This is a genomic window from Pseudomonas sp. MF6767, assembly GCF_016405475.1.
GTDB lineage: Bacteria > Pseudomonadota > Gammaproteobacteria > Pseudomonadales > Pseudomonadaceae > Aquipseudomonas > Aquipseudomonas paracarnis.
Genome location: NZ_JAEKCY010000001.1, coordinates 57,211 through 114,198, shown reverse-complemented (window position 1 = coordinate 114,198; position 56,988 = coordinate 57,211). Strand labels below are relative to the sequence as shown.

At 60.8% G+C, this 56,988-nt stretch carries 52 protein-coding genes (1 of these 52 only partly in view); 25 read left to right on the top strand and 27 right to left on the bottom strand.

Features of this window, described 5'->3' with window-relative positions:
- From JFT58_RS00515 to fdhA, 6 genes are all read left to right on the top strand, one after another.
- Window positions 1-276, top strand: partial view of a sarcosine oxidase subunit beta gene (locus tag JFT58_RS00515; RefSeq protein WP_003176546.1) — the final stretch only. Its footprint begins 975 nt before the window's first position; only the last 276 of its 1,251 coding nucleotides appear in the window; its start codon lies beyond the left edge, outside the window; its stop codon occupies window positions 274-276.
- Window positions 277-291: 15 nt separating this feature from the next.
- Window positions 292-594 carry a sarcosine oxidase subunit delta gene (locus tag JFT58_RS00510; RefSeq protein ID WP_003194855.1) on the top strand — a complete coding sequence of 101 codons (303 nt, stop codon included), beginning with the start codon at window positions 292-294 and terminating at the stop codon, window positions 592-594.
- On the top strand, window positions 591-3,608 hold the full coding sequence (locus JFT58_RS00505) for a sarcosine oxidase subunit alpha (RefSeq protein WP_054896756.1): 3,018 nt from the start codon (window positions 591-593) through the stop codon (window positions 3,606-3,608). Before JFT58_RS00510 ends, JFT58_RS00505 begins: the two co-directional genes overlap by 4 nt.
- A gap of 136 nt (window positions 3,609-3,744) precedes the next feature.
- Entirely contained in the window at window positions 3,745-4,377 is a 633-nt protein-coding gene (locus JFT58_RS00500) for a sarcosine oxidase subunit gamma (RefSeq protein ID WP_014720232.1), read from the top strand.
- Between the two features lie 125 nt (window positions 4,378-4,502).
- On the top strand, window positions 4,503-5,360 hold the full coding sequence (gene purU, locus JFT58_RS00495) for a formyltetrahydrofolate deformylase (protein WP_005792124.1): 858 nt from the start codon (window positions 4,503-4,505) through the stop codon (window positions 5,358-5,360).
- A 193-nt stretch (window positions 5,361-5,553) separates the two neighbouring features.
- Window positions 5,554-6,753 (top strand): formaldehyde dehydrogenase, glutathione-independent, encoded by a 1,200-nt coding sequence (fdhA, locus tag JFT58_RS00490; protein WP_014720230.1) that lies wholly within the window; start codon window positions 5,554-5,556, stop codon window positions 6,751-6,753.
- 57 nt (window positions 6,754-6,810) lie between these two features.
- On the opposite strand, the gene JFT58_RS00485 is transcribed toward fdhA, so the two are convergent.
- The 7 genes from JFT58_RS00485 to JFT58_RS00455 all read right to left on the bottom strand — a co-directional run bounded on the left by JFT58_RS00485 (window position 6,811) and on the right by JFT58_RS00455 (window position 13,420).
- Window positions 6,811-8,085 (bottom strand): efflux RND transporter periplasmic adaptor subunit, encoded by a 1,275-nt coding sequence (locus JFT58_RS00485; protein WP_371264135.1) that lies wholly within the window; start codon window positions 8,083-8,085, stop codon window positions 6,811-6,813.
- A complete protein-coding gene (locus JFT58_RS00480) occupies window positions 8,069-9,487 on the bottom strand; it encodes a TolC family protein (RefSeq protein WP_233095377.1) in 1,419 nt (472 codons plus the stop codon). The genes JFT58_RS00485 and JFT58_RS00480 overlap by 17 nt, the downstream gene beginning before the upstream one ends.
- A gap of 4 nt (window positions 9,488-9,491) precedes the next feature.
- Entirely contained in the window at window positions 9,492-10,703 is a 1,212-nt protein-coding gene (locus JFT58_RS00475) for an ABC transporter permease (protein ID WP_371264136.1), read from the bottom strand.
- Window positions 10,691-11,401 carry an ABC transporter ATP-binding protein gene (locus tag JFT58_RS00470; protein WP_054896759.1) on the bottom strand — a complete coding sequence of 237 codons (711 nt, stop codon included), beginning with the start codon at window positions 11,399-11,401 and terminating at the stop codon, window positions 10,691-10,693. The genes JFT58_RS00475 and JFT58_RS00470 overlap by 13 nt, the downstream gene beginning before the upstream one ends.
- A gap of 163 nt (window positions 11,402-11,564) precedes the next feature.
- Window positions 11,565-12,044, bottom strand: coding sequence for a hypothetical protein (locus JFT58_RS00465; RefSeq protein WP_054896760.1), 480 nt, complete (start codon window positions 12,042-12,044; stop codon window positions 11,565-11,567).
- A 229-nt stretch (window positions 12,045-12,273) separates the two neighbouring features.
- The gene (locus JFT58_RS00460; protein ID WP_034128871.1) at window positions 12,274-12,636 is read right to left on the bottom strand and encodes a hypothetical protein; all 363 of its coding nucleotides are present in this window, start codon (window positions 12,634-12,636) and stop codon (window positions 12,274-12,276) included.
- 325 nt (window positions 12,637-12,961) lie between these two features.
- On the bottom strand, window positions 12,962-13,420 hold the full coding sequence (locus tag JFT58_RS00455) for an anti-sigma factor domain-containing protein (RefSeq protein ID WP_054896761.1): 459 nt from the start codon (window positions 13,418-13,420) through the stop codon (window positions 12,962-12,964).
- Window positions 13,421-13,556: 136 nt separating this feature from the next.
- On the opposite strand from JFT58_RS00455, the gene JFT58_RS00450 reads away from it, so the two are divergent.
- Window positions 13,557-14,129 (top strand): DUF2780 domain-containing protein, encoded by a 573-nt coding sequence (locus JFT58_RS00450; RefSeq protein WP_054896762.1) that lies wholly within the window; start codon window positions 13,557-13,559, stop codon window positions 14,127-14,129.
- Here the strand turns inward: JFT58_RS00450 and JFT58_RS00445 are convergent.
- Window positions 14,126-15,010: an acyltransferase gene (locus JFT58_RS00445; RefSeq protein WP_054896763.1), complete on the bottom strand. Its 885-nt coding sequence runs from the start codon at window positions 15,008-15,010 to the stop codon at window positions 14,126-14,128. The genes JFT58_RS00450 and JFT58_RS00445 overlap by 4 nt on opposite strands.
- 171 nt (window positions 15,011-15,181) lie before the next feature.
- Here JFT58_RS00445 and rloA2 point away from each other — a divergent pair, with 171 nt between their 5' ends.
- The 4 genes from rloA2 to creD are packed head-to-tail and all read left to right on the top strand — an operon-like array spanning window position 15,182 to window position 19,199.
- Entirely contained in the window at window positions 15,182-15,682 is a 501-nt protein-coding gene (gene rloA2 / locus JFT58_RS00440; RefSeq protein ID WP_054896764.1) for a retropepsin-like aspartic peptidase RloA2, read from the top strand.
- Window positions 15,683-15,690: 8 nt separating this feature from the next.
- A complete protein-coding gene (gene creB / locus JFT58_RS00435) occupies window positions 15,691-16,359 on the top strand; it encodes a two-component system response regulator CreB (RefSeq protein WP_054896765.1) in 669 nt (222 codons plus the stop codon).
- A complete protein-coding gene (gene creC, locus JFT58_RS00430) occupies window positions 16,359-17,798 on the top strand; it encodes a two-component system sensor histidine kinase CreC (protein WP_054896766.1) in 1,440 nt (479 codons plus the stop codon). The genes creB and creC overlap by 1 nt, the downstream gene beginning before the upstream one ends.
- 51 nt (window positions 17,799-17,849) lie before the next feature.
- Window positions 17,850-19,199, top strand: coding sequence for a cell envelope integrity protein CreD (creD, locus tag JFT58_RS00425; RefSeq protein WP_054896767.1), 1,350 nt, complete (start codon window positions 17,850-17,852; stop codon window positions 19,197-19,199).
- 207 nt (window positions 19,200-19,406) lie between these two features.
- On the opposite strand, the gene JFT58_RS00420 is transcribed toward creD, so the two are convergent.
- From JFT58_RS00420 to JFT58_RS00385, 8 genes are all read right to left on the bottom strand, one after another.
- Window positions 19,407-20,036 (bottom strand): glutathione S-transferase, encoded by a 630-nt coding sequence (locus JFT58_RS00420; protein WP_054896768.1) that lies wholly within the window; start codon window positions 20,034-20,036, stop codon window positions 19,407-19,409.
- Window positions 20,037-20,142: 106 nt separating this feature from the next.
- Window positions 20,143-20,313 carry a hypothetical protein gene (locus JFT58_RS00415; protein ID WP_087149549.1) on the bottom strand — a complete coding sequence of 57 codons (171 nt, stop codon included), beginning with the start codon at window positions 20,311-20,313 and terminating at the stop codon, window positions 20,143-20,145.
- A complete protein-coding gene (locus tag JFT58_RS00410; protein WP_054896769.1) occupies window positions 20,310-21,413 on the bottom strand; it encodes a PepSY-associated TM helix domain-containing protein in 1,104 nt (367 codons plus the stop codon). The genes JFT58_RS00415 and JFT58_RS00410 overlap by 4 nt, the downstream gene beginning before the upstream one ends.
- Window positions 21,414-21,475: 62 nt before the next feature.
- Entirely contained in the window at window positions 21,476-23,905 is a 2,430-nt protein-coding gene (locus JFT58_RS00405) for a TonB-dependent siderophore receptor (protein WP_054896770.1), read from the bottom strand.
- A 211-nt stretch (window positions 23,906-24,116) separates the two neighbouring features.
- Window positions 24,117-25,085: a FecR domain-containing protein gene (locus JFT58_RS00400; protein WP_054896771.1), complete on the bottom strand. Its 969-nt coding sequence runs from the start codon at window positions 25,083-25,085 to the stop codon at window positions 24,117-24,119.
- Complete coding sequence (locus JFT58_RS00395; RefSeq protein WP_034128860.1) at window positions 25,082-25,600, bottom strand: RNA polymerase sigma factor; 519 nt, start codon at window positions 25,598-25,600, stop codon at window positions 25,082-25,084. The genes JFT58_RS00400 and JFT58_RS00395 overlap by 4 nt, the downstream gene beginning before the upstream one ends.
- 148 nt (window positions 25,601-25,748) lie before the next feature.
- Complete coding sequence (locus JFT58_RS00390) at window positions 25,749-26,456, bottom strand: 3'-5' exonuclease (RefSeq protein WP_054896772.1); 708 nt, start codon at window positions 26,454-26,456, stop codon at window positions 25,749-25,751.
- Complete coding sequence (locus tag JFT58_RS00385) at window positions 26,453-28,375, bottom strand: putative nucleotidyltransferase substrate binding domain-containing protein (protein ID WP_054896814.1); 1,923 nt, start codon at window positions 28,373-28,375, stop codon at window positions 26,453-26,455. The genes JFT58_RS00390 and JFT58_RS00385 overlap by 4 nt, the downstream gene beginning before the upstream one ends.
- Window positions 28,376-28,621: 246 nt before the next feature.
- On the opposite strand from JFT58_RS00385, the gene JFT58_RS00380 reads away from it, so the two are divergent.
- Window positions 28,622-29,068 carry a response regulator gene (locus tag JFT58_RS00380; protein WP_019817416.1) on the top strand — a complete coding sequence of 149 codons (447 nt, stop codon included), beginning with the start codon at window positions 28,622-28,624 and terminating at the stop codon, window positions 29,066-29,068.
- Between the two features lie 154 nt (window positions 29,069-29,222).
- On the opposite strand, the gene JFT58_RS00375 is transcribed toward JFT58_RS00380, so the two are convergent.
- Window positions 29,223-31,400: a malate synthase G gene (locus tag JFT58_RS00375; RefSeq protein WP_054896773.1), complete on the bottom strand. Its 2,178-nt coding sequence runs from the start codon at window positions 31,398-31,400 to the stop codon at window positions 29,223-29,225.
- A gap of 320 nt (window positions 31,401-31,720) precedes the next feature.
- Between JFT58_RS00375 and JFT58_RS00370 the strand changes: the two genes are divergently transcribed.
- The gene (locus JFT58_RS00370; protein WP_003194815.1) at window positions 31,721-32,233 is read left to right on the top strand and encodes a glycine cleavage system protein R; all 513 of its coding nucleotides are present in this window, start codon (window positions 31,721-31,723) and stop codon (window positions 32,231-32,233) included.
- Window positions 32,234-32,455: 222 nt separating this feature from the next.
- On the opposite strand, the gene rarD is transcribed toward JFT58_RS00370, so the two are convergent.
- The 5 genes from rarD to JFT58_RS00345 form a co-directional block, all read right to left on the bottom strand.
- Window positions 32,456-33,340 (bottom strand): EamA family transporter RarD, encoded by an 885-nt coding sequence (gene rarD / locus JFT58_RS00365; protein WP_198834273.1) that lies wholly within the window; start codon window positions 33,338-33,340, stop codon window positions 32,456-32,458.
- Between the two features lie 183 nt (window positions 33,341-33,523).
- Entirely contained in the window at window positions 33,524-34,498 is a 975-nt protein-coding gene (locus JFT58_RS00360) for a serine/threonine protein kinase (RefSeq protein WP_034128855.1), read from the bottom strand.
- Between the two features lie 161 nt (window positions 34,499-34,659).
- Window positions 34,660-36,558 (bottom strand): PhoX family protein, encoded by a 1,899-nt coding sequence (locus JFT58_RS00355; protein ID WP_054896774.1) that lies wholly within the window; start codon window positions 36,556-36,558, stop codon window positions 34,660-34,662.
- Between the two features lie 79 nt (window positions 36,559-36,637).
- Window positions 36,638-37,402 carry a TOBE domain-containing protein gene (locus JFT58_RS00350; protein ID WP_054896775.1) on the bottom strand — a complete coding sequence of 255 codons (765 nt, stop codon included), beginning with the start codon at window positions 37,400-37,402 and terminating at the stop codon, window positions 36,638-36,640.
- 58 nt (window positions 37,403-37,460) lie between these two features.
- Complete coding sequence (locus tag JFT58_RS00345) at window positions 37,461-38,198, bottom strand: ComF family protein (RefSeq protein WP_054896776.1); 738 nt, start codon at window positions 38,196-38,198, stop codon at window positions 37,461-37,463.
- Window positions 38,199-38,290: 92 nt separating this feature from the next.
- Here JFT58_RS00345 and bioB point away from each other — a divergent pair, with 92 nt between their 5' ends.
- The 10 genes from bioB (at window position 38,291) to JFT58_RS00295 (ending at window position 50,890) form a co-directional block, all read left to right on the top strand.
- Window positions 38,291-39,346, top strand: coding sequence for a biotin synthase BioB (gene bioB / locus JFT58_RS00340; protein ID WP_014720209.1), 1,056 nt, complete (start codon window positions 38,291-38,293; stop codon window positions 39,344-39,346).
- Between the two features lie 146 nt (window positions 39,347-39,492).
- Window positions 39,493-40,674: an 8-amino-7-oxononanoate synthase gene (bioF, locus tag JFT58_RS00335; protein WP_054896777.1), complete on the top strand. Its 1,182-nt coding sequence runs from the start codon at window positions 39,493-39,495 to the stop codon at window positions 40,672-40,674.
- Window positions 40,667-41,398 carry an alpha/beta fold hydrolase gene (locus JFT58_RS00330; RefSeq protein WP_054896778.1) on the top strand — a complete coding sequence of 244 codons (732 nt, stop codon included), beginning with the start codon at window positions 40,667-40,669 and terminating at the stop codon, window positions 41,396-41,398. Before bioF ends, JFT58_RS00330 begins: the two co-directional genes overlap by 8 nt.
- Window positions 41,391-42,203: a malonyl-ACP O-methyltransferase BioC gene (gene bioC / locus JFT58_RS00325; protein ID WP_054896779.1), complete on the top strand. Its 813-nt coding sequence runs from the start codon at window positions 41,391-41,393 to the stop codon at window positions 42,201-42,203. The genes JFT58_RS00330 and bioC overlap by 8 nt, the downstream gene beginning before the upstream one ends.
- Window positions 42,200-42,880 carry a dethiobiotin synthase gene (gene bioD, locus JFT58_RS00320; RefSeq protein ID WP_034128848.1) on the top strand — a complete coding sequence of 227 codons (681 nt, stop codon included), beginning with the start codon at window positions 42,200-42,202 and terminating at the stop codon, window positions 42,878-42,880. The genes bioC and bioD overlap by 4 nt, the downstream gene beginning before the upstream one ends.
- A 106-nt stretch (window positions 42,881-42,986) precedes the next feature.
- The gene (locus JFT58_RS00315) at window positions 42,987-43,268 is read left to right on the top strand and encodes a hypothetical protein (RefSeq protein ID WP_054896780.1); all 282 of its coding nucleotides are present in this window, start codon (window positions 42,987-42,989) and stop codon (window positions 43,266-43,268) included.
- 337 nt (window positions 43,269-43,605) lie between these two features.
- Window positions 43,606-45,411, top strand: coding sequence for a phenylacyl-CoA dehydrogenase (locus tag JFT58_RS00310; RefSeq protein ID WP_014720204.1), 1,806 nt, complete (start codon window positions 43,606-43,608; stop codon window positions 45,409-45,411).
- 317 nt (window positions 45,412-45,728) lie between these two features.
- The gene (locus JFT58_RS00305) at window positions 45,729-47,018 is read left to right on the top strand and encodes a GGDEF domain-containing protein (protein ID WP_054896781.1); all 1,290 of its coding nucleotides are present in this window, start codon (window positions 45,729-45,731) and stop codon (window positions 47,016-47,018) included.
- A 90-nt stretch (window positions 47,019-47,108) separates the two neighbouring features.
- A complete protein-coding gene (locus JFT58_RS00300; protein WP_054896782.1) occupies window positions 47,109-48,878 on the top strand; it encodes an acyl-CoA dehydrogenase C-terminal domain-containing protein in 1,770 nt (589 codons plus the stop codon).
- A gap of 233 nt (window positions 48,879-49,111) precedes the next feature.
- Window positions 49,112-50,890: an acyl-CoA dehydrogenase C-terminal domain-containing protein gene (locus JFT58_RS00295; protein WP_054896783.1), complete on the top strand. Its 1,779-nt coding sequence runs from the start codon at window positions 49,112-49,114 to the stop codon at window positions 50,888-50,890.
- 226 nt (window positions 50,891-51,116) lie between these two features.
- On the opposite strand, the gene JFT58_RS00290 is transcribed toward JFT58_RS00295, so the two are convergent.
- The gene (locus tag JFT58_RS00290) at window positions 51,117-52,016 is read right to left on the bottom strand and encodes a LysR family transcriptional regulator (RefSeq protein ID WP_034128841.1); all 900 of its coding nucleotides are present in this window, start codon (window positions 52,014-52,016) and stop codon (window positions 51,117-51,119) included.
- Window positions 52,017-52,225: 209 nt separating this feature from the next.
- On the opposite strand from JFT58_RS00290, the gene JFT58_RS00285 reads away from it, so the two are divergent.
- Window positions 52,226-53,488 carry an aspartate aminotransferase family protein gene (locus JFT58_RS00285; protein ID WP_054896784.1) on the top strand — a complete coding sequence of 421 codons (1,263 nt, stop codon included), beginning with the start codon at window positions 52,226-52,228 and terminating at the stop codon, window positions 53,486-53,488.
- 215 nt (window positions 53,489-53,703) lie between these two features.
- Window positions 53,704-53,862, top strand: a complete 159-nt coding sequence (locus JFT58_RS00280) for a YqaE/Pmp3 family membrane protein (protein WP_003194776.1) — start codon at window positions 53,704-53,706, stop codon at window positions 53,860-53,862.
- A 5-nt stretch (window positions 53,863-53,867) separates the two neighbouring features.
- Here JFT58_RS00280 and pqqE read toward each other — a convergent pair whose 3' ends face one another.
- Genes pqqE through pqqB form a run of 4 tightly spaced genes read right to left on the bottom strand, consistent with a single transcriptional unit; the run spans window position 53,868 to window position 56,938 of the window.
- A complete protein-coding gene (pqqE, locus tag JFT58_RS00275; protein ID WP_054896785.1) occupies window positions 53,868-54,998 on the bottom strand; it encodes a pyrroloquinoline quinone biosynthesis protein PqqE in 1,131 nt (376 codons plus the stop codon).
- On the bottom strand, window positions 54,991-55,266 hold the full coding sequence (pqqD, locus tag JFT58_RS00270; RefSeq protein WP_034128838.1) for a pyrroloquinoline quinone biosynthesis peptide chaperone PqqD: 276 nt from the start codon (window positions 55,264-55,266) through the stop codon (window positions 54,991-54,993). Before pqqD ends, pqqE begins: the two co-directional genes overlap by 8 nt.
- The gene (gene pqqC / locus JFT58_RS00265; protein ID WP_003194770.1) at window positions 55,263-56,015 is read right to left on the bottom strand and encodes a pyrroloquinoline-quinone synthase PqqC; all 753 of its coding nucleotides are present in this window, start codon (window positions 56,013-56,015) and stop codon (window positions 55,263-55,265) included. Before pqqC ends, pqqD begins: the two co-directional genes overlap by 4 nt.
- An 11-nt stretch (window positions 56,016-56,026) precedes the next feature.
- Window positions 56,027-56,938 (bottom strand): pyrroloquinoline quinone biosynthesis protein PqqB, encoded by a 912-nt coding sequence (gene pqqB / locus JFT58_RS00260; RefSeq protein WP_034128837.1) that lies wholly within the window; start codon window positions 56,936-56,938, stop codon window positions 56,027-56,029.
- Window positions 56,939-56,988: the final 50 nt, after the last annotated feature.

The window sequence follows — 56,988 nt, the reverse complement described above, 5'->3', positions numbered from 1 at the left end:
GTGCTGTCACGGGTGCGCATGAACCGCCAGTGGGGCGGCATCGTCGACACCACGCCGGATGCCTGCCCGATCATCTCCAAAACCCCGGTACCGAACATGTTCTTCAACTGCGGTTGGGGTACGGGCGGCTTCAAGGCCACCCCAGGCTCAGGCAACGTGTTTGCCGCCAGCCTGGCCAAGGGTGAAATGCACCCACTGGCCGCACCTTTTTCCATCGACCGTTTCCACAACGGTGCGTTGATCGACGAACACGGCGCTGCGGCCGTCGCCCACTAACAGGAGAAATCCCCTATGTTGCATATCTTCTGTCCTCACTGTGGCGAACTGCGCTCCGAAGAGGAATTCCACGCGTCCGGCCAAGCGCACATCCCGCGCCCGCTGGACCCGAATGCCTGCACCGACGAGCAGTGGGGCGACTACATGTTCTTTCGCGATAACCCGCGCGGCCTGCACCACGAACTGTGGATCCATGCCGCCGGTTGCCGTCAGTATTTCAACGCCACCCGCGACACTGTGACCTACGAAATTCTTGAAACCTACAAGATCGGTGAGAAGCCTCAGTTCACCGCCAAGGCCTCTGGAGAGAAGGTATGAGCCAGATCAATCGCCTGTCCAACGGTGGCCGCATCGACCGTAATAAAGTCCTGACGTTTACGTTCAACGGTCAGAGCTACAAGGGTTTTGAAGGCGACACCCTGGCCGCAGCCCTGCTGGCCAACGGTGTCGACATCATTGGCCGCAGCTTCAAGTACTCGCGCCCAAGGGGCATCTTTGCCGCGGGCGCCGAAGAGCCGAACGCGGTGCTGCAGATCGGCGCCACCGAAGCCACGCAGATCCCCAACGTGCGCGCCACCCAACAGGCGCTGTACCAAGGCTTGGTTGCTACCAGCACCAACGGCTGGCCGAGCGTGAACAACGACATGATGGGGATTCTCGGCAAGGTCGGCGGCAAGCTGATGCCGCCGGGTTTCTACTACAAAACCTTCATGTACCCGCAATCGTTCTGGATGACCTACGAGAAGTACATCCGCAAGGCGGCAGGCCTTGGCCGGTCGCCCACCGAGAACGACCCGGACACCTATGACAACTTCAACCGTCATTGCGACGTGCTGGTCGTGGGCGCAGGCCCTGCGGGCCTCGCGGCTGCGCTGGCCGCTGCGCGCAGCGGTGCCCGTGTGATCATCGCCGACGAGCAGGAAGAGTTCGGTGGTTCGCTGCTCGATTCGCGCGAAAGCCTCGACGGCAAGCCGGCCACTGAATGGGTTGCCAGCGTCATTGCCGAATTGAAAGCCCTGCCGGACGTGGTGCTGCTGCCCCGCGCCACCGTCAACGGTTACCACGACCATAACTTCCTGACCATTCACGAGCGTCTCACCGACCATCTCGGTGATCGTGCGCCGATTGGCGTGGTGCGTCAGCGTATCCACCGTGTGCGTGCCAAGCGTGTGGTGCTGGCCACCGGTGCGTGCGAGCGTCCGCTGGTGTATGGCAACAACGATGTGCCGGGCAATATGCTCGCGGGTGCGGTGTCTACCTACGTGCGTCGCTACGGCGTGGCACCGGGTAAAAAGCTGCTGCTGTCGACCAACAACGATCATGCCTACCGCGTTGCGCTGGATTGGTTCGATGCGGGCCTCACCGTTGTTGCGGTGGCCGATGCGCGCCACAACCCACGCGGGGCTCTGGTTGAAGAAGCTCGCGCCAAAGGCATTCGCATCCTCACCGGCAGCGCCGTGATCGAGGCCCGTGGCAGTAAGCACGTGACCGGTGCCCGCGTGGCAGCCATCGACGTCAAGGCGCACAAAGTCACCAGCCCCGGCGAGTGGCTGGACTGCGACCTGGTCGCCAGCTCCGGCGGTTACAGCCCGGTGGTGCACCTGGCCTCGCACCTGGGCGGCAAGCCGACCTGGCGTGAAGATATTCTCGGGTTTGTACCCGGCGAAGCACCGCAAAAGCGCGTGTGCGTGGGTGGCATCAACGGTGTCTACGGCCTTGGCGACTCCCTCGCCGATGGCTTTGAAGGCGGCGTGCGTGCGGCCAGCGAAGCCGGTTTTGCCCCGGTTGAAGGCACGCTGCCAAAAGCCTTGAGTCGTCTTGAAGAACCCACCCTGGCGCTGTTCCAGGTACCCCACGAAAAAGCTACCGCACGGGCGCCAAAGCAATTTGTCGACCTGCAAAACGACGTGACCGCCGCCGCCATCGAACTGGCCACCCGCGAAGGTTTCGAGTCGGTGGAGCACGTCAAACGCTACACCGCGCTGGGCTTCGGCACCGACCAGGGCAAGCTGGGTAACGTCAACGGCCTGGCCATCGCCGCCCGTTCGCTGAACGTGACCATCCCGCAGATGGGCACCACCATGTTCCGTCCCAACTACACGCCGGTCACTTTCGGCGCCGTAGCGGGCCGTCACTGTGGGCACATTTTCGAACCGGTGCGCTACACCGCGCTGCAAGCCTGGCACGTGAAGAACGGCGCCGAGTTTGAAGACGTCGGCCAGTGGAAACGCCCGTGGTATTTCCCGCGTAACGGTGAAGACCTGCACGCGGCAGTGAAGCGCGAATGCCTGGCCGTGCGTGACAGCGTCGGCCTGCTGGATGCCTCCACCCTCGGCAAGATCGACATTCAAGGTCCGGATGCCCGTGAGTTCCTTAACCGCATCTACAGCAACGCCTGGACCAAGCTCGATGTGGGCAAGGCGCGCTACGGCCTGATGTGCAAGGAAGACGGCATGGTGTTCGATGACGGCGTCACTGCCTGTCTGGCCGATAACCACTTCCTGATGACCACCACCACCGGCGGCGCCGCCCGCGTGCTGCAGTGGCTGGAAATCTACCAGCAGACCGAATGGCCGGACCTCAAGGTGTACTTCACCTCGGTCACCGACCATTGGGCAACCATGACCCTGTCGGGCCCCAACAGCCGCAAGCTGCTCAGTGAAGTCACCGACATCGACCTGGACAAGGACGGTTTCCCGTTCATGACCTGGAAGGAAGGCCTGGTGGGCGGCGTGCCGGCGCGGGTGTTCCGTATCTCGTTTACCGGTGAGCTGTCGTACGAAGTCAACGTGCAGGCCGACTACGCCATGGGCGTGCTGGAAAAGATCGTCGAGGCCGGCAAAAAGTACAACCTGACCCCGTACGGCACCGAGACCATGCACGTACTGCGGGCCGAGAAGGGCTTCATCATCGTCGGGCAAGACACCGACGGCTCGATGACCCCGGACGACCTGAACATGGGCTGGTGCGTTGGCCGTACCAAGCCGTTCTCGTGGATCGGCTGGCGCGGGATGAACCGTGAAGACTGCGTGCGTGAAGAGCGCAAGCAGTTGGTGGGGCTCAAGCCGATCGACCCGAACGTGTGGCTGCCGGAAGGCGCGCAGTTGGTGTTCGATCCGAAGCAGACGATTCCGATGAAGATGGTGGGTCACGTTACCTCAAGTTATGCGCATAACTCCCTGGGCTATTCGTTTGCCATGGGTGTGGTGAAGGGCGGCTTGAAGCGCATCGGTGAGCGGGTGTTCTCGCCGCAAGCGGATGGCAGCGTGATCGAAGCCGAGATTGTGTCTTCGGTGTTCTTTGACCCCAAAGGTGATCGGCAGAACGTCTGACACCTGATCGTTCCCACGCTCTGCGTGGGAATGCATTCCGGGGCGCTCTGCGCCCCAAGGGCGGACGCAGAGCGTCCATGGCGGCATTCCCACGCGGAGCGTGGGAACGATCAACAGAATTCAGAACAGGTGCTTTATGACAGCAGCCAATGTTTACCAACAACGCCCCACCACCGGCGCCAAGGCCGAGTCGTCGCTGCACCATGCCGACCTTGCCAGCCTGGTCGGCAAGGGCCGCAAGAATGCCGGCGTGACCGTGCGTGAAAAGAAACTCCTCGGCCACCTGACTATCCGTGGCGATGGCCACGACGCCGCCTTCGCCGCCGGCGTACACAAGGCCGTCGGTATCGAACTGCCCGGCCCGCTGAGTGTGGTCTTCAAAGGTGAAACCAGCCTTCAGTGGCTCGGCCCGGATGAGTGGCTGTTGATCGTGCCGAGCGGTGAAGAGTTTGCCGCCGAGCAAAACCTGCGCGCCGCCCTGGGCGACCTGCATATCCAGATCGTCAACGTCAGCGGCGGCCAGCAGATTCTTGAACTGAGCGGCCCGAATGTGCGCGATGTGCTGATGAAGTCCACCAGCTACGACGTACACCCCAACAACTTTCCGGTCGGCAAAGCCGTGGGTACGGTGTTCGCCAAGTCGCAACTGGTGATCCGTCATACGGCTGAAGACACCTGGGAACTGCTGATCCGTCGCAGCTTCTCGGATTACTGGTGGTTGTGGTTGCAGGATGCCTCGGCTGAGTTCGGCCTGAGCGTTGTCGCATGATGATCATTCCCACGCTCCGCGTGGGAATGCATACCGGGACGCCCCGCGTCCCAAAAGCGGACGCAGAGCGTCCATGGCGGCATTCCCACGCAAAGCGTGGGAACGATCAGCCTGAGGAGTGACCCATGAGCCGCGCACCCGATACATGGATTTTGACCGCCGACTGCCCCAGCGTGCTCGGCACGGTGGACGCGGTCACCCGCTACCTGTTTGAGCAAGGCTGCTACGTCACCGAGCACCATTCGTTTGATGACCGCCTCTCGGGACGGTTTTTCATTCGTGTTGAGTTCCGTCAGCCTGACGGCTTTGACGAGCAGGCGTTCCGGGATGGCTTGGCCACCCGTGGTGAAGCCTTTGGCATGATCTTCGAACTGACGGCGCCGAACTACCGGCCCAAAGTGGTGATCATGGTCTCCAAGGCCGATCACTGCCTCAACGACCTGCTGTATCGCCAGCGCATCGGCCAGTTGTCGATGGATGTAGTCGCGGTGGTGTCCAACCATCCCGATCTGAAACCCTTGGCTGATTGGCACCAGATTCCCTACTACCATTTCCCCCTCGACCCCAACGACAAACCGTCCCAGGAGCGCCAGGTGTGGCAAGTGGTGGAAGACACCGGCGCCGAACTGGTGATCCTTGCGCGCTACATGCAAGTGCTGTCACCAGAGCTGTGTCGCAAGCTGGACGGCAAGGCCATCAACATTCACCACTCGTTGCTGCCGGGCTTCAAGGGCGCCAAGCCTTATCACCAGGCGTACAACAAGGGTGTGAAACTGGTGGGCGCCACGGCGCATTACATCAACAACGATCTGGATGAAGGGCCGATCATCGCCCAGGGCGTGGAAGTGGTGGATCACAGCCACTATCCCGAAGATTTGATTGCCAAGGGGCGGGATATCGAAGGGCTCACATTGGCGCGGGCGGTGGGGTATCACATCGAGCGGCGGGTGTTCTTGAACGCCAATCGCACGGTGGTGCTCTGACTGACGCCTTCGCGAGCAAGCCCGCTCCCACATTCGACAGCATTCCAAGGTTGGAACCCGATCCACTGTGGGAGCTGGCTTGCCTGCGATGAGGCCCTTACAAGCAACACAAGAAACAGCATCTGTACCCGAGCACTTAACGCGCTGCCCCAAGGGCAACGCAGTTCCATAAAAACAACAGCGAGGTGAAAGCATGTCTGGTAATCGTGGTGTCGTGTATCTCGGCAACGGTAAGGTCGAAGTACAGAAAATCGACTATCCCAAAATGCAGGACCCCCGTGGCAGGAAGATTGAGCACGGCGTCATCCTGCGCGTGGTCTCCACCAACATCTGCGGCTCCGACCAACACATGGTGCGTGGGCGCACCACGGCCCAGACCGGCCTGGTGCTCGGTCATGAAATCACCGGTGAAGTCATCGAGAAGGGCAGCGACGTCGAGAACCTGAAAATCGGCGACCTGGTGTCCGTGCCGTTCAACGTCGCGTGCGGCCGCTGCCGTTCGTGCAAGGAACAACACACCGGCGTCTGCCTGACCGTCAACCCGGCCCGTGCCGGTGGCGCCTACGGCTACGTGGACATGGGCGACTGGACCGGCGGCCAGGCCGAGTACGTGCTGGTGCCGTATGCCGACTTCAACCTGCTGAAACTGCCGGACCGTGACAAGGCCATGGAGAAAATCCGTGACCTGACCTGCCTCTCCGACATCCTGCCCACTGGCTACCACGGCGCTGTTACTGCCGGCGTCGGCCCAGGCAGCACTGTCTACATCGCGGGTGCCGGCCCGGTGGGTCTGGCGGCTGCCGCCTCCGCTCGCTTGCTGGGTGCAGCGGTGGTGATCATCGGCGACGTCAACTCGATCCGCCTGGCCCACGCCAAGGCTCAGGGTTTTGAAGTGGTCGACCTGTCCACCGACACCCCGCTGCACGAACAAATCGCCGCGCTATTGGGCGAGCCCGAAGTGGACTGTGCCGTTGACTGCGTGGGCTTCGAAGCACGCGGCCACGGCCACGACGGCGTCAAGGCCGAAGCCCCGGCCACCGTGCTCAACTCGCTGATGGGCGTGGTACGTGTGGCAGGCAAGATCGGTATCCCAGGCCTGTATGTGACCGAAGATCCAGGTGCTGTCGATGCCGCCGCAAAAATGGGCAGCCTGAGCATTCGCTTTGGTCTGGGCTGGGCCAAATCCCACAGCTTCCACACCGGGCAGACGCCAGTGATGAAGTACAACCGCCAACTGATGCAGGCGATCATGTGGGACCGTATCAACATCGCTGAGATCGTCGGCGTGCAGGTGATCAGCCTTGATGATGCGCCACGTGGCTATGGCGAGTTCGATGCGGGTGTACCGAAGAAGTTTGTGATTGATCCGCACAAGCTGTTCAGTGCGGCGTAAAGGCAAAGCAAACAAAGGGCGACCCGCGGGTCGCCCTTTGTTTAACAAAGACGCGCATCATTCTCGCGATGAGCTGCCAAGGCTCACCTGCCCGGGTGCAAGACCAAAAACTTCTACGCCCTCGGCGTTGGCATGGCCCACCTCTACGATCCGGCGTTCAATCGGCTGGCCCTCGCCTTTACGGTAAATCACGACCATTTCACTGCCTTCCTGGCTTATCGCTTCGGGCGCCACGATGATGGCCTGTTCATTGTGGTAGGCCGTGATGTTCAGGCGTGCGCTCATACCGGGACGGATACGCTTGGCCTGTCCTGGCGTCAATGCCGCCACGCTCAGTGTGACGGGAAACAGTGCACTGTCACCGGGGTCATCGCTGGGCAAGGCCAGGTTGCCGACCGCTTGCACATGGCCAAGCAGCGGCTCGCCGAGAAATCCATCACCCAGGATTTCAACGCGCTGTCCCGGTTGCAGCTGGTTGATATCCAGCTCGGATGCCGTAGTGACGATCTTCAGTGTTTCGGTATTGGCCAAACCCAGCAGAGCCTGATTCTGACTGACCCTTGAGCCGGTCTGTACGAGAGGCGTTACTTCGGCCCCTTGTGCGGCATTTACAGGAACAATAACGCCGGTGAACGGTGCTACCACGACTTGTTTGGCAATCAACCGTTGCAGCTGTTCGTACCTCACCGTGGCATTGGTCAGCTCCATTTCGGCAATCTGCCGAGCCTGCCCTTTCCCTTCGTCTAATAACGCGTTCAGCTCGTTTTGAGCGCTGCTGCGTTCAAGTCGTTGCAACTTCGTTTGCTGCTCCAGTTCGTCAAGTTCGTTGCGCGCAATAATGCCGCGTTCGAACAGATGGCGGTTTTCTCGTAGCCTGCCTTCCAGGTTGCTCAGTGAGATGTCGGCGGTGCGTAACGCACGACGCGCTCGTGTGACTTGAGTGCCATTTTCCCAATTGTTCAACTCGTGCACGGTTCGTTGGGCTTTGAGTTGCCCGGACAGGGCTTCGCGTAACTGCAGCTCGATCAGCGTAGGGTCCATGCTCAGAAGCGCTTGGCCTTTCTGTACCCACTGGCCCTGTTCGGCTTCGAGGGACTGGATAACGCCTTCGAATGGTGCATTGAGCACTATGGTTTGGATAGGCTCGAATTTTCCGACCAGGCCGATATGTAGTGTCATTGGCTTGGTTTGCACGCTCACCCATTGCGGTGCGGGGGGCGGCGCAATCGCAACTTTTTTCACGATCAATGCAGCGCCAATCAACGCTATCAGCATCATCGAACCTATGCGCCAATAGTGCGAGTGACAGGCCTTTTCAGTGTGGGCCTTCAAGTGCAATCTCCCATTTTTCCAAGGTCATGCCGAGGGTTTCGTCCAATTGCGTCTGGGCGTTCAGATAAGCGATGAGTGCGTTGATACGTGCATTTTCCGCATCGCGCAGATCGTTTTCGAAACTGATGATTTGAAAATTGCTGGAGCGCCCGACGCTGAGTTTTTCGCGCTCGATGTCCAGCTTGCGCGTGGACAGTTCGTTGGCACGCAGGGCGATTTCATATTGACGCCAGCGGGTGCCCAGTTCGCGCACTACGTTGCTGACGTTGCGTTCCAATTCTTGACGGGCGTCGGCGATTAGCAACTGCTGTTGTTCTACATTGATACGCGCACGTGTCTGCGCTTGGCGGGTGCTGATGTCGCCGATGGGGATTTCCAACTGAAGGCCGGTATAGCTTTCCCAGCGCCGAGCAGAGCCGGTGCCTGGGTGCTCACGCACCTGACTGGCACCCGCCACCAGAGAGAGGTCCCAGCGAGCGGCATCCTTGGCGAGGATCATGTCCAACGCGGCCTGCTGGCCATTGAGCAATGTGGAGAGGTACTGAGGTTGCTGAGCTTGCTGAGCTTGCGCCAGGTGTATGGCTTGTGGCAGATCGACCTCCAGTGGAGTTGCCTGTACGGCCTCGGTGGCCTGAATGTTCGTGGACAAATCCAGTGCCAGCAGGCGCAGCAGGGCGAGGCGTTGAATATCCAGCTGGTTTTGCGCTTCTTCGACACTCAGTTCCTGGACGGCGATGTCAGCTTCGGTCTGCACGATTTCAAATTGAGCCATGCGCCCGGCGTTGATCAGTGCTTTGTTCACCGTCAACAAGGCCTGCGCCCTTTGAAGCGACGCCTGGACGATGCCCAGTTGCTCCTGAGCCCTGATCAGCTCCCGATAGGTTGTGATGATGGTGGAGACCGTTTGAGAAATATTCGCCTTGAGGTTCAGGCGGTTGGCTTGCTCTGACAGTCTTGCGAGCCGCAGGGGGGCGGTGGTGACATCCGGGCCGGATCCGCGCAATAACGGTTGGATTATTTCCAGGTTTATCCCGTCGCTGCGCAGGTGGCCCACCTGCTCGGAATGGTTGAGCTGCTGGGTCCATCCCACGTTCAAGCGCGTGCCGTACTGTCCGAGCAACGTAGCCGTGGGGGTAAGTGCGAGTTGACGAGCTTGGTCTTCGCTGCTTCTGATGTTTGTGTATTCACTCTTGAGCAAGAGTTTTGGCTTGAACGCGTCTTCAGCCACGCGCAGGTCGAATTTTTGGCCCTCCCTTTGCAAGTAAGCGCTGCGTATTTCACGGTTGTTGCGCAGGCCAAGGTAAAGGGCATCCGCCAGACTCATGCCGATAGTCTGCTCGCTTAACAGCGAGGAGGCTTTGGTATTCTGGACACACAAGAAAAACGCTGCGGTCAGCACCAGGTATCTACTCGTCTTCACGCAGCGCTTCCACAGGTTGTAGCCGCGAGGCGGAAAGGGCGGGGTAAAGCCCAAAAAACATACCGACTACTATCGCGCTGCCAATGCCCAATGGCACCGACATTGGCGACAGCGCGAAGCTCCATCCCGATACACGGGCATAAATGAGGGCCAAGCCGACGCCCAGGATGGCTCCGGTAAGTGCTCCAAAGGTGGTCAAGGTCAGTGCTTCGATCATGAACAGGTTGCGGATATCGCGGGGACGAGCGCCCATGGCCATGCGCAAACCGATTTCTCGGCGCCGTTGCGCGATGCTCATCAGCATGACGTTCATCACCCCGACACCACTGGTGATAAGCGAAATGCCAGCGAGGGCGGCTAGCAGATAGGTGAAGGTTCGATTCTGTTGGGACAGGCCGTCGATGATCTGCTGGGGGACCAGAACGTCGATGTCCTGGCCGGGAAATAGCTGTCTTAATCCGTGTTTGAAGTCGGACGCCACGCTACCAATAGGACGCGCGCCCGGAGCACGTGCGAAAACGTGGGTGACTGGCGCCCAAGCTTGTAGTCGGCTGACACCTTGCAGTGGAATAAACATGGAGGTGTTGGGGTCGAACGGAGCAATCGCCGACGCAAACCGTGGATGCAGAACGCCTATGACTTGGAACAGTGCATGTTGCACTCGTAGTGTGTCGCCTATGCGCACCGGCGTGCCAGCGCTGGAGAGTTCATCGGCGAGCTGGCGGCCTATCACTGCATGAGTGGCTTGGTCATCGAATTCGCTCAGAAAACGCCCTTCATGCACTTCCAAGCCCAACGCCTGTTTCAGTGGGGGCGTTGAGCCGATCAGTTGGATAGAAATGTCGCGCCCCTTGAACGTCACTGAGTTGCCCATCAGGGCAACGGGTGCAATGTTCACTAAATCAGGGACTTTATTGCGCAGTTGAGTAATGCCTGCGGGCAGCGGCGAGGTTTGCCTCGTATCTGCGGCATTTGAAACCTGTGCAACTAGTGTATCGACACCCATTCCCTGGAAGATTGCAGCGGCTTCTTCGGCGGCGTTGTGACCGATATTGATGAGGGCGACCACCGAGCAGCTCCCCATGACGACGCCGAGAAGGGTGAGCACTGCGCGTTTGCCCAAGGTCCGCAGGTTGGTTCTGACGTCATGTATCAGGTCGCGAAAAGTTTGGCTCCCGCCGCTCATCAGTTCTGACACGGTTCGTGCTCACGCAGGGTTCGGTCCTGAACGAAGATTTGTCTGTCCAGGCGCGCGGCGATGTCTAAATCATGGGTGACGACAATCAGCGTGACGCGGTGCTCACGATTGATTGCCAGCAACAATTGCAGAATGTCGTTTGCCGTGCGGCTGTCCAGATTGCCAGTGGGCTCGTCCGCGAGAATCAGGGAAGGCTCCCCCACGAGAGCTCGCGCAATTGCGACTCGCTGTCGTTGGCCGCCAGACAGATCGGCGGGTAGGTGATGTGCCCGGTGGCTGAGGCCGACCTGGTCGAGTCTGTGCATGGCACGCTGCAGGGCTACTCGCCGGCCAAGGCCACGGTAGGAGAGAGGCAAGGCGACGTTGTCCAGTGCGCTGAGGCGTGGCATCAGGTTGAAGTTCTGGTAGATGAAGCCTAGGTGTCGGTTGCGTAACACGGCCAGTTGATCCGGTGTCGCCTTGGATGTGTCGTGTCCGTAAAACTCATACCGCCCTTCATCAGCCCGGTCCAAGAGGCCGAGTATGTTAAGTAATGTGCTCTTACCTGAGCCCGAAGTGCCAAGCACGGCACAGTGGTCACCTGCGTTTATCTGCAAGTTTATGTTCTCAAGAATTGAGATGGGCTGTTTGGCAAGTTGATAATACTTGCATACGCCCTGCAGCGAGAGGGCGAGCGGGGGGGCAGGGATCACGAGCATTTGAAGTTCAGGATGTTCGATAAAAGAGGCGGGATGGCGACAATGTATTTGACTGTTCGCATGCAAACAACAAACCGTGTGCGAGTTGTCTTTTCATTTGGCTAGGTGCCTGACGCCGGTGCTTTTGTAAATGCAAGAGCACCAGCGGCGAACAATCAGCGGCTTAGATCGAGATAAAGCATCTAGGGTCGGACCCGGACTTATCAAATATCATCTCAATTTCCGCACTTCGCAAACCGGGGTTATAGTTGGCCATTTTCAAATCATGCCATTGCCTGTCCTGCTTCATGGCATCTGCTGACTTTGTCACGCGGGTTCCATTTCGGCTGACGGTCTTGATATTGACATTGGCTTTGCTTCTGTCGGTGTGCCCGTCGGTTTTCACAATTCGGTACCTGTCTACGCGCACGTAATGTATGGTACTTCCGCTACCGGCAATAACGCCTTGAACGTAGCCGACAAACTTCCCAGTGCTGCATGAATGAGAAAATGCTGATTCAGTGACAGCTTGATTTGAGAAAGAGTTTCCAATCGGAACAGTGATGGTGCCGATAGCGCTCGCTAACCCGCTCGCACTTGCAACGGCCGGAAGGCCGAACAGCGCAATTGCAAGTAGTCCGGGTTTTAAGAAGGATTTAAACATGTCGTTCTCCGAAAAATTCATTGCTGTTTTCGGCACTTCGTGAGGGGCCTGGCCCGTGGCTTGGTTGTTGTTAGAACGGGTTGGCTGCAGTCTGATAGTTTTCTATTGTTAGTTAAGTAGGACTTGTCTGAGGTTTGCTATTTCCAGCAAACCCGCTTCTACAGGTTCTTTGGAAACTGCCAGTTGATGCGCAAGCAAACAAAGGGCGACCTGCGAGTCGCCCTTTGCATCACTTAAGCGCCGTCAACCGCAAATAGGGATCGGCCACCTCACCATTTTTTATCAAGCGTTTTCCACCGTAATCACAGTGCACCTTACCGTCGCGCACGTTGATGGCTTCTGCCTGCAATGCGTATTCCGGGTCCAGAAAATCATCGTTGGTCCCGGCGGTTTGCCCCGTCCATGTTTTGCCTTGGGTTTGGGCTGAATACTGATAGCCCTCGCCATAAGGTGGCGGCAGGTCGGGGTCTGTGTAGGGTTTTGAATGGATGTCGCTGACGGCAGGGCATTGGCCCGTGTCGACGGCCGCGTTGCGGGCTGGCAGGTTGTAGGCGGTGACTAGGGAAAAGAGATTAGGTACCCATCCGATCATCGTTATAACTCCTTGTCCACGAGGTAGTCCTCCCTGCTCTGCGCTGGGAGGCCGATCTGAGTGGGGCGTTACACGGGTTAGGTTCCTTGGAAGCTGCTACAGCAGGTTACGGGACATGCAACGGGTCGGCCGGTGAGTCTGCAAATGAGACCATCTCTGGGAGCAGGCTCACCCGCGAAGGCGATGTGTCAGTCACTGCATTATCGCTTTCGCAGGCAAGCCAGCTCCCACATTTGATCTTTGTTGCTTTGAACATTGCGTTCGCTTAACGGATCGGCATCAGGGCAAGCCCACTCCTACATTTAAACCGAGTGTCAGCCGGTGATTAGCGCGTGGCCAGGGCGCCTTGGTAGACGGTCGGCCCTGTCGGTTGCTTGCTCACCGAGCCACCCTTGGTTTCCGAACTCACCATCAGCTCCACCGGCTTGCTGATGCTTTCTTGCTGGCGCGGATTCAGGCCGATGATGCCTTTGCCATCCTCCGGCAGCAGGCCAAGGGATACCGGTGTGCCGTCTTTGGGAATCGCCCAGAGTTCAAGGCTTTGGTCCGGTGCTGGCGCCGTGGAGGCAATCGGCTGCACTTCCAGGTAATCCTTGTGGGCCATGATTTGTGCGGCTGGCTGCTGGGTCGTGGTCACCAATGTCGCCGCGGATTTGACGCTGTCCTGGGTGTAGAGCGCGCCGCCGATACCGGCAACCACTACCGCACAGGCGCCGATGAACAGGCGAGGGCGGCTCCAGAACGCAGGCTTGTGCTCAATCACTGGGGGTTGGATCGCAGTCATAAGTCTCTTCTCGACAAATTTTGTAGTCAGTTCATGGACCCGCTTATCCCCGATGGGTTCCTCAGGGGCTCCGGAACAACCGACGGGATACCCAGTCCAACGCCTGCGTTTACCCCTATACCCAGAGGTTGTTTCGATGAAGATTTCACGCGGTTTTGCCCTGTCCTGCCTGTTGACCGTGGCCGCCGGCCCGGTGTTCGCCGCAGGTTTCAGCCTTGGCGATGCAGCCAATGCCATTTCCGGCATGCAGGGTGGCAACAACAAGGCTGCCGCCGCCGCGCCCACCTCGGAGACGGCCGACCTGCTGACGGCCTTGACCTCGCAACTGAACATCACCCCCGAGCAAGCGGTGGGCGGCACGGGCGCCATGCTGGGCCTGGCCAAGAACAAACTGAGCGGCAATGACTTCTCGCAGCTGAGTAACAGTGTGCCGGGCCTCGACAAGCTGTCGGGTGATAACGCATTGGGCAGCCTCGGTGCCTTGAGCGGCATGCTCGGCCAATCCGGTGGCAGCAAGACCAGCGGCCTGGACGGCCTGTTGGGCAACGTGAAAAGCACCAATGACTTGAACACCGCCTTCAGCGCATTGGGCATGGACAGCGGCATGGTCGGCCAGTTTGCCCCGGTGATCCTGAAATACCTGGGCGGCGAGGGCGCCAGCAGTTCCGTACTGGGCAAATTGGCTCAGGCCTGGGGTACCGGCAGCTAAGGCTCTTGGCGCAGTTGTTCGATGCGCGCATCCTTTTCCATCCAGAGCTGGTTGACCCAGTTCTGGACGGTCTGGCGAAACGCCGGATCGTTCTCGTAATCCCCTTGCCACAACGCCGGGTCCAGCTCGCGGGTGCGGATATCCACGATCACCTTCGGCACTGCGCCGCTGATCAAGTCCCAGAACCCCGGAATCTTTTGCTGCGGATACACCACGGTCACGTCGAGGATCGCGTCCAGTTGTTCGCCCATCGCCGCCAGCACAAATGCCACGCCGCCCGCCTTGGGCTTGAGCAATCGGGTAAACGGTGACGCCTGCTGCTTGCGCTTGGCCTCGTTGAACCGCGTGCCCTCCAGGTAATTGACCACCGTGACCGGCTGGCGCTTGAACAGCTCGCAGGCCTCTTTGGTGATCTTCAAATCCTGCCCCGCCAGCTCCGGGTGCTTGGCCAGGAACGCCTTGGTGTAGCGTTTCATGAAGGGGTAATCCAGCGCCCACCAGGCCAGGCCGAGGAAGGGCACCCAGATCAGTTCTTTTTTCAGGAAGAACTTGAAGAACGGCGTGCGCCGGTTCAATGCCTGGATCAGCGCGGGAATATCGACCCAGGATTGGTGGTTGCTGATCACCAGGTAAGAGGTATCGCCGCGCAGGTCTTCGCCACCGCGAATATCCCATTGGGTGGGGATGCACGCGGCGAAGATCAGCTTGTCGATCTCGGCCCAGGTCTCGGCGATCCACATCACCGCCCAGGACGCATAGTCACGCGAGCGGCCCGGCGCCATCAGCTTGAGCAAGGCGAAGACCATCAAGGGGCCGATCAGGATCAGCGTGTTGACTAACAGCAGCAGTGTAACCAGACAGCCGGTGAGCAGGCGGCGCATAAGCAACTCTTGGAATTCTGTGGGCGGGCCATGATAAGCAAGGTGAGTCTAGAGGCCAAATCGCAAATTGCCCGACGAATGTTTCACACTGTGCGCGATATGCTCGGTCATCCAACTAAGTGCTGTGTTTGCGGTCTAGACTCCGCCCACTTCTTTCGAGGAAATCCTGCCGTGAAATTGCTCCTTGCCGCGTTCGCCCTGGTTGCTGTGCCTGTCATGGCCGCCGAACCGACCCTCTACGGTCGCTACGAATACATCCAGTTGCCGGAGATCGGCCAGACGTTCAAGGCCAAGATGGACACCGGCGCGCTGACCGCCTCGCTGTCGGCGCGCGACATCGAAACCTTTCAGCGCGACGGCGATGACTGGGTGCGCTTCCGCCTCGGCGGTGAAGACGCGGGTAACAAGGTCTATGAGCACAAGGTGTCGCGCATCAGCAAGATCAAGAGCCGCGCCGACGAAGATGATGACAAGGACGAAGCCAGTGTGGCCAAGCGCCCGGTGATCGATCTGGAGATGTGCCTGGGCGACGTCAAGCGCACCGTCGAGGTCAACCTCACCGACCGCAGCAGCTTCAACTACCCGCTGCTGATCGGCGCCAAGGCCTTGCGTGAATTTGGCGCTGCGGTAAACCCGGCACGTCGCTACACTGCCGACAAACCGAACTGCTGATTGAACCCATGCCGCACATCCTGATTGTCGAAGACGAAGCGGCAATAGCCGACACGCTGATCTTTGCCCTGCAAGGCGAGGGCTTCACCACCACCTGGCTGACGCTCGGCCAGGCGGCGCTGGAACATCAGCGCCTGACCCCGGCCGACCTGATCATTCTCGACATCGGCCTGCCGGACATCACCGGCTTTGAAACCTGCAAGCAATTGCGCCGCTTCAGTGAAGTGCCGGTGATGTTCCTCAGCGCACGGGATGCTGAGATCGACCGGGTGGTAGGGCTGGAGATCGGTGCCGACGATTATGTGGTCAAGCCTTTCAGCCCGCGGGAAGTGGCGGCGAGGGTCAGGGTGATTCTCAAGCGGGTCGGCCCGGGTGTGGCGCCAACCCTGTTCCAAGTGGATCTGGAACGCATGCAGATTCTCTATCGCGGCCAACCCTTGAGTCTCACGCGTCATGAGTTCCGCCTGCTGCAAAGTCTGCTGGACCAACCCGAGCGCGTGTTCAGCCGCGAGCAACTGCTGGACGCGGTGGGCGTACCCTTTGATGCCGGTTACGAGCGCAATATCGATAGCCATATCAAGAGTGTGCGCAGCAAACTCAGGAGCGTGGCGGCGGATGCCGAGCCGATCCAGACCCATCGTGGCCTTGGCTATAGCTACAGCCCGAGACACAGCTGATGCGTCTTGGGCTGCGGATTTTCCTGGTGTATGCGCTGTTTATCGGCCTGACCGGCTACTTCGTGCTCAACACCGTGATGAAGGAAATCCGCCCCGGCGTGCGCCAGTCCACCGAAGAAACATTGGTGGACACCGCCAACCTGCTGGCTGAAATCCTGCGTGCAGACGTTAAAAACGGCACCCTCGGCCAGAGCCATTGGCCAAAGCTGCTCAAGGCCTATGGCAACCGTCAGCCGGGTGCGGTGATCTGGGGGCTGCCGAAAAACCAGGTCAACCATCGCATCTACGTGACCGACGCCAAGGGCAGGGTATTGCTCGACTCCAGCGGTGAAGCGGTGGGCCAGGACTATTCGAAATGGAACGACGTGTACCTGACCCTGCGTGGCGAATACGGTGCGCGCTCCACCCGCAGCGATGCAGACGACCCCACCTCATCGGTGATGCACGTGGGGGCGCCGATTCGCGATAACGGCCAGATCATCGGCGTGGTCACGGTGGCCAAGCCCAACAGCTCGTTGCAACCCTACGTGGATCGCACCGAGCGGCGCCTGCTGTGGTACGGCGCCGGGCTGGTCACCCTGGGGCTGCTGCTGGGCGCGCTATTGTCATGGTGGCTGACGGCGGCCCTCAGGCGCCTTACCGCCTATGCCGAAGCCGTGAGCGAGGGCCGCCGCGCCGAGTTGCCGCATTATCGCGGCGGCGAGCTCAAGCAGTTATCCACCGCCGTGGAACACATGCGCACGCAGCTGGAAGGCAAGGCTTACGTAGAGCGCTACGTGCATACGCTGACCCATGAACTGAAGAGCCCGTTGGCGGCGATTCGCGGTGCAGCAGAGCTGTTGCAGGGTGACATGAGCCGCGAGCAGCAGCAGCGGTTTGTCGGCAATATCGACAGCGAAAGTGCGCGCCTGCAACAGTTGATCGAACGCCTGTTGAACCTGGCCCAGGTGGAGCAGCGCCAGGGTCTGGAAGAGCAGTCGAGCATTCCTTTGGCTGCCCTGGTTGAGGATGTGCTCAAGGCTCAATGTGCGCGGACCGAAGGCGCTGGCTTGCACGTCGAGCAGGTCATCGCCGCCGATGTGCGGGTGTTTGGCGAACCCTTCCTGCTACGCCAGGCCCTGGGTAACCTGCTCGACAATGCTCTGGATTTCACCCCTCCCGGCGGCACGCTGCGGTTCAGCGCGCAGGTGCGGCATAACGAGGTGCAGGTCAGCCTGTTCAACCAGGCGGAGGCGATTCCCGATTACGCCTTGCCGCGCCTGAGCGAGCGCTTCTACTCGCTGCCGCGCCCGGCCAGCGGGCGCAAAAGTACGGGCCTGGGGCTCAACTTTGTCGAGGAGGTGATGAAGCTGCACGGCGGCTCGTTGCAGATCGGCAACGTACCGGGCGGCGTGCAAGCGGTGCTGCATCTCCACACAGTCTCCACATTGCCCACATAAATCTCCCATACCCACTGGGCAGACTCTCCCCATCAAAACAGGGAGAGACCCATGAACCGCAACCTGCTTTTCAAATTGGGCGCGATTGCGCTGCTGATCCTGCTGTTGCTGATTCCATTGTTGATGATCAACGGCATCATCAGCGACCGTCAGCAACTGCGCGACGGCGTACTGATGGACATTGCCCGCAGCTCAAGCTTTGCCCAGCGCCTCACCGGGCCGGTGATGGTGGTGCCGTATCGCAAGACCGTGCGCGAGTGGAAGCTCAATGAAAAGCTCAACAAGCGCTACGAAGAAACCCGTGAAGAACGCGGCCGTCTGTATTTCCTGCCGGACCGTTTTGAGCTCGACGGCAAGGTGCAAACCGAACTGCGCTCACGGGGCATCTATCAGGCGCGGTTGTTCCACGCCGACAACCGTATCAGCGGGCGTTTCGACTTGCCTGCGCAGTTGGGGATCACCGAAGACTTCGCCGACTACCGCTTTGAACCAGCGTTTTTGGCGGTGGGCATCAGTGATATTCGGGGTATTGAAAACGCGCTGAAACTGGAGCTGGGTGACCAGCGGCTGGAGTTCTCGCCAGGCTCCCTAGTCGACTGGCTGGGTGAGGGCGTGCATGTGACGCTGCCGGCGCAGGACGGCAAGAAGCCCTCCGTGCTGGAGTTCGCCTTCGACCTGCGCCTGCAAGGCACCGAGCAACTGCAAGTAGTGCCGGTGGGCAAGACCAGCCAGGTAACACTGGCGTCCAACTGGCCGCACCCGAGCTTTGTCGGCAACTTCCTGCCGGCTCAACGTAAGGTGACCGACCAGGGCTTCAGCGCCAATTGGCAGACGACATTCTTCTCCACCAACCTCGAACAAGCCCTGCAGAACTGCCTGGACGGGCAAGGCTGTGAAGACTTCAGCAACCGCAGCTTTGGGGTGAACTTCATCGACCCGGTAGACCAGTACCTCAAGAGCGATCGGGCGATCAAATATGCGCTGTTGTTTATCGCCCTGACCTTTGCCGGCTTCTTTCTCTTCGAGGTGCTCAAGAGTCTGGCGGTGCACCCTATCCAGTACGCCCTGGTGGGCGTGGCGCTGGCGTTCTTCTACCTGCTGCTGTTGTCGTTGTCCGAGCATCTGGGCTTTGCCCTGGCCTACCTGATATCCGCCAGCGCCTGTGTGGTGTTGATCGGCTTCTACGTATGCCATGTGCTGCGTAGCGTCGCCCACGGCCTGGGGTTTTCGGCCGGGCTGGCGGCGTTGTATGGCTTGCTGTACGGCTTGCTCAGTGCCGAGGATTACGCGCTGTTGATGGGCTCGTTGTTGCTGTTTGGCCTGCTGGGCACGGTGATGGTGCTGACGCGCAAGCTGGATTGGTACGGGGTGGGTAAACGCAAGGTGGAGCAAGGGCAATGATCGGATTGCGCGAAGATCAGCAGATGAAAGCGAGGATGGTCGACTTCCTCACCAACGCCACCTTTCACTGTAGGAGCGAGCTTGTTGTGGCGAGCAAGCTTGCTTGCGCTGGGGTGCGAAGCGCCCCTGATAAAGCCGGCTCCAGCTGCGCTGTCGAGCGGGAGCAAGCTCCCTCGCCACAACAAGCTCGCTCCTACAGAGGGCTGGTCAGCCCGGCGGCTGTGTCTGGTGCATCGAAGACCGCTGGCTGACTTCGGCGTACCAGGCGGCGAGCTTGGGGTTATCTGTGCGCCATTGCAGATCCGGATGGCGAAAGTCGATATAGCCCAGGGCACAGGCCACGCTGATGGCGGCGATGTCGAAGTGGCTGGCCAGTTCGGCAATGGCGTCTCGCTCCAGTTCGGCGAGGGCGCGGCGGATCTTGTTGCGCTGTTCGTCCAACCATTGGTGCCAGTGTTTCTCCACCGGGCGCATGGCGGTCTCGTAACGTACCAGCACGGCGGCATCCATGATGCCGTCAGCCATCGAGGCCAGGGTCAGGCGCCGCCAGCGGGCCGAGCCGTCGCGGGGGATCAGCGGGTTGCCGACATGCTGGTGGTCGAGATAGTCGAGAATCACCCGGCTGTCGTGCAATACCGAACCGTCGGCCAGGCGCAGGGCCGGGATCTTGCCCACGGGGTTGCCTTGCAGCACTTCGGCATCCGGGTTGACCGGCGTGGGCAGGCACGCGTGCAGGGCCACACGATCCTGCTGGCCGGTCTCGATCAGCAGCACGCGCACTTTACGCACGAAGGGCGAAGCGGGGTTGTGGAACAAGGTCATGCTGGGGGCGGACATGGGCATTCCTCTGTAGGAGCGAGCTTGCTCGCGAATAACGCCAACGATAACGCAGCTCGCCTGGTTTAACGCGGTGCTCTCAGGTTTTTCGCGAGCAAGCTCGCTCCTACAGTAGTTTGTAGACGGCAATGGCCGCGGGTATGCCCAGCCCGATCCAACTCAACGAATCCCACCACCCATCGCCCAGCAACGCCGCAAACAACCCGGCGGCACTGAGCAGGCCAATCCCCAGCGGTATGGCAAAGACCTTCCAGAAATTCGACTGCCGTGGCTTCATACCTTGGCCGCCTTGCGCCGTACGATCCATAAGTAAATGCCGCTCACCAGCACGATGATGGTCAGCACATCCAGCACCGCCCACAAAATCTTCATCGGGATGCCGCCGTAATCACCGAAATGCAGGGGTTGGGACATGCCCATGGCATCCATGTACCACGGCCGTTCGGCGATGGCGGTGACGGCCAGGGTGCTGGCGTCGATCAGCACCGGTGTCAGCAAATGGGAGGTCAGGTGGGTGCTGCCCTTCATGAACACGGCGTAGTGATGTTCGCTGGAAAAACGCGTGCCGGGGAAGGCGATAAAGTCCGGCTCCATACCGGGCGCGGCCTTGGCGGCAATGCTCAACAGCTCCGTGGCGGGCGCGCGTTGGGTCAGTGGCGGGGCGTTCTTGTAGGGTTCGATCATGGCGCTGAGGCTGTCCTCGCGCCACGCCGCGATGATCAAGTCGGCGCAGGCGCTGATCACGCCGGTTACCCCCACTACCAGCGCCCAGGTCAAAGTGACCACGCCGATCAGGTTATGCAGGTCGAGCCAGCGCAGGCGAGTGGACTTGTCCTGGCGCACGGTGGCGAACTTCAAGCGACGCATGAAGGGCAGGTACAACACCGTGCCCGAGATAATCGCCAGCACAAACAGAAGGCCCATGAACGCCAGCAACAACTTGCCGGGCAGGCCGGCAAACATATCCACATGCAGGCGCAGCAGGAACAGAGTGAAGCCCCCATTGGCAGACGGCATTTCGACGGTTTCGCCAGTGCGTGCATCGAGCATGAAGGTGTGCGACGAGTTCGGCTCAGTACCGGCTGTGGCCGCCATGATCGCGATCACGCCGTTATTGTCGTCTTCGTCCCAGGCAAGGTACTGCATGGCCTCGCCGGGGCGATGGGCCTGGGCTTTGGCTACAAGCTGCTCAAGGTTGAGCCGGGGCGTATCGGCAGGCATCTGCGCCAGTTCGGGCTCATTGCCCAGCAGGTGGTCGATCTCGTGGTGAAACACCAACGGCAGGCCGGTGAGGGCGAGCAGCAGCAGGAATACGGTGCAGATCAGGCTGGTCCAGGTGTGGATGAAGGACCAGCGGCGGATGGTTTTGCTTTTCATTGTCTAGCCTTCAGATGCACCAAAGCCGCCTTGTTGGGCGGCCTGGTGGTTAGCTCAGCTGATTACCACTGGTAGGTGGCGCTGGCGACGACGCTGCGTTGGTCGCCGAAGTAGCAATAGGAGCCATCACAGGTGGAAATGTAGTCTTTGTTGAACAGGTTGGTCGCGTTCACTTTCACCGACGCGCCCTTGAGGCTGTTGTCCAGGCGACCGAGGTCGTAATGCACGGAGCCGTCGAACACGGTGTAGGCGTTGGCCTTGCCGGCCCAGGTATTGGCTTGGTCGCCATAGGTATTGCCGGTGTAGCGTGCGCCGAAGCCGATACCGAAACCGTCGAGGGCACCGGTGTGCCAGGTGTAGTCGGTCCACAAGGACGCTTGCTGGTTAGGCATCAGTTGCAGGCGGTTGCCTTTGTACTGACCTTTTTGCACCTCGGACTTGGCCAGGGTGTAGGCCGCGATGACCTTGAGGTTTTCGGTCACATCAGACACGGCTTCCAGCTCCAGTCCCTTGACCTTTACTTCTCCGGTCTGGTCGGTCACGGAGGCACCACCGGACTGGAAGCTGGTGACTTGCACGTTCTTCTGGGTCAGGTCGTAGACCGCCGCACTCAGCAGGGTGTTGGAGCCGGGTGGCTGGTATTTGATCCCCAACTCCCACTGCTTGCCTTCCGTCGGCTTGAACGACTGGAGGGGGTCGACGCTGGCGTTGCTCGCAGGCTGGAACGACTCGGCGTACGAGAGGTAGGGGACGAAGCCCGAGTCGAACACATAGCTCAGCGCCGCATTGCCACTGAAATTCTTGCTGCGGTCGGTATTGGTCGCGTCGTTCTTGTTGAAGTAGGTGGTGCCCTGGTGCACCCAGTCTTCACGACCACCAAGAGTCAGGCGCCAGTTGTCCAGGGCCATCTGGTCCTGCACGTAAAGGCCGGTCTGCACGGTTTTCTGGTTGTAATCGTAGAACGCGGTGGAGCGCGCCGGGCGCACGATCGGCTGGCCATAGACCGGGTTAAAGATGTTCGTGGTGCCACCGTCGCCGAAAATCGCCAGGTACGAGGTGTCGGTGCGTTGATGATCCAGGCCCAGCAGCACGGTGTGGGAGATGTCGCCAGTGGCGAAGTCAGCCTGGAAGTTGTTGTCCACCGCGAACTGGCTGATGTCCTCGTCCACATTGGTCGAAGAGCGGCTGATGTCGCCATTGGCATCGGCGGGGGAGAAGGCAAACGAGCCTACCGTCAGTTGCTGGAACGCCAATTCGGATTTGGTGTAGCGCAGGTTCTGCTTGAATTGCCAGGTATCGTTGAAGCGGTGCTCGAACGCGTAGCCCAATGCGTAGTAGGTGCGGTCGTAGAAGTCGTAGTCCGGGTCGCCGAGGTTCTTGTGGTGGGAAACCTCGCCTAGCGGTGATTTGATTTTGGTGCCCTGGATCGGCAGGAACTGGCTGGTGGTGCCGGTATCGTCACGGGTGAACTGTGACAGCAAGGTCAGCTTGGTATCGGTGTCGATATTCCAGGTCAAGCTCGGTGCGATGTTGTACCGCTTGTTGTCGATGTGATCGACCTGGGTACCGGCATCGCGTACCACGCCGCCAACGCTGTAGAGAAACTGGCCCTCATCATCGATCTTGCCAGTGCTTTCGAAATTGATCTGGCGGTAGTTGTCACTGCCGTATTGCATCTGGATGGCGTGGCTCGATTCAGCGCTGGGGCGGCGGCTGACCATATCCAGCAGGCCGCCCGGAGGGGTCTGGCCATAGACTGACGAGGCCGGACCGCGCAGCAGGGCGAGGCGGTCGAGGTTCCAGGTTTCGGCTTTCGGGTTGGCGTACACGCCACGGGGCAGTGGCAGGCCATCAAGGAATTGCGTCGGCTCGAAGCCGCGTACGCGCATCCAGTCGTAACGGGTGTCGCTGCCGTAGCTGGCAGACACGATACCGGGCATGTATTTGACCGCATCGTCGAGGTTCTGCACGTTACGGTCCTGCATTTGCTCGCGGGTGGCTACCGAGATCGAGCGTGGCGCCTCGACCAGCGCGGTATCGGTTTTGGTGCCGGCGGCGGTACGCTTTGCTACATATCCCTCCACCGGCCCCCAAGCGCTTTCATAGCTGCCTTGGCCGGTGATGTTGGTGGTCGGCAAGGCAACGACGCCTTCCGGGACCGGCATCAGGGTGTAAGTGCCCGCACTGCTCTGCTCCAATTGCAACCCCGTCCCCCGCAACGCTTCCCGCAACGCGCCCTGCGCATCGAACTGGCCTTGGACCGGCGCCGAGGTCTTGCCGGCGGCGAGTGCAGGGTTGAGGGTCAGCGCCAGGCCGGCCTGGCTGGCGATCTGGTTCAGGGTGGTGGCCAGGGGCGCAGCGGGCAGGTTATAGGCGCGCACGCTGGAGGCTTGTTCGGCGGCGATCAGCGGGGAGCTGGCGAGCGGGGCGCTGAGGGCGATCGCCATGGCTAACAGGCTGGGGCGCAACAAGGTGTCTAGCGTGCGGGACATAAGGGCGGCTCCTGAATGGAAATATTTCTCAATTGCCTAGGTGCCGAGCGAGAGTCGAAAAGTGATAGGGCCGGGTGAAAATATTTTTTGCGGTGTGCTGTGATCGTTCCCAAGCTCCGCGTGGGAACGCCTCGTGTGACGCTCTGCGTCACGGCCTTGGACGCAGAGCGTCCGGGCTGCATTACCACGCGGGGCGTGGGAACGATCAAGCCTAAGGCTTACCCTTGACGGTCACCCACCACGGCGTGTGCTGCTCGATCTGCACCGGCAAAGTCGGCAACAACGCGTTCAATGCCAACGTGGTGTCGCGCAGCGGGAAACTGCCGGTGATGCGCAGGTCGGCCACGTTCTTATCCACCCCCAGGTAGCCGGTGCGATAGCGCGCCAATTCCTCGATCACATCCCCCAGCCGAGCGTTGTCGACTACCAGCATGCCGCGCGTCCAGGCATCGGTAGCCGGCGTGACGGCCAACAGTGGCCCGAGCCCGTCGCTGCGCATCAGCACTTGCTGGCCCGCCTTGAACACTTGTTCCTGGTGCAGCGCCTCGGGCTGGGCGGCCACGGCAGACTGCAACACACTCAGGCGCGTAGCGTCGTCTTCGCGCTTGACGATAAACCGGGTACCCAGCGCCCGCAGGCTGCCGTCGCGGGTTTGCACGTAGAAAGGGCGCGAATCGTCGTGGCCGGTTTCGACGAGAATTTCGCCTGCCTGCAACACGATCAAGCGGCGTGTTTCGTCGAAGCGCACATCAATGGCGCTGTGGGTGTTGAGGTTTATTCGCGTGCCGTCCGCCAGCTTCAGCGTGCGCTGTTCACCGGTGGCGGTGCGCTGGTCGGCCAGCCAATAGTGAATAGGCACGTAACGCTCACCGGCAAACAGCGCCAGGCCGCACACCAGCACGATACTGGCCAGGCCCCGGCCCAGCTTGCGCACGCGCTGGCGAATGCCGTGGCGCGACTGCAGCAGCGCCGCCCGAGCCGGGCCCGAGGCCACGCTGAAACGCTGGTCGAGCATGCCCAACTGGCGCCAGGCGCGGGCGTGTTCCTCATCACTGGCCAGCCACTTGCTGAACTCTTCCTGTTCCACCGCACTGCCGTCGCCCGAGTCGAGGGACAGTTGCCAGGCAATCGCGGCATCCAGCACGCGCGACGACACCGGTTTGGAGCCGATCGCGGTCACGACGGCTCGCCATACAGTGCGATGTAGCACTGGCGAATGCCCTGGGCCAGGTATTGGCGCACGCGGGGCACCGACACGCCCAGGCGCTGGGCGATTTCGGCATGGCCCAGGCCGTCGAGGCGGTTATAGAGGAACGCGGCGCGGGCCTTGCTCGACAACTTGCCGAGCAAGCGGTCGATGGCCTTGAGGTCTTCGAGGATCAGTTGCTGGGCTTCCGGCGAAGGCTGTTCGTTTTCCGGGATCAGCATCAATTCGGTGAGGTAGGCCTGTTCCAGGGCCGCACGACGGAAATAGTCGAACAGCAAACCCTTGGCGATGGCCACCAGGAACGCCCGTGGTTCGCGGGGCTCGCGCAACTCATCACGGCCCAGCAGGCGCATGAAGGTGTCCTGGCTCAGGTCTTCGGCACGGCTTGGGCACGCCACATTACGTCGCAGCCACGCCAACAGCCAGCCACGGTGGTCGCGATACAACGCACCAACAAGCTCACTGCGTGGGGTATGGACCGACGACAAGGCATCACCGAATAAGGTTTAAACTAACGAGAATTATTCGCGATTGTGTCAGAGGCGTAGGGTGGGCGCAATTGGCGTCTGTCGGGTGATCGTTCCCGCGATATGCGTAGGAATGCATCCCGCGATGCTCCGCGTCGGGCGCGAAGCGTTAAAGGGAAGGGGACTGCTTGCGTCGTTTCCATTGGGCCAAACGCTTATACAGCGCCTGGGGCGTATCGATCTGTTGCTGCCGCGCCCGGCTGAACAGGATCAACATCAGCTCCGCCGTCGCCAGTGCATCGGCGCTGGCATGGTGGCGTTCGCCGGCCTGTAGCCTGAAGTGGTTGAGCCAGTCGTCCAGTCCGGCTTCGCGGATATGGGCCTCTGGGCATAACAGCGGGGCCAGGTCTGCTACATCCATGAACGGATGGGCCAGGCGATAACCCAGGCTGTCCTTGAGCGCCCGGCACAGCATGTGTTGATCAAACGGCGCATGGAAGGCCAGCAGCGGACTGTCGCCCACGAACGCCATGAAATCCAGCAACGCCTCGGTCGGGTCGCTGCCAGCGGCGATTGCACTGGGCCCCAGCCCGTGGATCAGCACACTGGGGCTGAGCTTGGTGTCGCTGCGCTGCAGGGTGCGTTCGAACAGTTGGGAGAAATCCACCGCACCGTCTTCGATGACCACGGCGCCGATGGACAGCACCTGGTCGCGGTGAAGGTTCAGGCCGCTGGTTTCCAGGTCCACCACTACCCAGCGCTGGCTGCGCAATGGGCCGTTGCCCACTTCGGCGGGCTTGGGTAACTGTTCCAGGCGCTGCTGTTGCGCAGCGTTGAGCCCAGGTTTTTTGGCACGCAGCCAGCCAAACAAACTCATAGCTGATACCGCAAGCTCAGGCTGCTTTGCAGGCGTTGGGCCTGGCGCAGGGACTCACGCAGGATGCGCCGGTCCAGGTGGTTGAGGCTGTCGGGGTCGACGCGGTTGGAATAGGGCAGGTTCTCGCGGGTCTGCAATTGGTGCTGCTGCATGCGGGTCTGCTGGATAAAGTGGTAGGCCTCTTCATAGGCGGCGCCATCCAGGGGTTCGATCACGGCCTTATCCACCAACTGGCGCAGGCGTTCCAGGGTGTTGTTGGCGTGGATGCCATTGGCCAGGGCCAACAGGCGCGCGCCATCTACAAAAGGCGTAAGGCCCTGCACCTTGAGGTCGAGGGTGGCCTTTTCGCCATTTTTGCGGGTCAGCACGAACTCGCGAAAACGCCCTACCGGCGGGCGTCGCAATAGTGCATTTTCGGCCAGCATCCGTTGGAACAAGCGGTTATCCGCCACCTGATCGAGAATGCCCTGGCGCAGTTGCTCGCAACCGCGCTCTTCGCCCCACACCACGCGCAAGTCAAAATAGATGCTTGAGCCCAGCAGGTTTTCCGGCGTCGCTTCACGAATGAACGCGCCGAAGCGCCGCGCCCACTCCACGCGGGACAAGCACAGCTCGGGGTTGCCGGCCATGATATTGCCCTTGCACAGGCTGAAGCCGCACAGCGCCAGGCTTTGGTTGATGTGCTGCGCCAGCGGTAGCAAGCGCTCACGCCTTTCGGCGGCTTCGACGGCGTCCTTGGCCTCGAACAGGATGCCGTTGTCCTGGTCGGTGTACAGCGTTTGTTCGCGGCGGCCTTCACTGCCAAAGCACAGCCAACTGAAGGGCACGCCGGGGTCGCCTTTTTCCGCGAGGGTCAGCTCGATCACCCGGCACACGGTGTGGTCGTTGAGCAGCGTAATGATGTGGGTGATCTGGGTGGATGAGGCGCCATGGGCGAGCATGCGCTCCACCAACTGGCCGATTTCACCGCGAATCGCCACCAGGTTTTCCACCCGGGGCGCGTTGCGGATGGTGCGGGCCAAGTGCACCAGGTCCACACGCTGCAAGGAAAACAAGTCACGCTCGGAGACCACGCCACACAGGCGCTGGTCTTGCACCAGGCACACATGGGCGATATGCCGCTCGGTCATGGCGATGGCTGCGTCGAAAGCGCTGTGCTCCGGGCTCAAGTAAAACGGCGCCTGGGTCATGTGCCCGGCAATGCTCTGGCCGAAGTCGCTGGCGCCATCGGCGACCACCTGACGCAGATCGCGCAGAGTGAAGATGCCCAGGGGCGCCTTGTGTTCGTTGACGATCACAATGCTGCCGACCTGTTGTTCGTGCATCAAGGTCACCGCTTCGCGCAACGGTGTGTGCGGGCTGCAGGTGACCGGGTGGCGCATGGCCAATTCACCCAGGCGGGTATTCAAGGAGTATTGGGTGCCGAGGGTTTCCACGGCTTTTTGCTGTACCTGCTGGTTGACCTGGTCGAGCAGGCTGCTGACCCCGCGCAAGGCGAAATCACGAAACGGGCTGGACAGCGCGAACAGCTTGATAAAGGCCGGTTTGTTCAATTGCAGGCAGAAGGTGTCTTCAGCGGCTTTGTGTTCTGTACGGGTCGCGCGCTCACCCAGCAAGGCGGCGAGGGGGAAGCATTCGCCGGTGGCGATTTCAAAGGTGGTGTCCGCCGAGTCTGGACGCTCACCCACGACCCGGCCCTGCTTGACGATATAAAAGTGCTCGACCGGGCCGCCCGACGGTTTGAGGATGCTGTCGCCGGGGCCGTAGAAACGCAGTTGGCACTGCTCCACCAGGAAAGCCAGGTGCGCCTGTTCCATCTGGTTGAACGGCGGGAAGCGTTGCAGGAATTGCAGGGTGCCGTGGATGTTCTGCAACACAGCGGTTTTACCCGCCTGTGCGAATGCATCAGCTTTACTCATAACAGTGACCGCAGTGTTTTTGTCGTTATCGTGCTGCATGGTCGACTCCTGCGCAGTGGGTGCCCATTGGACGTAAGTCTAGGTCGAGGAGTACCGCGCAAAACTAGGGAAAAACCTTACATGACAATCGTCCAAAACCCGTAGAAAGCCCACTAGGCAAACTTTCCGACGAAGTGCACATTGTTCGCCCTTCCGCAGATGTCTGACGAGTGTGCTGGGAGATTGATGAGAACTGCTGAGAAACGTATGTCCGACCACGATATTTTGAGTGATGCCGAGCGCGAGGCGCTGAGCGCCGTGATGCTGGAGCCCGATTTACCCCCCCAACGCGTTTTGATCGTGGACGACGACAAGGACGCGCGTGAATTGCTGGCGGAAATCCTTGGGCTCGATGGTATTCGCTGCATGACTGCCGAAAGTGGCGAGGCTGCGTGGGATTTGTTGAAGACGAGCAGTTCCATCGGTTTGCTGATCACCGACCTGCGTATGGCGCCCAGCAATGGCCTGGAATTGATCCGCCAGGTGCGTGAGTCCACCCGTGCGGCGTTGCCGATCATCATCATGTCTGGAGACGCGGAAGCGCCGGATGTGATTGATGCGATGCATTTGAGCGTGGTGGATTTCTTGCTCAAGCCGATTGATAGCGTGAAGTTGGCGAAGTTGGTGAAGCGGGAGTTGGGGATGGTGCCCTGAGTGTGGGGTGACTGGCCTGGCCTCTTCGCGGGCAAGCCCGGCTCCCACATTTGAAATGCACTCCCTGTGGGAGCTGGCTTGCCTGCGATTCAGGCAACGCGGTCTAACTGACACTGATAAAAAAGCCCCGATCTTTCGATCAGGGCTTTTTCCATTACAGGCCGTTCTTGGCCTTGAACTCCCGACGCCTGCGGTGCAACACCGGCTCGGTATAGCCATTAGGCTGCTTGGTCCCTTCAATCACCAACTCCACCGCTGCCTGGAATGCGATGTTGCTGTCGAAGTCCGGAGCCAGTGGGCGGTACAACGCATCCCCGGCATTCTGGCGGTCTACCACGGGCGCCATGCGCTTGAGGCTTTCCATCACCTGGTCTTCGTTGACAATGCCGTGGCGCAGCCAGTTGGCGATGTGCTGGCTGGAAATACGCAGGGTGGCGCGGTCTTCCATCAGGCCGACATCGTTGATGTCCGGCACCTTGGAGCAGCCCACACCCTGGTCGATCCAACGCACCACATAGCCGAGGATGCCCTGGGCGTTGTTGTCCAGCTCGTTGCGGATCTCTTCCTCGGACCAATCGGTGTTGCTGGCCAGAGGAATGGTGAGGATATCGTCCACCGAAGCGCGCTCGCGTTTGGCCAGCTCGGCCTGACGGGCGAACACATCAACCTTGTGGTAGTGCAACGCATGCAGGGCTGCGGCGGTCGGCGACGGTACCCAGGCGGTGTTGGCACCGGCCAACGGGTGGGCGATTTTCTGCTCGAGCATCGCCGCCATCAGGTCGGGCATGGCCCACATGCCTTTACCGATCTGTGCACGACCTTGCAGGCCGGTGCTCAGGCCGATATCGACGTTCCAGTTCTCATAGGCGCCGATCCACTTTTCTGCCTTCATGGCCGCCTTGCGCACCATCGCGCCGGCTTCCATGGAGGTGTGGATTTCATCGCCAGTGCGGTCGAGGAAACCGGTGTTGATAAACACCACGCGCTCACTGGCCGCCTTGATGCAGGCCTTGAGGTTGACCGTGGTGCGGCGCTCCTCGTCCATGATCCCGACCTTGAGGGTGTTGCGCGCCAGGTTCAGCACCTCTTCGATGCGACCGAACAGTTCGTTGGTGAACGCGGCTTCTTCCGGGCCGTGCATCTTCGGTTTCACGATGTATACGGAACCGGTGCGGCTGTTCTTGCGGGTGTTGTTGCCGTTGAGGCTGTGGATCGCCGCCAGGCTGGTGATCAGGCCGTCGAGGATGCCTTCGGGTACTTCGTTGCCGTCTTTATCGAGGATCGCGTCGATGGTCATCAAGTGGCCAACGTTGCGCACGAACAACAGCGAACGGCCGTGCAGGGTCACGTCGCTGCCATCCACGCCGGTGTAGACGCGGTCAGGGTTCATGGTGCGGGTGAAGGTCTGGCCGCCCTTGGCCACTTCTTCGGCCAGGTCGCCCTTCATCAGGCCGAGCCAGTTGCGGTAGATCACCACTTTGTCATCGGCGTCGACGGCGGCGACGGAGTCTTCGCAGTCCATGATGGTGGTCAGCGCGGCTTCCATCAGCACGTCTTTGACGCCGGCAGCGTCGGTTTGGCCGACTGGGGTGCTGGCGTCGATCTGGATTTCGAAGTGCAGGCCATTGTGCTTGAGCAGGATCGCAATCGGCTCGGCCGCAGGGCCCTGGAAACCGATCAACTGGGCATCGTCACGCAGGCCGCTGTTGCTGCCGCCTTTGAGGCTGACGATCAGCTTGCCATCGACGATTTTGTAGCCGGTGGAATCGACATGGCTGCCGGCGCTGAGCGGTGCGGCCTCGTCGAGGAAAGCGCGGGCGAAGGCAATGACCTTGTCGCCACGCACTTTGTTATAGCCCTTGCCCTTCTCGGCGCCGTTGGCTTCGCTGATGGCGTCGGTGCCATAGAGCGCGTCGTACAGCGAGCCCCAGCGCGCATTCGAGGCATTGAGGGCGAAGCGGGCGTTCATCACCGGCACGACCAGCTGTGGGCCGGCCATGCGTGCGATCTCATCATCGACGTTTTGGGTCGAGGCCTCAAAGTCTGCGGCTTCTGGCAACAGGTAGCCGATGTCTTGCAGGAAGGCTTTGTAGGCCACCGGGTCATGGGCCTGGCCGGCGTGGGTCTGGTGCCAGGTATCGATCCGCGCCTGGAAGTCGTCGCGTTTGGCGAGTAGGGCTTTGTTCTTCGGGGCCAGGTCATGGATGACCTTGTCGGCACCGGCCCAGAACTGGTCGGCAGTGATGCCGGTACCGGGAATGGCTTCGTTGTTCACGAAGTCGAACAGGACTTTGGCGACCTGCAGGCCACCGACTTGAACGTGTTCAGTCATTGCTTGCCTCACTCTGCGGAGCTTATGCGCTTTTTCAGATTTTCATTATGTAGTGCACGGTTGGGCATACTACATGATGACTTGCGGTTGTGAAAATTAGACTAAATACGTCGTTTAGCGACCCACTTTGGTCGTACGGTCACAGCGGAGAACAGGATGTTCTCAAAAAACTATTGGATTGTTCCAGATAAATATCAAAATGGTACACGATTTGTCTGTGAGAGCTGGCTTGCCTGGGATGGACGTTAACGATCACGCGTACCTTCTGGATATACGCGGCATGTCTATAATCGAGGATCAACCAACCGAGGGACTGCGCCATGGACCATCTTGTACTCACTATTATCGCCGCCGACAAACCCGGCCTGGTTGAACGCATCGCGCAGAACATTGCCAGTCATGGTGGTAACTGGCTGGAAAGCCGCATGGCGCACATGGCCGGGCAGTTTGCCGGGATCCTGCGGGTGAGCGTGCCGAGCGAGCAGCGACAGGCATTGGTGGGGGCATTGGAGGATTTATCCACCCATGGCATTCGCGTGTTGGTGGGTGAGGGCAGCAGCGGGCAGGCATCGGCGTCCAAGCCGATCCTGATGACCCTGGTGGGCAATGACCGCTCGGGCATCGTGCGTGAGATCACCGCGCTGCTGAGCCAGCAGGGCGTCAACCTGGAACGCCTGAGCACCGATGTGCGCCCGGCGCCCATGAGCGGTGATCCGCTGTTCAATGCCGAGGCGTTGTTGCAAGTGCCGGCCACGCTGTCGCTGGAAACCCTGCAAGAGGCTTTGGAAACCTTGGCCGATGACTTGATGGTGGAGTTGCGTCAGGAGGAATAACGATCCACAAAGTTATGCAGGGAAATCTTGCATGGGCCTGTGGATAACCTGTAGAGACCCGACGCCAGGCCACGCCCGCCGGCCTTCTGCGCAAGTTGAGCAAAAAACGAGCAGTTTCAAGGGCTTGTGCACAAATGGCGGGGATCAGGTTGTGGATAACCTTGGGGTGGAACGCTGCAAGCCACGAAAGCCGTGGCTTGCAGAGGTTTGTACGTTATTTGATCAGCGTTTGCGCACGGTCAGCCAGGCATCCAGGCTGTACACCACCAACCCGGCCCAGATGAAGGCGAAGGCGATCAGGGTGCTCGGCGCCAGGTGTTCACCGAACAACAGCACGGCTTCGAGCAACACTAGCGTCGGCGCCACATACTGCAAAAAGCCCAGGGCGGTGTAGGGCAAGTGCCGTGCAGCGGCGTTGAAGCACACCAGGGGAATCAGCGTCACCGGGCCTGCGGCCACCAGCCACCAGGCTTCGGAGGTGCTCCAGAACGCCAGTTGCGCGCTGTGGGCGGTCGGGTTGAACAGCAACCAGGCGACGGCAATGGGTACCAGCATCCAGGTTTCCACCACCAGGCCTGGCAGCGCCTTGACCGGCGCCTGCTTGCGGATCAAACCGTAGAAGCCGAACGTCAACGCCAGCGCCAGCGACACCCACGGCAGGCTACCGACTTGCCACACCTGCTGCGCCACACCTACCGCTGCCAACCCCACCGCCACCCATTGCAAACGGCGCAGTCGCTCGCCGAGGATCAGCATGCCCAGCAGCACATTCACCAGCGGATTGATGTAGTAACCCAGGCTCGCTTCGAGCATGCGCCCGGTGTTCACCGAACACACATAGGTCAGCCAGTTAGCGGCGATCAACGAACCGCTGAGGGCCAGGATCGCCAGGCGCTTGGGGTTGTCGCGCAGTTCGCGAAACCAGCCGGGGTGTTTCCACACCATCAGCAACAGCCCACCGAACAGTGCCGACCACAATACGCGGTGCACAATGATCTCGGCGGCGGGCACGCTGGCGATGGCTTTGAAGTAGAGCGGGAACAGACCCCAGATGACATAGGCGCTCAGGCCCAGGATGTACCCCTTGCGGGGGTTGGCGGCTTGCATTGCAGAATCCTTGCTCAGGCAGCTAACAAAGCGCAATTGTAAGGATATTTGTCAAACAACGCTCGTTCCCACGCTCTGCGTGGTAACGCCGCCTTGGACGCTCTGCGTTTGTTCTTAAATCGTGACGCGGAGCGTCACAGGATGCGCGCCCACGCAGGGCGTGGGCGCGATGATGGAACGCGTTCAGAAGAGTTTTAGCGGTTCTTCATTGAGCGCCGACAGTTGCTCACGCAACGCCAGCACCTGGTCGCCCCAATACCGCTCGCTGCCAAACCACGGAAAACTATGGGGAAACGCCGGGTCGTCCCAGCGTCGTGCGAGCCAGGCACTGTAGTGCATCAGGCGCAGGGCGCGCAGCGGCTCGATCAGCGCCAGTTCGCGCGGGTCGAAGTCGTGGAATTCCTGATAGCCGTCCATCAGTTCCGAGAGCTGGCCGAGGCATTCCTGGCGGTCGCCCGCCAGCATCATCCACAGGTCTTGCACCGCCGGGCCCATGCGGCAGTCATCCAGGTCGACGATATGGAACATCTCGTCGCGGCACATCATGTTGCCGGGGTGGCAGTCACCGTGCATGCGGATGTTCTTGTGCGGCGTGGCCTTGTAAACCTCTTCCACACGCTTGAGCAGGTCGCGGGCCACGGACTCGTAGGCCGGCAACAGGCTTTTGGGAATGAAGTTGCCTTCAAGCAAGGTGGTGAGGGAGTCGTGACCGAAATTCTTCACCCCCAGGGCTTCGCGGTGTTCGAACGGGCGGGTGGAGCCCACCGCGTGCAAACGCCCCAGCAGTTGCCCGAGCCGGTAAAGCTGATCGAGGTTGCCCGGCTCCGGCGCGCGGCCGCCACGGCGCGGAAACAGGGTGAAGCGGAAACCTGCGTGTTCGAACAGGCTCTCGCCGTTGTGGATCAACGGGGCGACCACCGGTACATCGCACTCGGCCAGTTCGAAGGTGAAGCGGTGTTCTTCCAGGATCGCCTCGTTGGTCCAGCGCTGGGGGCGATAGAACTTGGCGATCAGTGGTTCGGCGTCTTCGATGCCCACTTGGTACACGCGGTTTTCGTAGCTGTTGAGCGCCAGAACCCGCGCGTCGCTGAGGAAACCGATGCTTTCGACGGCGTCGAGCACCAGGTCTGGGGTGAGTGTTTCAAACGGGTGGGCCATGCGAACTCCTGCGCGCAGCAGGGCGCCGCGTCCGGCCGGGTATGGTAACAGCATAGATAGGCGGTGGCTGTGCGGACGCCTTCGCAGGCAAGCCAGCTCCCACACTGGCATGTATTTACACATCGAAATGTGGGTGCTGGCTTGCCTGCGATAGCGGTCTATCAGGCGCCTACGATCCCGCCATCATCCCGCCGAATCGCCATCACCGACGACCGCGGTTTGCCATTGGGCAGGTGTTCCGGCCAGGTCGAGCCACCGGTTTCCCCTGGGTGCTGAATGCCCACGAACAAGGTTTTCTGGTCCGGCGAAAAGCTGATCCCCGTCACTTCACACGCCACCGGCCCCACCATGAAGCGACGGATTTCTCCAGTGCTCGGGTCGGCGCACAGCATCTGGTTATTGCCCATGCCCGCAAAGTCGCCGGCGTTGCTGTAGTCGCCATCGGTCAGGATCCACAGGCGCCCGGCTTTGTCGAAGCCCAGGCCGTCGGGGCTGTTGAACATGTTTTGCGGGTTGATGTTGGACGAGCCGCCCTTGGGGTTGCCGGCATGCACGCCGGGGTTGCCGGCCACCACGAACAGGTCCCAGGTGAAGTCCGTGGCACCGTGGTTATCGGCGTCGGCTTTCCAGCGCAGGATCTGGCCGTAGACGTTTTTCTCCCGTGGGTTGGGGCCGCCCACCGGCTGGCCCTCTTCGCCGCGCTTGGCGTTGTTGGTCAGGGTGCAATAGACCTGGCTGTCGGTGGGGCTGACCACGATCCATTCCGGGCGGTCCATGCGTGTGGCTTTCACCACGCTGGCGGCCAGGCGCGCATGAATCAGCACCTCGGCCTGGTTGGCGAAACCGCTGCTGGCGTCGATGCCGTTTTTGCCATGGGTGAGTTCAACCCACTGGCCTTTGCCCTTGGGGTGGTCGGCGTTGCCGTCGCCCGCGTCGAAGATCGCCACGTACAAGGTGCCGTGGTCGAGCAGATCTTTGTTGGCCTTCGGGTTGTTGTGGTTGATCTGATCGCGGCTGATGAACTTGTAGATGAATTCACCGCGTTCATCGTCGCCCATGTACACCACGGCGCGACCGTCACGGGTTTCGGCGAGGGCCGCGTTTTCGTGTTTGAAGCGCCCCAGGGCCGTGCGTTTGACTGGGGTGGATTGCGGATCGAACGGGTCGATTTCCACCACCCAACCATGGCGATTGAGTTCGTTGGGGTTCTTGGCCATGTCAAAGCGCGGGTCGTGCTGATGCCAGTTGATGTCTTTGCTGGCGGCCACCACGCCGTAGCGCTTCTGCCCTGCGTCGAAGGTTTGCTGCGGGTTGCTGCTGCCGAAGCAGTCGGTGAAGTTTTCTTCGCAGGTCAGGTAGGTGCCCCACGGCGTCTTGCCGTTGGCGCAGTTCTGGAACGTGCCGAGGACTTTTTTGCCGGTCTTGTCGGCGCCGGTTTTCAGCCAGTCATGGCCGGCGGCAGGGCCACTCAAACGGATCGATGAATTGCCGTGGATGCGCCGGTTGTAGCGCGAATCCTGGACGAACTGCCAGGTGTCGCCCTTGCGGTGTACTTCGATCACCGACACGCCTTCGCTGGCCAGGGCCTTGCGCACGTCTTCGGCCGATTGAGGCGCGCCGCCGTGGGCGTAGAGGTAGCGATAGTTGGTGTATTCGTTGTTGATCGCCATCAGCGCGCGGTTGTCGTCACCGGGGAATGGAAACAGGCTCATGCCGTCGTTGTTGTCGCCGAACTGTTGTTCCTGAGCCTTGGCGGTGCCATGGCCGGACGGGTCGAAAGCCGGGGCGTTGTTGTGCAGGGGCTGGCCCCAACTGATCAACACCGAAGCACTGTAGCCCGGTGGCAGGGTGATGGTGTCGCTGGTGGCGGCGGCGATGCTGGTGAACCCCAGCAACGGGCTGGCGGTAGCGGCATTCACGGCCAGGGCGCTGCGGCTCAGCAGGTTGCCGCCGAGAAACATCGCGGCGCCGCACAGGGCGCCTGCGCCGATAAAGCGACGGCGGGTCAGGCCCACCATCTGTTCAAGGTCGGTGGCTTGGTTTTCTTCTAATAGGCTCATCACAGGCTCCTTAAGGTTTTTGCAGACACCTTAAGCAGCGCTTGTGACCGAATTGTTGCAGCTTGAAGACGCGCGCCCGTTACACCGGTGTGCCAAGCAACACATGGCTGGGTGCAAACTGCACGCGGATCGGCTGGCCCTGCGCCGCATCAATGGCCTTGAGTGCGACGGGCGGCGCCAGCGCGCACAACACTTGGCCGTTGGGCAGGGCAATACGCACCTCGCTGGGGCCGTCGTCGGCGGCGAGAATGGTCTCGATCCTGCCTTCCAGGCAATTGTGTCCAAGTGTTTCAGCTTGTCCGTCCGCCAGTAATTCAAGCCACCCGGCCTTGATCAGGGCCACTACTTCCACACCGGTCTGCAGCTCCAGGCGCAGGGTGCTGTCGTGGGTGATCTGTGCGTCGAGGTGCAGGCCGCCGGCCAATTGCAGGCGGATCATGTCGTTGTGGCCATGGCTCTCTATGGTGCTGACCTGGCCGTGCAATTGGTTGCGCGCGCTGGTGCGCAGCATCAAGCGGCCCAGCAGGTTGAAGTCGCTGGCCGCTTCGTCCGAGCCAAGGATCTCGGCCTGAAGCAGTTGCAGGCGCTGATAGAGGCGCAGCACCCGTTCGCCTTCCTGAGTCAGTTTGGCGCCGCCACCGCCCTTGCCACCGACGCTGCGTTGCACCAGCGGTTTTTGCGCCAGGTTGTTCAGTTCATCAATGGCGTCCCAGGCGGCCTTGTAACTCAACCCGGCACTCTTGGCCGCACGGGTGATGGAGCCCTGCTCGGCGATATGCCCCAGCAAGGCAATACGCTGGGGGCGGCGGATGATGTGTTGGCTGAGAGGGCTGGGCACAGACATGGCAGATACGCTTGGGTGAGATGCGCCGACGTTGCCGCGCTGGCGCAGGGGAGTCAAGTCAGCTGCCGGGTTTGGGCGTACGGGCCAGGCAATACACATCCACCTGGCGCGCGCCGGCGTTTATCAACAAGCGCGCCAGGCTGTGGGCCGTGGCGCCGGTGGTGAGGACGTCGTCTACCAGCGCCAGATGTTGCCCTGCAACCTGGATGCCGGGGGCCAGTGCGAAGGCGTTGAGCAGGTTGCGTTTGCGGGTCTTGGCATCGAGGTCTTGCTGCGCCACGGTTTCATGGGGGCGTAAGAGCGCGTGTTCATCAAAGGGAATGTCGAGGGTGTGATTGAGCCAGCGGGCCAGCATCAACGCTTGATTAAAGCCGCGTTCGCACAGGCGTTTGCGCGCCATGGGCACCGGTAGCAGGCAGTCGGGGCGCTCCAGTTCGGCGTTATCGAAGCGATGTTGCAAGTGCTGCCCCAGCAGGCGCGCCAGCAAGTGCCCCAGCGGCCAACGCGCCTGATGCTTGAAGCGGCTGATCAGGGTGTCCACGGGAAAACTGTAGGTCCATGGCGCGACCACCTGGTGAAAGGCCGGTGGCTGTTTTTGGCACTGGCCGCAGAGCAGTCCGTCCATGGGTAAGGGCAGTGCGCAGCGTTCGCACTGTTCCATCAGCCATGGCAATTCTGTTTCGCAGGCGCTGCACAGGGGCTCGTCTGATTCGATGCACTCATCGCAGATCAAACAAGGCTGTATGCTTTTTAACCAGATGTAAACTTCGTGTTTGTGCTCAGGTTGACAGTGCATGAATCTTCCTTAAATATGCCGAGCATCCGTGTCGTGCCTGTGGGTATTGCCTTTCCCGCAGCGCTTGCCAAAGCATAATCAAGGAATCGCCCATGAGCGCCAGCACCTCTGCCACCCTGCGTCACGATTGGTCTTTAGCTGAAGTCAAAGCCCTGTTCGTGCAGCCCTTCAACGACCTGTTGTTCCAGGCGCAGACCGTGCACCGCGCGCATTTCGACGCCAACCGCGTGCAAGTATCGACGCTGCTGTCGATCAAGACCGGCGCCTGCCCGGAAGATTGCAAATATTGTCCGCAGTCGGGCCACTACAACACTGGCCTGGAAAAAGAGAAGCTGATGGAGGTGCAGAAGGTCCTCGAAGAGGCCGCACGTGCCAAGGCCATCGGTTCGACGCGTTTCTGCATGGGCGCGGCATGGAAACATCCGTCGGCCAAAGACATGCCCTATGTGCTGGAAATGGTCAAAGGCGTGAAGGCCATGGGCCTGGAAACCTGCATGACTCTCGGTCGCCTTGACCAGGACCAGACCGAAGCCCTGGCCCAGGCCGGCCTGGACTACTACAACCACAACCTCGACACCTCGCCGGAGTTCTACGGCTCGATCATCACCACCCGCACCTACAGCGAGCGCCTGCAAACCCTGGCGTACGTGCGTGACTCGGGGATGAAGATCTGTTCGGGCGGCATCCTTGGCATGGGCGAGTCTCTCGACGACCGCGCCAACTTGCTAATCCAGTTGGCCAACCTGCCGGAGCATCCGGAGTCGGTGCCGATCAACATGCTGGTGAAAGTGGCGGGCACGCCGTTGGAAAACGCCGATGACATCGACCCCTTCGATTTCATCCGCATGCTGGCGGTGGCGCGCATCCTGATGCCGCAGTCCCACGTGCGCCTGTCGGCTGGCCGCGAAGCCATGAATGAGCAGATGCAGGCCCTGGCCTTTTTTGCCGGCGCCAACTCGATCTTCTACGGCGACAAACTGCTGACCACCGCCAACCCCCAGGCGGACAAGGATATGCAACTGTTCGCACGCTTGGGCATCCTGCCCGAAGCCCGTGAAGAGCATGCCGATGAAGTGCATCAGGCGGCGATCGAGCAGGCGTTGGTGGAGCAAAAGAGCAGCGAGCAGTTCTACAACGCTGTGGTGTAACCACCTTTGGAATGCATTCCAGTGTGGGAGCTGGCTTGCCTGCGATGGCGGCGGCACTTTCAGTATTGAAGTGTCAGAAGGACCGCTATCGCAGGCAAGCCAGCTCCCCCATCGGATTGAGTTGAACCTGTTAAATCGAGGCCAGCATGTCTTTCGATCTCGCCGCGCGCCTCGCTGCCCGCCGTGCCGACCATCTTTACCGCCAGCGCCCCTTGCTGCAGAGCCCCCAAGGCCCGCACGTGGTGGTGGACGGGCAACCGTTGTTGGCCTTCTGCAATAACGATTACCTCGGCCTGGCCAATCACCCGCAAGTGATCGAAGCCTGGCGCGCCGGTGCGTCCCGCTGGGGCGTGGGCGGTGGCGCTTCGCACTTGGTGGTGGGCCACGCCACACCGCACCATGAGCTGGAAGAAGCCCTGGCTGATTTGACCGGTCGCCCGCGTGCCTTGCTGTTCACCACTGGCTACATGGCCAACCTCGGCGCGGTCACGGCGCTGGTGGGGCAGGGCGATACGGTACTGGAAGACCGGCTTAACCACGCGTCCTTGCTGGATGCCGGTTTGCTGTCCGGTGCGCGTTTCAACCGCTATCTGCATAACGACGCGGGCAGCCTGGCCAAGCGCCTGGAGAAAGCCACCGGCAATACCTTGGTAGTCACCGACGGTGTGTTCAGCATGGACGGCGACCTCGCCGACCTGCCCGCGCTGGCCCGTGAAACCAAGGCCAAAGGTGCCTGGCTGATGGTGGATGACGCCCATGGCTTCGGCCCGCTGGGCGCCAATGGCGGCGGCATCGTCGAACATTTCAGCTTGAGCCAGGACGACGTGCCCGTGCTGGTTGGCACCTTGGGCAAAGCGTTCGGCACCGCCGGGGCCTTCGTGGCCGGCAGTGAGGACTTGATCGAGAGCCTGATCCAATTCGCACGCCCGTATATCTACACCACCAGCCAACCACCGGCACTGGCCTGCGCCACCCTCAAAAGCCTGGAACTGCTGCGCAGCGAACATTGGCGACGCGAGCACCTCAACGCGTTGATCCGCCAGTTCCGTCGCGGCGCCGAGCAGATAGGCCTGGCGTTGATGGACAGCTTTACGCCGATCCAACCGATCCTGATTGGCGACAGCGTCCGGGCACTGCGCCTCTCGCAGATGCTGCGCGAGCGCGGCCTGATGGTGACTGCCATTCGCCCACCGACCGTGCCCGCCGGCAGTGCTCGTCTACGGGTGACATTGACGGCGGCCCACAGCGAAGCGCAGGTGCAGCTATTGTTAGACGGGTTGCAAGCGTGTTTTCGCTTGTTAGACGCCTCGGAGCCCGGCTATGCGTAATCGACTGATCCTGCTACCGGGCTGGGGCCTGGGTGTGTCACCGCTGGAACCGTTGGCCGCTGCGCTGCACGGCCTGAACGAGCATTTACAGGTACAGATCGAACCCTTGCCGGCGCTGCAGGCCAGCGAACTCGGTGAATGGCTCGATGAGCTCGATGCGACGCTGCCGGACAATGCCTGGCTCGGGGGCTGGTCGCTGGGCGGCATGCTCGCGTCCGAGTTGGCGGCACGCCGTGGCGAGCGGTGCTGTGGCTTGCTGACCCTGGCGAGCAACCCGTGTTTCGTCGCCCATGACGGTTGGCCCCATGGGATGCCTACGGAAACCTTCGACGCATTTCTGGCCGGCTGCCATGCCGATTCCCAGGTCACGCTCAAGCGCTTTGGGCTGTTGTGTGCCAAGGGTGCCGAAGACCCGCGTGGCTTGTCGCGGTTGTTGGTCAGCGGTGCGCCGAATACCTCTCCCAGCGTCTTGATGCCCGGCCTGGAGCTGTTGGCCCAACTGGATACGCGGGCGGCCTTGCAGGCCTTTCGTGGGCCGCAGTTGCACCTGTTTGCCGGCCTGGATGGGCTGGTGCCTGCTGAAGCCGCCAGTGACCTGCTGGCCTTGCTCCCCGATGTAGAAATCGGCCTGATTGAACAGGCCGGTCACGCGTTTCTTCTGGAAGACCCTCACGGAGTTGCCGGGGCCATCCAGGCTTTTTTGCATGAGTGTGTTGATGACTGACCTATCCCACCCGCCCTTGCCAGGGGGCTTGCCGGACAAGCGCCAGGTTGCGGCCTCGTTCTCCCGTGCGGCGGCCAGTTACGACAGTGTGGCCGAGTTGCAGCGTGCGGTCGGCCATGAACTGCTCAGCCGTTTGCCGCACGGCCTGGCGCCACAGCGTTGGCTGGACATGGGCTGCGGCACGGGCTACTTCAGTCGCGTACTGGGCGAGCGTTTGCCCGGTAGCCAAGGTGTGGCGCTGGACATTGCCGAGGGCATGCTCAACCACGCGCGTCCGCTGGGTGGCGCCGTGCACTTTATAGCCGGTGATGCAGAACGCTTGCCGCTTACAGCTGACAGCGTTGAGCTGCTCTTCTCCAGCCTCGCGGTACAGTGGTGTGCCCATTTTGATGCGGTGCTCAGCGAAGCCCGGCGTGTGCTGCGACCAGGTGGCGTGCTGGCCTTTGCCAGCCTGTGCGTAGGCACCCTGGATGAGTTGCGCGAGAGTTGGCGGGCGGCGGACGGCCTGGTCCACGTCAATCGCTTCCGCACCTTCGAGGTTTATCAGCAACGGTGTGCGGCCAGTGGCTTGCGCGTGATCAGCCTGGAGCGACAGCCCCACGTATTGCATTACCCGGATGTGCGCAGCCTGACCCATGAGCTCAAGGCGTTGGGCGCCCACAACCTCAACCCAGGCCGCCCGGGAGGGTTGACGGGCCGTGCGCGGATTGTCGCGCTGGTAGAGGCCTACGAGCAATTCCGCCAGGCCCAGGGCCTGCCCGCCACGTACCAAGTGGTGTATGCCGTACTGGAGAAACCGTTATGAGCGCCGCTTACTTCATCACCGGTACAGACACCGATGTTGGCAAGACCACCATCGCCGCCGGCCTGTTGCATGCGGCCAGGCTTTCCGGCAAAAGCACGGCCGCCGGAAAGCCGGTGGCGTCGGGCTGCCAACTGACGGCCCAGGGGCTGCGCAATGCCGATGCGTTGGCGTTGCTGGCCGAGTGTTCAGTACCGCTCAGTTATGCCGAGGTCAACCCGGTGGCCTTCGAGCCAGCTATCGCGCCGCATCTGGCAGCGCGCGAGGCGGGCGTCGGGCTCACGGTGCAATCGCTGCTCAAGCCGATGCAGCAGATCCTGGCACGGGGTGCGGACTTCACCTTGATCGAAGGGGCAGGCGGTTGGCGCGTGCCCTTGGCCGACCAGGCCAACCTGTCGGACCTGGCCATGGCGCTCAAACTGCCGGTGATCCTGGTGGTAGGCGTGCGTCTTGGGTGCATCAGCCACGCGTTGCTCACCGCCGAAGCCATCGCACGGGATGGCTTGCCGTTGGCGGGCTGGGTGGCAAATATCATCGACCCCAAGACCTCTCGTCTGGAAGAAAACCTCGCCACCCTGGCTGAGCGCCTGCCCGCGCCTTGCCTGGGGCGAGTGCCGAAACTCAAGCACGCCGGGGCTGGCGCGGTGGCCGAGTACTTGGAACTGGACCTGCTTGACTGATTTTGGCTATCGCTAAGGCAATATGCCATTAGTGTTTTTGACGGGCCTTTTGCCAGGATCTCTGGTTCAATCGGGCTTCACGATTCTCTAAAGGCAGGCTTACGCCATGGAAATCTCTGGAAGCAGCGCGTTTTATTCGGGCCTGAGCAGCATTCAGACCGGGCAGAACCGTGTCGACCAGGCGGCCGGCAAGATTGCCAGCGCCGCGACCACCCAGCCATCGGCCGCGCAAAGCGACCGTCTGCAAGCCAATGACCGCGCCCAAGCGTCCAATTCGGCGAGCAACATGGTGGAAATGGCCCAGGGCAAGTTTCAAATCGAGCTGGGGGCGAAAGTCGCCAAGGCTTCGGATGAAATGCTCGGTACGTTGATCGATACCTACGCTTAACTTCTCTATCGCACGCCCGCTTCTCTCTGTGGGAGCTGGCTTGCCTGCGATAGCATCCACGGCTATCACCTGATACACCCTGGCGGCTGCATCGCAGGCAAGCCAGCTCCCACAGTCGTTCTGCGACATTCTGCTCTGTACTTTTACCTTCCTTGAATCATGAGGCATCCCCCGCCGCAGGCCTCGACGTGCCTGGCTGACCCGCGTCAAGACAAACGGCATCTGGCCGACGCTTGACAACCCTGGGTCGTAAACGTATGTTTCAAACACCTGTTTGACCGCCATAAAAAATCCATGCGGTTGTTCATCCCAGTTACATCAGCAGAGGTTTATCGCTATGCCTGACTACAAGGCCCCCTTGCGTGATATTCGCTTCGTTCGTGACGAACTGCTCGGTTATGAAGCGCACTATCAGAGCCTGCCGGCTTGCCAGGACGCTACCCCGGACATGGTCGACGCCATCCTCGAAGAAGGCGCCAAGTTCTGTGAGCAAGTACTGGCACCGTTGAACCGCGTGGGCGACATCGAAGGGTGTACCTGGAGTGAGTCAGGCGTTAAAACCCCTGCGGGCTTCAAAGAAGCCTACAAACAATTCGTCGAAGGCGGCTGGCCAAGTCTGGCCCACGACGTGGAGCACGGTGGTCAAGGCCTGCCGGAATCCCTGGGCCTGGCCGTGAGCGAAATGGTCGGCGAAGCCAACTGGTCGTGGGGCATGTACCCTGGCCTGTCCCATGGCGCGATGAATACCATTTCCGAACACGGCACCCCCGAGCAGCAAGACGCTTACCTGACCAAACTGGTGTCGGGCGAATGGACCGGCACCATGTGCCTGACCGAGCCACACTGCGGCACCGACCTGGGCATGCTGCGCACCAAGGCCGAGCCTCAGGCTGACGGTTCCTACAAAGTCTCCGGTACCAAGATCTTCATCTCGGCCGGCGAACACGACATGGCCGACAACATCGTCCACATCGTACTGGCCCGCCTGCCGGATGCACCGGCTGGCACCAAAGGCATCTCGCTGTTTATCGTGCCCAAGTTCCTGCCCAACGCCGATGGCTCTGTGGGCGAGCGCAACGCGGTCACCTGTGGTTCCCTGGAACACAAGATGGGCATCCACGGCAACGCCACCTGCGTGATGAACTTCGACGCGGCCACCGGTTTCCTGATCGGCCCGGCGAACAAAGGCCTGAACTGCATGTTCACCTTTATGAACACCGCTCGCCTGGGCACCGCGCTGCAAGGCCTGGCTCACGCCGAGATCGGCTTCCAGGGCGGCTTGAAATATGCGCGTGATCGCCTGCAAATGCGCTCCCTGACCGGCCCGAAAGCGCCAGATAAAGCTGCTGACCCGATCATCGTGCACCCTGACGTACGCCGCATGCTGCTGACCATGAAAGCCTTCGCCGAAGGTAACCGTGCGATGGTGTACTTCACTGCCAAGCAAGTGGACATCGTCAAGTACGGTACCGACGACGAAGCCAAGAAACAGGCAGATGCCCTGCTGGCCTTCATGACCCCGATCGCCAAGGCATTCATGACCGAAGTCGGTTTTGAATCGGCCAACCACGGCGTGCAGATCTACGGTGGCCACGGCTTTATCGCTGAGTGGGGCATGGAGCAGAACGTGCGCGACAGCCGCATTTCTATGCTGTACGAAGGCACCACCGGCATCCAGGCGCTGGACCTGCTCGGCCGTAAAGTGCTGATGACCCAAGGCGAAGCGCTCAAGGGCTTCACCAAGATCGTGCACAAGTTCTGCCAGGCCAACGAAGGTAACGACGCGGTTAAAGAATTCGTTGCACCGCTGGCGGCACTGAACAAAGAGTGGGGCGAGTTGACCATGAAGGTCGGCATGGCCGCGATGAAAGACCGTGAAGAAGTCGGTGCTGCCTCGGTGGACTACCTGATGTACTCCGGCTACGCCTGCCTGGCTTACTTCTGGGCCGACATGGCACGCCTGGCCGCCGAGAAACTGGCCGCCGGCACCAGCGAAGAGGCGTTCTACACCGCCAAGTTGCAGACTGCGCGCTTCTACTTCCAGCGCATCCTGCCGCGTACCCGCACCCACGTGGCAACCATGCTGTCGGGCGCCAACAATCTGATGGACATGAAAGAAGAAGATTTCGGCCTGGCTTACTAAGCCTTACCGGATCCTTCTGAAAACCGCCGCCTCCTTCGGGACGCGGCGGTTTTTTTGCACTTGTGTAGGCGTGAGCTTGCTCGCGAAGGTCGTTAAAGATAACGCGGGCGGTCTGGTTAAACGCGGTACCAGTGACATTTTCGCGAGCGAGCTCGCTCCTCCAGGGGGCGCGTCTAAAAAACCGCAGTAATGCGCTCAGGGATTGCGATGAGCTGCCGTTACAGTGATGGCAATGTGATACATGGCCGGTCGGTTGTGCTTAACTGATCGCTTAGAGGCACAGTGCCATTATTTGTTGGCGGGTCGGAGCTTTACCCTTGTCACGCGTGTCCGCTGTACGTTTCAGCCATTTTCTCCCTTCGCTGCTGCTGTTGCTGGCCGGGCTCTCGGCTGCGTACGTCAAGGACCTCAGCGTCTTCTTCACCTCGCTGTTCAACGTGCTGCCCACCCTGGTCCTGTTGCTCGGCGGCGCCTACTGCGCGGTGTATCGACGCCAGCGTGAACTGTTCCTGATGGTCACGGTTTACGTCACCTATTTCCTGCTGGATACCCAGACCGACTTCTACCGCGACAATGGTCGCGTGCGTGAAGACGCTGCGGTGGTGTTCCACCTGTGCTGCCTGCTGTTGCCTTTGCTGTTCAGCATTTATGCGCTGTGGCAGGAAAAGACCCATCTGTTCCGCGACTTCGTCGCCCGCTGTGCGGTGCTGCTGGCGGTGGGCAGTGTGGCGCTGGCCCTGGAGCAGAGTTTTCCCCAGGCCTTGCTGGGCTGGTTGGCGGAGATCCGTTGGCCGATGCTGCATGGCGCCTGGATGAGCCTGATCCAACTTTCCTATCCGATGTTCCTGATCGGCTTTCTCACCCTGGCCGCCCAATACTGGTACCAGCCGCGCCCGCTGCACGCCGCACAACTGGTGGGGTTGCTGGGCATGTTCTGGATGTTGCCGCAAACCTTCATCCTGCCGTTCACCCTCAACATCATGTGCAGCCAGGTGATGCTGATGATCGCTGCGGGGGTGGCGCACGAGGCGTATCAAATGGCGTTTCGTGATGAGCTCACTGGTTTGCCGGGGCGCCGTGCCCTCAACGAGCGCATGCAGCGGTTGGGGCGCAACTATGTATTGGCGATGAGCGACGTCGATCACTTCAAGCGTTTCAATGACACCCACGGCCACGATGTGGGCGACCAGGTGCTGCGCCTGGTGGCGAGCAAGCTGTCCAAGGTCAATGGCGGCGGGCGGGCCTATCGTTACGGCGGTGAAGAGTTTGCCGTGGTGTTTGCCGGCAAGACCCTGGATGAGTGCATGCCCCACCTGGAGGAAATCCGCGAGATCATCGCCAGCTACGACATCAAGTTGCGCAACCCGGACCGCCCCCAGGACGATCATCAAGGCCGCCAGCGCCGTGCGGGCAGCGGCGCGTCCAGTGTGTCGGTGACGGTAAGCATCGGCGTGGCCGAGCGCCAGGCCGAGCAACGCAGCCCCGACGAGGTGCTCAAATCCGCCGACCAGGCGCTTTACACCGCCAAGGGGGCGGGGCGTAATTGTGTGGTCGCAGCCGGGCAAACCCGCCGTGGCGCGGTGCGCATGGAGAGCGCTGCCGGTTGAGTAATGGCGCTGTATTCAGCAGCGCTACAGTGATTGTCCACGGCCACGGCCGGCAGTAGGTTAACCCTATCTGCTGCCGGAGACATTGCCATGCCTGAGTACAAAGCTCCCTTGCGCGACATGCGCTTTCTGATCGACACCGTATTCGATTTCCACGGCCACTACGCTGACCTGGGCGCCACGGATGCCAGCCCGGACATGGTCAGTGCGATCCTCGAAGAAGGCGCCAGGTTCTGCGAAAACGTACTCGCGCCGCTCAATCGCAGCGGCGATGAAGAGGGCTGCCATTTCGATAATGGCGTGGTGACCACTCCCAAAGGCTTCAAGCAAGCCTTTGCCCAGTATGTGGAAGGCGGCTGGCACGGCGTGGCGGCAGACCCGGCCTACGGTGGCCAGGGCCTGCCCCATTCCCTCGGCCTGGTGTTGAGCGAGATGATCGGCTCCAGCAACACCTCCTGGGGCATGTACCCGGGCCTGACCCACGGTGCGATGTCGGCCATCCACGCCCACGGCACCGACGAACAGAAAGCCACTTACCTGAGCAAGCTCACCGCTGGCGAATGGACCGGCACCATGTGCCTGACCGAAGCCCACTGCGGCACCGACCTGGGCTTGATCAAGACCCGCGCCGTGCCGCAGGCGGACGGCAGTTACGCGGTCACCGGCAGCAAGATCTTCATCTCGGCCGGCGAGCACGACATGAGCGCCAATATCATCCACCTGGTGCTGGCCAAGCTGCCGGACGCGCCGGCGGGTACCAAGGGCATCTCGTTGTTTATCGTGCCCAAGTTCCATGCCGACTCCGGCGAGCGCAATGCGGTGCACTGCGGCTCCATCGAACACAAGATGGGCATCAAGGCCTCGGCCACCTGCGTGTTGAACTTCGATGGCGCCAAAGGCTATTTGATTGGCGAGGCGAACAAGGGCCTCAACTGCATGTTCACCATGATGAACCACGCCCGCCTGGGCACGGGAATGCAGGGCCTGTGCAACGGTGAAGCGAGCTTCCAGGGCGCGATCAAGTACGCCAACGACCGCTTGCAGATGCGCTCGCTGACCGGTGCCAAGGCGCCGGAGAAAGCCGCTGACCCGATCATCGTGCACGCCGATGTACGCCGCATGCTGCTGACCATGAAGGCTTTCAACGAGGGCAACCGCGCGTTGACCTATTTCACCGCGCAACTGCTCGATACCGCGCACCTTGGCAGCGACGCTGGCCAACGCCAGGAAGCCGAGGACCTGTTGGCCTTCCTCACGCCGATCTGTAAAGCCTTCATGACCGAAACCGGCCTGGAGGTGACCAACCACGGCATGCAGGTATTCGGTGGTCATGGCTATATTCGCGAGTGGGGCATGGAGCAACTGGCCCGTGACGCACGGATTGCGCCGATCTATGAAGGCACCAACGGCATCCAGGCCCTGGACCTGCTCGGGCGCAAGGTGCTGGGCAGCCAGGGCAAGTTGCTGCGTGGGTTTACCAAAATTGTGCATAAGTTCTGCGCGGCCAATGCCGAGCATGCGCAACTCAAGGCCCATGTGGCGCAACTCAATGAACTGAACCAGCAATGGGGCGAACTGACCTTGAAGGTCGGCACGGCCGCGATGAAAAACCCTGATGAAGTGGGCGCGGCGGCCATGGATTACCTGATGTACAGCGGTTACATCATCCTCGCCTACCTGTGGTTGCGCATGGCGATCGCGGCGCACGGCCAGGACGACCAAGAGTTTGCCCAGGCGAAGCTTGCGACCTGCGACTTTTATTTCAAGCGCTTGTTGCCGCGTACGGCCATGCACCGTGCTGCGGTAGAGGCAGGGAGCGAATGCCTGATGAGTCTCCCAGCTGACGCTTTCTCCCTGTAGGAGCGAGCTTGCTCGCGAAGAACGTCAACGATAACGCGTGCTTGCTGAATGAACGCGGCGCCTGTGAGTTTTTCGCGAGCAAGCTCGCTCCTACAGGAAAGCTTCCTTGTGTGACTGGTAAATACTTAACGGTCACGAACTGACCCTATGTGTCTGAAAAGTTGTTCGGGTACACTCGACGTCTGTAAAACCGATCCTATCGAATTACTTTTCACGTTCTCACGAGGTTTGCCATGGCTGATTACAAAGCGCCGTTGCGTGATATGCGCTTCGTCCTCAACGAAGTGTTTGAGGTCGCTGATACTTGGGCCCAGTTACCGGCATTGGCAGACAGCGTTGACGCCGAAACCGTCGAAGCGATCCTGGAAGAGGCCGGCAAGGTCACCGCCAAATCCATTGCCCCGCTCAGCCGCGGCGGCGATGAGCAAGGCTGCCACTGGGCGGACGGCGCCGTGACCACTCCCGACGGTTTTCCCCAGGCCTACAGCACCTACGCCGAAGGCGGCTGGGTAGGCGTGGGCGGCGACCCGACCTACGGCGGCATGGGCATGCCCAAGGCGGTGTCGGCGCAGGTTGAAGAGATGATCAACTCGTCGAGCCTGGCTTTCGGCCTGTACCCGATGTTGACCTCCGGTGCCTGTGTATCGATCAACACCCACGCCGGTGAAGAACTCAAGGCCACCTACCTGCCGAAGATGTATTCGGGTGAGTGGGCCGGTTCCATGTGCCTGACGGAAGCCCATGCCGGTACAGACCTGGGGATGATCCGCACCAAGGCCGAGCCTCAGGCGGACGGCTCCTACAAGGTCAGCGGCACCAAGATCTTCATCACCGGTGGCGAGCACGACCTCACCGAAAACATCATCCACCTGGTGCTGGCCAAACTGCCGGACGCACCGGCCGGGCCCAAGGGCATCTCGCTGTTCCTGGTGCCGAAGTTCCTGGTAAATGCCGATGGCAGCCTGGGCGCGCGTAACCCGGTGAACTGCGGCTCCATTGAACACAAGATGGGCATCCAGGCCTCCGCCACCTGTGTGATGAACTTCGACGAAGCCGTGGGTTACCTGGTCGGTGAGCCCAACCGTGGCTTGGCTGCGATGTTCACCATGATGAACTATGAGCGCCTGGGCGTCGGTATCCAGGGCTTGGCTTCTGGCGAGCGGTCCTATCAGAACGCGATTGAATATGCCCGCGACCGTCTGCAGAGCCGTTCCCCGCTAGGCGCAAAGGCCAAGGACAAGCCGGCAGACCCGATCATCGTGCATCCGGATGTCCGTCGTATGTTGCTGACCATGAAGGCGGCGAACGAAGGCGGCCGGGCGTTTTCCACCTACGTGGCGACGCAGTTGGACATCGCCAAGTTCAGCGACGATGCGCAGGCGCGCGAGCGTGCCGATAACCTGGTGGCGTTGTTGACGCCAGTTGCCAAGGCGTTCCTCACTGACCTGGGCCTGGAAACCACCGTACTCGGCCAGCAGGTGTTTGGTGGTCACGGTTACATCCGCGAGTGGGGCCAGGAGCAATTGGTGCGTGACGTGCGCATCACCCAGATCTACGAAGGTACCAACGGCATTCAGGCCCTGGATCTGATGGGGCGCAAGATCGTCGGCAGCGGCGGTGCGTTCTATACCTTGTTCGCCGATGAGATCCGCCAGTTCATCGCCGCATCGGGCCCTGAGTTGGCCGAGTTCACCAAGCCCCTGGGTGTGGCAGTAGGTAACCTGGATGAGCTGACGGCCTGGGTGCTGGACCGCGCCAAGAGCAATCCTAATGAAATCGGCGCAGCCTCGGTGGAATACCTGCATGCGTTCGGCTACATGGCCTATGCCTATATGTGGGCGCGCATGGCCAAGGCGGCGTTAGGCAAGGAGGGCGAAGAGGATTTCTACGCCAGCAAACTGGGGACTGCGCGTTTCTACTTTGCCCGCCTGTTGCCGCGTATCCACTCGTTGAGTGCATCGGTAAAAGCCGGTAGCGAATCACTGTTCCTGATGGATGAAGCCCTGTTTTAAGGGGGAAGAGGGCGTGTAAGCATTCTCTTACATGACGTGCTGCTAATCGTCCTCTATCGCCACATTGGATCCACGGCTAATCTACTTCACATGGACGTCGCGCAGGAAGCGCAAAGCAACAACACGGACACGTAGGATTCTGCCAGGACGGCGGAGTGAAATGGATGTCAGGGAAACAGTCTGCAAAGCCCCGCTTCGGCGGGGTTTTCTTTTGCCCGCGAAAAAGTCAGGCGGTTGCCGGCGGGGCATTCATCACGTCTTCCAGCAGGGTACGCAGCAACGCCACCGTCGCCTGCTGGCGTTGCACATCGCGGCATACCAATCCTACTTTCAGCGGTACCCTGGGCTCGCTCAAGGGTTTCCACAGCAGCGCCTTGCTGTTGTGTTCATCCTGGGACCGCCCAGGCAGCACGGTCGCCAAGCGGGTGTGAGGCAGGCTGTCGAGAATGCCCACCATGGTATTGAGTTCCGCCTGCACTTGCGGACGCCGCCCGAGGTTGGACAGTTGGCCTTGCCAGATCTGCCTAACCTGAAACTCTTCCCCCAGCAGCAACATCGGTAATTCGGCGGCTTGTTTGAGCGAGACTTTCTTGAACTCGCGCAACGGATGATCTTCGGGTATCACCACCTTCAACTCGTCTTCATACAGCAGCACGCCATGCAGGCCCGGCTGACGGGGTGGCAGGTAGCTGATGCCAATATCGAGTGAGCCATTGAGCAACCGCCGCTCAATCTCAAGCCCGGTCAGCTCGTAAATCTGCACCACCAGATGGGGCTGGGCCTTGCGCACGCGCTCAAGCATCTGCGGTACCAGGCTGGTGTGCACGGTTTGCAGCACGCCGATGGCCAGGCTGCGCATGGCCTGGCCCTTGAAATTGCGCAGTGCCTCGACGGCTTGCTGCATACCATCAATGAGCGGTAATGCGTGGTTGTATAAGGTGTGGGCCGCCAAGGTCGGCAACAGACGCTTGCTGCTGCGTTCGAACAGGCTGACGTCGAGGTTCTGTTCCAGTTGGCGAACCTGTTGCGACAGCGCTGGCTGGGAGATCGACAGACGCTCCGCGGCGCGACCTACGTGGCCTTCCTCATACACCGCGACGAAATAACGCAGTTGCTTGAAATCCATAAGGTTTGCTTATCGAAAAAGCTGGAAAATCGAAATGGCCGCTGGCCCCCGAGGCGCCTAGTCTAGCGCCTATTCGCAGGGCTTACAGGGCCGGATCGGACAATGAACAGCGTTTTTGTTGATAGCGTTTACATAGGCAAGGCAAAAAATCTGAAGGCCTCATTGGCAGGTGGCATCGACCAAGGTCAGGTTGCCAGCGGGGGTGAAGTGTGAACTTGTTCCGTCGCTGCGCGCCGAGTCTGGATGACCTGGTTGTGCATGCCCCGCGTGCAGATGTTTCCAGCCAGTGCCTGATGCCCACTGTGGCGCGCCCGCCCCAGGTGTTTGTACAGGGGCAGGGTTCCTGGCTTTCGGACGCTGACGACCGCGCTTATCTGGATTTCAGTCAAGGCGGTGGGGCCAACAGCCTGGGTCACAGTCCCCAGGCCGTACGCGACGCCATTGCCCAACAGATGCACACCGTGATCAACCCTGGCCTGGGTTTGCACAACCGCGCGCAACTGGATCTTGTCGATCGTCTGTGCCACCACACCTGCAGCGACCAGGCCTATTTGCTCAACAGCGGTGCCGAAGCCTGTGAAGCGGCCATCAAGTTGGCACGCAAGTGGGGCCAACTGCATCGCGGTGGCGCTTACCACATCATCACCGTAAACAATGGCTGTCATGGGCGGAGCCTGGGGGCGATGTCGGCGTCGGCTGTGGCCTGCGAAAACCGATTCGAACCGCAGTTGCCAGGTTTCAGCCAAGTGCCGTTTAACGATCTGCCGGCCCTGCATGCAGCGGTCGATGCGCAGACCGTCGCCATCATGCTGGAGCCGATACAAAGCGGCGGCGGTGTCCTCCCTGCGACAGAACATTACCTCAAGGGCGTCGAACGCCTGTGTCGTGAGCTGGGGATCCTGCTGATCTTCGACGAAGTGCAAACCGGTATCGGCCGCTGCGGCAGCTTGCTCGCCGAGCAGCAATACGGCGTGCGCGCCGACATCATTGCCCTGGGCAAAGGCCTGGGCGGCGGCGTGCCCCTGGCGGCGTTGCTGGCGCGTGGCACTGCCTGTTGCTTCGAACCGGGCGAGCTGGACGGTACACATCATGGCAATGCACTGATGGCATCTGCGGGTATCGCAGTACTCGACGCTCTATTGGAGAACGGCTTTCTCGAGCACCTACGTGAATCGGGCTTGTACCTGGCAGAAGGCCTTGCCCGCCTGGCCTACCGTTACGGCCATGGGCCCTTGCGCGGCAACGGGCTGCTTTGGGGCCTGACACTGTCGGACGATTGCGCCGCTGCAGTGGTCAAGGCCGCGCTGCACGAAGGCTTGATTCTCACTGCCGCGCAACCTGACTGCCTGCGCTTTACCCCTGCGCTGAACATCAGCAAAACCCATATCGACGAAATGCTTCTTCGGCTTGCCCGCGCCTTTTCTCGGGTGCGTACCGCTCAAGTGCAATGCCGCAAGGGCATCGCGGTGTGACCCCAGTTTCCTGAACCGTCTCGCGGCATACGCGGCGCCTCCAGCCTGATTCTTTTGGCTGGGGGCGTTTTTTTGTCTGGGTAATTTGTGGTGTGAAAAGATCGCTGGAGATTCTGGCCTGAGATGGCCCAATGCCAGAATCCACTGAACCCTCACGAACCGCCAAGGTCGATTAGCTACACGGCTCACACGAGCCGATTTTCTGGAGCTGACCCATGGACATCATTCGTATCATCATCGCCATTCTGCTGCCGCCATTGGGTGTGTTCCTGCAAGTAGGTTTCGGCGGTGCATTCTGGCTGAATATCCTGCTGACCCTGTGCGGTTACTTCCCTGGCATCATCCACGCGGTGTACATCATCGCCAAGCGTTGAGGCCCTCAGCCTTTTGCAATGAGTCTTGAGTTGCGCTCATTGCGAAAGGCAAGTTGCTCGATGGTCTGGGTGGCATGTTGGGCCTCTTCCCGCGCTTGCAGGATGATGCCGTGCTGCTCGGATTTGCTGCATACAGGGTCGGCATTGCTGGCGTCACCAGTGAGCATGAAGGCCTGGCAACGGCAGCCGCCGAAGTCCTTTTCTTTTTCGTCGCATGAACGGCATGGCTCAGGCATCCAGTCGTAGCCACGAAAGCGATTGAAGCCAAACGAGTCGTACCAGATGTGCTGCATGCTGTGGTCGCGCACATTGGGAAACTGCACGGGCATCTGCCTCGCGCCGTGGCAGGGCAGGGCGGTGCCGTCGGGTGTGACTGTCAGGAAGATGCTGCCCCAGCCATTCATGCAGGCTTTGGGTCGCTCCTCGTAATAATCCGGTGTCACGAAGATCAGCTTGCAGGGGTGGCCTTCGGCTTCCAGCTTGGCACGGTATTCATTGGTGATGCGTTCGGCGCGCACCAACTGCTCGCGGGTGGGCAGCAAGCCCACGCGGTTGAGCTGTGCCCAGCCGTAGAACTGGCAGGTGGCGAGTTCGACGAAATCCGCTTCCAGCGCAATGCACAGCTCGATGATGCGGTCGATCTTGTCGATATTGTGGCGATGGGTGACGAAGTTCAGCACCATCGGGTAGCCGTGGGCTTTCACCGCTCGGGCCATTTCCAGTTTTTGCGCGAAGGCTTTTTTGGAGCCGGCCAGCAGGTTGTTCACCTGTTCGTCACTGGCCTGGAAGCTGATCTGGATATGGTCCAGGCCGGCTTTCTTGAAGTCGCTGATTTTTTGTTCGGTGAGGCCGATGCCAGAGGTGATCAGGTTGGTGTAGAAACCCAGCTTGCGAGCCTCGCCGATCAGCTCGACCAAGTCCTGGCGCACCAGCGGCTCGCCGCCGGAAAAACCCAACTGCGCAGCACCCATTTCACGGGCTTCGCGAAATACCTTGATCCATTGTTCGGTGCTCAGCTCTTTGCCCTGCTCGGCGAAATCCAGCGGGTTGGAGCAATACGGGCACTGCAGCGGGCAGCGATAGGTCAGCTCGGCCAGCAGCCACAGAGGCAGGCCTATGGCTGGCTTTTCAGGCAAGGGTGATCCAGTGCTCAGCACGGGCGACCTCCATGAATTGCTCGATGTCGTCACTCAGCTCTGGCACACCGGGGAACTGCTTATCCAGCTCGGCAATGATTGCCGCAACGTCGCGCTCGCCGTCGATCAGGCCACCGATCAATGCGGCGCTATCGTTGAGCTTGATCATGCCTTCGGGGTAGAGCAATACGTGGCCTTTCTGAGCAGGCTCGTACTGGTAGCGATAGCCCTGGCGCCAGGTCGGTTTTTTGCTGCGATCAAAGCTCATAGGGTGATCCCTTTATGCCATACCCGCTGTTCGGTCACGCTGTGATACGGCGGGCGTTTGAGTTCGTAGGCCATGCTCATGGCGTCCAGCATGCTCCAGAGGATGTCCAGTTTGAACTGGAGAATTTCCAGCATGCGCTCCTGCCCCTCGCGGGTGGTGTAGTGCTGCAGGGTGATCGCCAAGCCGTGTTCCACATCGCGACGGGCTTGGCCCAGGCGTGTGCGGAAGTATTCGTAACCGGCCGGGTCGATCCACGGGTAATGCTGGGGCCAACTGTCGAGGCGCGACTGGTGGATTTGCGGCGCGAACAGCTCGGTCAGCGAGCTGCTGGCGGCTTCCTGCCAGCTGGCGCGGCGGGCGAAGTTGACATAGGCGTCCACGGCGAAGCGTACGCCGGGCAGCACCAACTCCTGGGAGCGCAGTTGATCGGGGTCCAGGCCCACGGCCTGGCCCAGGCGCAGCCAGGCTTCGATACCGCCGTCTTCACCGGGCGCGCCGTCATGGTCGAGCAGGCGCTGGATCCATTCGCGACGGATTTCACGGTCTGGGCAGTTGGCCAGGATCGCCGCGTCTTTCAGCGGGATATTCACTTGATAGTAGAAGCGATTGGCGACCCAGCCCTGGATCTGCTCACGGCTGGCGCGGCCTTCGTACATCGCCACATGGTAGGGGTGATGGATATGGTAGAAGGCGCCCTTGGCGCGCAGGGCGGCTTCGAACTCAGCCTTGCTCAACGGTGTGTCGGTCATTTCGATCGCTCCTACAATTCAATGCTCATGCCGTCGTAAGCCACTTCGACATTGCGCCGCACCAGCTCCGCTCGCTCGGGGGAGTCTTCATCGAGGATCGGGTTGGTGTTGTTGATGTGGATAAGCACTTTGCGCTGTTTGGGCAGTTGCTCGAGCACTTCAAGCATGCCGCCGGGGCCGTTCTGTGCCAGGTGGCCCATCTCACGCCCGGTGCGGGTGCCGACGCCACGGCGCTGCATTTCATCGTCGTCCCACATCGTGCCGTCCACCAGCAGGCAGTCACTGCCGGCCATGATGTCCAGCAGCGGTGCGTCGACCTTGCCCAGGCCCGGGGCGTAGAACAATTTGCCGCCGGTGCGCAGGTCTTCGACGATCAGGCCAATGTTGTCACCGGGGTGCGGGTCGAAACGGTGCGGCGAATAGGGCGGTGCGGCGCTGCGCAACGGCAGCGGGGTGAAGCGCAGGTTGGGGCAGGCCGGGATGGTGAAGCTGGCGTCCAACTCGATGCGGTTCCAGGCCAGGCCACCGTTCCAGTGGGTCAGCATGGTGAACAACGGGAAACCGGTGCTCAGGTCTTCGTGGACCATGTCGGTGCACCACACCTGGTGCGGGCAGCCTTCGCGCAGGCTCAGCAGGCCAGTGGTATGGTCGATCTGGCTGTCCATCAGGATGATTGCGCTGATGCCGGTATCGCGCAGGGCGCGGCCCGGTTGCATGGGCGCAAAGCCCTGGAGTTGTGCGCGGATATCCGGCGAGGCATTGCAGAGCACCCAATTCACGCCATTGTCGGAGATCGCGATGGATGACTGGGTACGCGCCTGGGCCCGCAGGCTGCCATCGCGAAAACCTGCGCAGTTCACGCAGTTGCAGTTCCACTGCGGGAAGCCACCGCCGGCGGCGGAACCTAGAATCTGGACAAACATGATCGCTCCATCAAGCACAGCTCAAAACAAAAACGCCCCGGGCGAACCGA

What these genes read in the sequence shown, in the direction of transcription:
- JFT58_RS00445 (WP_054896763.1), bottom strand. Translation starts at nt 15,010, where the DNA reads ATGCGCCGCCTGCTCACCGGCTGTCTGGTTACACTGCTGCTGTTAGTC.
- fdhA (WP_014720230.1), top strand. Translation starts at nt 5,554, where the DNA reads ATGTCTGGTAATCGTGGTGTCGTGTATCTCGGCAACGGTAAGGTCGAA.
- JFT58_RS00370 (WP_003194815.1), top strand. Translation starts at nt 31,721, where the DNA reads ATGGACCATCTTGTACTCACTATTATCGCCGCCGACAAACCCGGCCTG.
- JFT58_RS00420 (WP_054896768.1), bottom strand. Translation starts at nt 20,036, where the DNA reads ATGTCCGCCCCCAGCATGACCTTGTTCCACAACCCCGCTTCGCCCTTC.
- JFT58_RS00505 (WP_054896756.1), top strand. Translation starts at nt 591, where the DNA reads ATGAGCCAGATCAATCGCCTGTCCAACGGTGGCCGCATCGACCGTAAT.
- JFT58_RS00350 (WP_054896775.1), bottom strand. Translation starts at nt 37,402, where the DNA reads ATGTCTGTGCCCAGCCCTCTCAGCCAACACATCATCCGCCGCCCCCAG.
- pqqC (WP_003194770.1), bottom strand. Translation starts at nt 56,015, where the DNA reads ATGACCGACACACCGTTGAGCAAGGCTGAGTTCGAAGCCGCCCTGCGC.
- JFT58_RS00390 (WP_054896772.1), bottom strand. Translation starts at nt 26,456, where the DNA reads ATGAGTTTGTTTGGCTGGCTGCGTGCCAAAAAACCTGGGCTCAACGCT.
- JFT58_RS00355 (WP_054896774.1), bottom strand. Translation starts at nt 36,558, where the DNA reads ATGAGCCTATTAGAAGAAAACCAAGCCACCGACCTTGAACAGATGGTG.
- bioF (WP_054896777.1), top strand. Translation starts at nt 39,493, where the DNA reads ATGTCTTTCGATCTCGCCGCGCGCCTCGCTGCCCGCCGTGCCGACCAT.
- JFT58_RS00385 (WP_054896814.1), bottom strand. Translation starts at nt 28,375, where the DNA reads ATGAGTAAAGCTGATGCATTCGCACAGGCGGGTAAAACCGCTGTGTTG.
- creC (WP_054896766.1), top strand. Translation starts at nt 16,359, where the DNA reads ATGCGTCTTGGGCTGCGGATTTTCCTGGTGTATGCGCTGTTTATCGGC.
- JFT58_RS00360 (WP_034128855.1), bottom strand. Translation starts at nt 34,498, where the DNA reads ATGGCCCACCCGTTTGAAACACTCACCCCAGACCTGGTGCTCGACGCC.
- JFT58_RS00310 (WP_014720204.1), top strand. Translation starts at nt 43,606, where the DNA reads ATGCCTGACTACAAGGCCCCCTTGCGTGATATTCGCTTCGTTCGTGAC.
- JFT58_RS00455 (WP_054896761.1), bottom strand. Translation starts at nt 13,420, where the DNA reads ATGACTGCGATCCAACCCCCAGTGATTGAGCACAAGCCTGCGTTCTGG.
- JFT58_RS00405 (WP_054896770.1), bottom strand. Translation starts at nt 23,905, where the DNA reads ATGTCCCGCACGCTAGACACCTTGTTGCGCCCCAGCCTGTTAGCCATG.
- purU (WP_005792124.1), top strand. Translation starts at nt 4,503, where the DNA reads ATGAGCCGCGCACCCGATACATGGATTTTGACCGCCGACTGCCCCAGC.
- rarD (WP_198834273.1), bottom strand. Translation starts at nt 33,340, where the DNA reads ATGCAAGCCGCCAACCCCCGCAAGGGGTACATCCTGGGCCTGAGCGCC.
- JFT58_RS00510 (WP_003194855.1), top strand. Translation starts at nt 292, where the DNA reads ATGTTGCATATCTTCTGTCCTCACTGTGGCGAACTGCGCTCCGAAGAG.
- JFT58_RS00300 (WP_054896782.1), top strand. Translation starts at nt 47,109, where the DNA reads ATGCCTGAGTACAAAGCTCCCTTGCGCGACATGCGCTTTCTGATCGAC.
- creB (WP_054896765.1), top strand. Translation starts at nt 15,691, where the DNA reads ATGCCGCACATCCTGATTGTCGAAGACGAAGCGGCAATAGCCGACACG.
- pqqB (WP_034128837.1), bottom strand. Translation starts at nt 56,938, where the DNA reads ATGTTTGTCCAGATTCTAGGTTCCGCCGCCGGCGGTGGCTTCCCGCAG.
- JFT58_RS00315 (WP_054896780.1), top strand. Translation starts at nt 42,987, where the DNA reads ATGGAAATCTCTGGAAGCAGCGCGTTTTATTCGGGCCTGAGCAGCATT.
- JFT58_RS00380 (WP_019817416.1), top strand. Translation starts at nt 28,622, where the DNA reads ATGTCCGACCACGATATTTTGAGTGATGCCGAGCGCGAGGCGCTGAGC.
- JFT58_RS00290 (WP_034128841.1), bottom strand. Translation starts at nt 52,016, where the DNA reads ATGGATTTCAAGCAACTGCGTTATTTCGTCGCGGTGTATGAGGAAGGC.
- creD (WP_054896767.1), top strand. Translation starts at nt 17,850, where the DNA reads ATGAACCGCAACCTGCTTTTCAAATTGGGCGCGATTGCGCTGCTGATC.
- bioD (WP_034128848.1), top strand. Translation starts at nt 42,200, where the DNA reads ATGAGCGCCGCTTACTTCATCACCGGTACAGACACCGATGTTGGCAAG.
- bioC (WP_054896779.1), top strand. Translation starts at nt 41,391, where the DNA reads ATGACTGACCTATCCCACCCGCCCTTGCCAGGGGGCTTGCCGGACAAG.
- JFT58_RS00450 (WP_054896762.1), top strand. Translation starts at nt 13,557, where the DNA reads ATGAAGATTTCACGCGGTTTTGCCCTGTCCTGCCTGTTGACCGTGGCC.
- JFT58_RS00465 (WP_054896760.1), bottom strand. Translation starts at nt 12,044, where the DNA reads ATGTTTAAATCCTTCTTAAAACCCGGACTACTTGCAATTGCGCTGTTC.
- JFT58_RS00295 (WP_054896783.1), top strand. Translation starts at nt 49,112, where the DNA reads ATGGCTGATTACAAAGCGCCGTTGCGTGATATGCGCTTCGTCCTCAAC.
- JFT58_RS00500 (WP_014720232.1), top strand. Translation starts at nt 3,745, where the DNA reads ATGACAGCAGCCAATGTTTACCAACAACGCCCCACCACCGGCGCCAAG.
- bioB (WP_014720209.1), top strand. Translation starts at nt 38,291, where the DNA reads ATGAGCGCCAGCACCTCTGCCACCCTGCGTCACGATTGGTCTTTAGCT.
- JFT58_RS00330 (WP_054896778.1), top strand. Translation starts at nt 40,667, where the DNA reads ATGCGTAATCGACTGATCCTGCTACCGGGCTGGGGCCTGGGTGTGTCA.
- pqqD (WP_034128838.1), bottom strand. Translation starts at nt 55,266, where the DNA reads ATGAGCTTTGATCGCAGCAAAAAACCGACCTGGCGCCAGGGCTATCGC.
- JFT58_RS00415 (WP_087149549.1), bottom strand. Translation starts at nt 20,313, where the DNA reads ATGAAGCCACGGCAGTCGAATTTCTGGAAGGTCTTTGCCATACCGCTG.
- JFT58_RS00460 (WP_034128871.1), bottom strand. Translation starts at nt 12,636, where the DNA reads ATGATCGGATGGGTACCTAATCTCTTTTCCCTAGTCACCGCCTACAAC.
- JFT58_RS00410 (WP_054896769.1), bottom strand. Translation starts at nt 21,413, where the DNA reads ATGAAAAGCAAAACCATCCGCCGCTGGTCCTTCATCCACACCTGGACC.
- JFT58_RS00375 (WP_054896773.1), bottom strand. Translation starts at nt 31,400, where the DNA reads ATGACTGAACACGTTCAAGTCGGTGGCCTGCAGGTCGCCAAAGTCCTG.
- JFT58_RS00280 (WP_003194776.1), top strand. Translation starts at nt 53,704, where the DNA reads ATGGACATCATTCGTATCATCATCGCCATTCTGCTGCCGCCATTGGGT.
- JFT58_RS00345 (WP_054896776.1), bottom strand. Translation starts at nt 38,198, where the DNA reads ATGCACTGTCAACCTGAGCACAAACACGAAGTTTACATCTGGTTAAAA.
- JFT58_RS00470 (WP_054896759.1), bottom strand. Translation starts at nt 11,401, where the DNA reads ATGCTCGTGATCCCTGCCCCCCCGCTCGCCCTCTCGCTGCAGGGCGTA.